Consider the following 55,104-nt stretch of genomic DNA (forward strand, 5'->3'; position numbering starts at 1 on the left):
GTGGCGTGACGGGGCGCGGGGGGACGGGGGCGCGTTGCGCTTCCGTGCTCATGCACCCCCCGTTTCTCGCTCTTGGGCCCCGCTCGATCGCCGTTGGGGACAGGCCCGTTCCTTCCCTGTACCCGCGTCACTCTACGGGCTGACGCAGGTCGGCCGAGACCCGATCCACGGCCGTGGGACGATCTGTCCCGTTCATCCCCCTACCCTGCGGTAATCGCGTCTGGCAGGCTGCGCTCATGACCGCCCGCGCATCCGACCGCACCCGCTACGACCGGGCCACCGCGCATCTCGACGCGCCCGTCGCCATCGTCGACCTGGAGGCCTTCGACGCGAACGCCGCGGATCTCGTGCGGCGCGCCGCGGGCAAACCGATCCGGGTGGCGAGCAAGTCCGTACGCTGCCGTGCCCTGCTGGAACGCGTGCTGAGTCGGGACGGGTTCGCGGGGATCATGTCGTTCACGCTGGCCGAGTCGCTGTGGCTGGCCAGGTCCGGCTTCGACGACGTGCTGCTCGCCTATCCGTCGGCCGACCGGGCCTCGTTCGCCGAACTCACCGCCGATCCCAAGCTCGCCGCCGCGGTGACCGTGATGGTCGACGACCCGGCGCAGCTGCGGCTGATCGACGACGCCAGGGACGGCGGCGGCGAAGAGGTCCGGGTCTGCCTGGAGTTGGACACCGCGCTGAAGCTGCTGGGCGGCCGGGTGCGGGTCGGCGCCCGGCGTTCCCCGCTGCACTCCCCCGCCCAAGTCGCCGAGCTGGCCCGCGCGGTGGCGCGCAGGCCGGGTTTCCGGCTGGTCGGGATCATGGCGTACGAGGGTCATGTGGCCGGGGTCGGCGACCTGCTGGCCGGGCGGCCCGTACGCTCGCGGGCGATCCGTCTGATGCAGTCGGCCGCCCGCCGTGAACTGGCCGTCCGCCGCGCCGAAGTGGTGCGCGCGGTGCGGGCCGTCGCGCCGGACCTGGAGTTCGTCAACGGCGGCGGCACGGGCAGTGTGCAGCACACCGCGGCCGAGGACGCCGTCACCGAGATCGCCGCGGGCTCGGGCCTGTATGTGCCGCGGCTGTTCGACAACTACACCTCGTTCACCGGCCGTCCGGCGGCGCTGTTCGCCCAGCCGGTGGTGCGCAGGCCCGGCGTCGGCGTGGTGACGGTGCTCGGCGGCGGCTATCCGGCGTCGGGGGCGGCGGGCGCGGACCGGCTGCCGGTGCCCTACCTGCCGGAGGGTTTGGCGTACGACCCGCAGGAGGGGCCGGGCGAAGTGCAGACGCCGCTGCTCGGGTCGGTGGCCGATGATCTGCTGATCGGCGACCGGGTGTGGTTCCGGCACGCCAAGGCCGGGGAGCTGTGCGAGCGGTTCGACGCGCTGCACCTAGTGGAGGGCGAGCGGGTCACCGCGACCGTTCCGACGTATCGCGGTGAGGGCCGCACGTTCCTCTGAACCGCCGGACAGGCCCTACGACGGGCTGATGCTGCTGCCCGCGCCGCCCGTCCCCGCGTCGTCGCTGCCGAGGTCGCGGATGCCCTTGGTGATCTCGTCCATCCCGGACAGCGGCAGTCCGTCCGGCCCGGCGTCGAAGGCGAAGCGCACGACGACCAGGGACTCGGTGCCGATGGCCGACGGGAAGACCAGGGACTGGACATATCCGCCGGGGCCCTCGCCGGTCTTGACCCGCACGCGGACGACATAGCCCGTGCGGCCCGCCACCACGACCGGACCGGCCTTGACCTTCTTGGTCGATGTAACGCCCCCGTACCGATCCGAGAGGTAGCCGTCGCCGTACAGCGCCTCGGCCGCGTCGGAGACGTCCTTCTCGGCGACCTCCCGCGCGGTGTCGCCGCTCCCGGAGTCGGCGCTGAGGCTGATGACCCTGCCGTGGTGGCAGTACAAGCCGGTGGGACAGTCGTAGGTTTCCTTGGTCCAGATGTTCGGATCGGTGCCGCCCCAGCTGTACTGCGGTATCTCCCAGCCGTCCGGGATCGGCAGCGAGATGCCGTTGAGCTGGTCGACCAGTCGGTCGGGTGTGTCCTCGGTCGCGCTCGGGGACTCGCTGGGCTCGTCGGTCGGCTCCTCACTGGGCCGGGGGTCGGCCGACTCGGACGCGGGTGCGCTGGAGGTGCCGCCGCCGTTCTTGGCCTCGGCACCGCCGTCGTCACTCTTGCCCAGGACGACGACTCCTGTGACGATCGCGGCGACCAGGACCACGCCCGCGGCGGCGAGCGCCACCATCTTGGCCCGCCCCGAAGTACCACCGGTCTCCGGCATCCCCACGGGCTGTGGGGGGCCGAAGCCGGGCTGCTGCTGGGCCGGTTGCTGGGCGGCCGCTTGCGGGTCCCGGGTGTGCTCGGTCCACGTGGTCCCGTCCCACCAGCGTTCAAGGGACGGGACCGACGGGTCCGGGTACCAGCCGGGCGGGGTCGTCATGCTCATGCGGCCACCCTAAGCGGTCGCGCGAGGTGAGTGCACCGAGTACCCCCTGTGGCCAGGGACCGCTACAGCGGAGTGACGTACGCCGCGGCGATACCGCCGTCGACCAGGAAGTCGGTGGCGTTGACGAACGAGGAGTCGTCGCTGGCGAGGAAGGCGACCGCGGCTGCGATCTCCTCGGCGTCGGCGAACCGGCCGGCCGGAATGTGCACCAGGCGGCGCGCGGCCCGCTCCGGGTCCTTGGCGAACAGCTCCTGCAGCAGCGGGGTGTTGACCGGGCCCGGGCACAGGGCGTTGACCCGGATGCCCTCGCGGGCGAACTGCACGCCCAGCTCGCGCGACATCGCCAGCACCCCGCCCTTGGACGCGGTGTACGAGATCTGGGAGGTGGCCGCGCCCATGATGGCCACGAAGGAGGCGGTGTTGATGATGGAGCCGCGGCCCTGGCGCTGCATATAGGGGATGGCGGCCTTGCAGCACAGGTACACGGAGGTGAGGTTGACGTCCTGGACGCGCTTCCAGGCCTCCAGTCCTGTGTCCAGGATGGAGTCGTCGTCGGGCGGCGAGATCCCGGCGTTGTTGAAGGCGATGTCCACGCTTCCGTAGGTGTCGTACGCCGTCTTGAAGAGGGCGTCGACCTGTTCGGCGTCGGTGACGTCGACGCGTACGAAGGTGCCGCCGACCTCTTCGGCCGCGGCCTTGCCGGCGCTCTCGTCGATGTCGCCGCACACCACGTGGGCGCCCTCGGAGGCGAGTCGCCGGGCGGTGGCCAGGCCGATGCCGCTGCCGGCGCCGGTGATGACGGCGGTGCGGCCCACCAGGCGGCGGCAGATGTTCTCGGTGCTCGTCATGGTGCTCAGGCCTCCGTGCTGATGAAGACGTTCTTGGTTTCGGTGAAGGCGGTCAGGGCGTCAGGGCCCAGTTCACGGCCGAGTCCGGACTGCCGGTAACCGCCGAACGGGGTCCAGTACCGGACGCTGCTGTGCGAGTTGACGGAGAGGTTCCCGGCCGCGACGGCGCGCGAGACCCGGATCGCCCGGCCCGAGTCGCGGGTCCACAGCGATCCGGAGAGGCCGTAGTCGGTGGCGTTGGCCAGCCGTACGGCGTCGGCCTCGTCCTCGAAGGGCAGCACCACGGCGACAGGACCGAAGACCTCGTCGACGGCCACGCGCGCGTGGGGATCGACGGCGGTCAGTACGGTGGGCGGGAACCAGAAGCCGGGTCCTTCGGGCGCGCTGCCGGTGATCGCTTCGGCGCCACCGGGGACGTAGGACCGTACGCGCTCCAGCTGGGCCCTGGAGATCAGCGGGCCCATCTGGGTCTTCTCGTCCGCCGGGTCTCCGACGGCCACCGACTCGACGGCGGGGGCGAGGAGTTCCAGGAACCGGTCGTAGACCGAACGCTGGACGAGGATGCGGGTGCGGGCGCAGCAGTCCTGTCCGGCGTTGTCCAGGAACGACATCGGGGTGGCGGCCACCGCGGCGTCGAGGTCGGCGTCGGCGAAGACGATGTTGGGGCTCTTGCCGCCGAGTTCGAGGGTCACCCGCTTCACCTGGTCGGCGCACTTGGCCATGATCCGCTTGCCGACGCGGGTGGAGCCGGTGAACACGATCTTGGCGACGCCGGGGTGTTCGACCAGGGCGTTGCCCGCGACGCTGCCCGCGCCCGGCAGCACCTGGAAGAGGTGCTCGGGAAGGCCTGCCTCCAGGGCGAGTTCGGCCAGCCGCAATGCGGTGAGCGGGGTGGTCTCGGCGGGCTTGAGGAGTACGGCGTTGCCCGCGGCGAGGGCGGGGGCGGTGCCCCAGGCGGCGATCGGCATCGGGAAGTTCCAGGGCGCGATCACGCCGACGACGCCGAGGGGTTCGAGGAAGGTGACGTTCAGGCCGCCGGGTACCGGGATCTGGCGGCCGCTGAGCCGCTCCACTCCCCCGGCCGCGTAGTCCAGCAGGTCGCGGACGTTGCCCGCCTCCCAGCGGGCGTTGCCCAGGGTGTGGCCCGCCTCCTGGACTTCGAGGCGGGCGAGTTCCTCCAGGTGGTCGTCGACGGCGGCGGCGAAGCGGCGCAGCAGGCGGGCCCGGTCGGCGGGGGCCAGCGCCGCCCATCTCACCTGCGCGGCGGCGGCGCGTACGACGGCGGAGTCGACCTCGGCGGCGGTGGTCGCCGGGACGGTCGCGATGACGTCCTCGGTCGCCGGGTTGAGTACCTGGTGCTCATACGGCTCGCGCTGCTCGTGCCCATGCTGCTCGTGCTCGTACGACGGGTGCGGCTGATGCGGATCGGACAAGTCAGGCCTCACATGCGTTCGAAGGAGCGGCGGAGCTCCCAGTCGGTCACCGCGGCGTCGAAGGCGTCCAGCTCGACCCGCGCCATGTTGCGGTAGTGGGCTACCACCTCGGCGCCGAAGGCGGCCTTGGCGATGGGGCTGTTCTCCCAGAGCTCGGCGGCCTCGCGCAGGGTGGTGGGGACGTGCTCGTAGTCGGCGGTATAGGCGTTTCCGTCGCACACCTCGGGGAGTTCGAGCTGCTGCTCGATGCCGTACAGGCCCGCCGCGACAAGGCCCGCGACGGCCAGGTGCGGGTTGACGTCGCCGCCGGGCAGCCGGTTCTCGAAGCGCATGGAGCGGCCGTGGCCGACGACGCGCAGCGAGCAGGTGCGGTTGTCGTAGCCCCAGGCGACCGCGGTCGGGGCGAAGGAGCCCGGCTGGAAGCGCTTGTAGGAGTTGATGTTGGGGGCGTAGAGGAGGGAGAAGTCGCGGAGCGCGGCGAGCTGTCCGGCGAGGAAGTGCCGCATGACGGGGGACATGCCGCCGGGTCCGTCGCCCGCCATGGCGTTGACGCCGTTCTGGTCGGCGAGCGAGAGGTGGATGTGGCAGGAGTTGCCCTCGCGCTCGTTGTACTTGGCCATGAAGGTGAGCGAGACGCCCTCCTGCGAGGCGATCTCCTTGGCTCCGGTCTTGTAGATGGCGTGCTGGTCGCAGGTGACCAGCGCCTCGTCGTACTTGAAGGCGATCTCGTGCTGGCCGGGGTTGCACTCGCCCTTGGCGGACTCGACGGTCAGGCCCGCGGCGGCCATCTCGTTGCGGATACGGCGCAGCAGCGGCTCGATCCGGCCGGTGCCGAGCACGGAGTAGTCGATGTTGTACTGGTTGGCCGGGGTCAGCCCGCGGTAGTCGGAGTCCCAGGCCTGCTCGTAGGTGTCCTTGAAGACGATGAACTCGAGCTCGGTGCCGACCTGCGCGGTGAAGCCGTGTTCGGCGAGCCGTTCCAGCTGGCGGCGGAGGATCTGGCGGGGCGCGGCGACGACCGGGGAGCCGTCGTTCCAGGCGAGGTCGGCGACCAGCATCGCGGTGCCCTCGTTCCAGGGGACGCGGCGCAGGGTGTCCAGGTCCGGGCGCATGGCGAAGTCGCCGTAGCCGCGGTCCCAGGAGGACATCTCGTAGCCGTCGACGGTGTTCATCTCGGTGTCGACGGCGAGCAGGTAGTTGCAGCCCTCGGTGCCGTGCTCGAGTACCTCGTCCAGGAAGAACGGCGCGGCGAACCGCTTGCCCTGCAGTCGCCCTTGCATATCGGGGAAGGCCAGGACGACAGTGTCGATCTCACCGCTCGCGACGAGGGCGCGTAGCTCCTCGATCCCGAGCGGGGGTGTGCGGTCAGCCACGGGATTCTCCTCCTTCGGGCTTCGGGAGTCATAAGGTATGGGTGATGACCATTGATTGGGAAGGGGGAACCGCGACATGCCGAAGATCGGTGACGAGGACCGGCTCGCGGAAGACCGGCCGACGGAGGACCGGCTGACACCGGTGCTGCGGCCCGTGCGCGCGGGCAACGGCTTCGAGGAGGCGCTGGAGCAGATCCTCCAGGTCCTGCGTCTGGGACTCGTACCTCATGGCGAACGGCTCCCCGCCGAGCGAGAACTGGCGGACCGGCTGCGGATCAGCCGGGTCACGCTGCGCGAGGTGCTGAAGGTACTGCAGGACCAGGGGCTCGTGGAGAGCCGACGCGGCCGGTACGGCGGCACGTTCGTACTCGACCGGCCGCAGCCGCCGGGCGAGGGCGAGCTGCGGCGGCGGGTCGCGGCGGTGGACGTCGAGGACATCCTGCGCTTCCGCGAGGTCCTGGAGGTCGGCGCGGCCGGACTCTGCGCGGCGGACGGGCTGACCGGAGCCCCGGCCGACCAGCTGCGCGCGGCACTCGCCGCGACCCATGACGCGCCGCTGGCCGAGTACCGCAGGCTCGACACGCTGCTCCATCTCACGCTCGCCGAGCTGTCGGGATCATCCACGCTGACAGCCCAGTACGCCGCCGTACGAGCACAGGTGAACGACCTCCTGGACGGCATCCCGCTCCTGGTGCGGAACCTGGAGCACTCGCAGCGGCAGCACACCGCGCTGGTGGAGGCGGTGCTCGACGGCGACGCGGACGGGGCGCGCGAGGTGATGCGCGAGCACTGCGCGGGGACGGCCGCGCTGCTGCGGGGGTTCCTGACCTGAGGCGCTGCTGCGGGGGTTCCTGACCTGAGGGCCTGTCTTTGAACCCCGCCTGCGCCCCGCCCCCGGGCTCTGGCCACCCTCTGGCCGCACATCCGTAACAGTCGTTTAACGCACGGGTCTTGCGCGGGCGGCGACCCGACCGCAAAGGTGTGGCCCCACACCATTGCCCCGAGACAGGAGCGGTCCATGGCCGAGGGCACCGATTCGCGCATCCCACCAGCCGCCACGACCCAGGGCGGCTCCGACGAAGACCGGTATCTGCAGCGGCGCACCCTGCGCCGTGGCAGCGCGGGCTGGCTGCTGCTCACCGGCCTCGGAGTCGCCTATGTGGTCTCCGGCGACTTCTCCGGCTGGAACATCGGCCTGTCGGAGGGAGGGTTCGGCGGGCTGGCCATCGCCATGCTCCTGATGGGCGCGATGTACGCCTGTCTGGTCTTCGCCCTCGCCGAGCTCTCCGCCATCCTGCCCACCGCTGGCGGCGGCTACGGCTTCGCCCGGCGCGCGCTCGGCACCTGGGGCGGCTTCCTCACCGGCACCGCGATCCTCATCGAGTACATCCTGGCGCCCGCCGCGATCTCCATCTTCATCGGCGACTACATCGAGTCGCTCAACCTCTTCGGACTGACGTCCGGCTGGCCGGTCTATCTCGTCTGCTTCGCCCTCTTCATCGGCATCCACCTGTGGGGCGTGGGCGAGGCGCTGCGGTTCAGCCTGGTGGTGACCGCCATCGCGGTGGCCGCGCTGCTGATCTTCGCGTTCGGGGCGTTCACCGAATTCAGTGCGGACGGTCTCAACGACATCCCGGTCGACACCGAGGCCTTCGGCGCCAACTCGTGGCTGCCCATGGGACTGCTGGGCATCTGGGCGGCGTTCCCCTTCGGCATGTGGTTCTTCCTGGGCATCGAGGGGGTGCCGCTGGCCGCTGAAGAGGCCAAGGACCCGGTGCGCTCGATGCCGAAGGCGCTGTCGATCGCGATGGGCGTCCTGGTGCTGCTCGCACTGATCACGTTCTTCGCCGCGACGGGTGCGCACGGCGCGGACTCGATCAAGGAAGCGGGCAACCCGCTGGTCGTCGCGCTCCAGGGTGACGGCGAGCCGACGGCTCTGTCCCGCTTCGTCAACTACGCGGGCCTGGCCGGTCTGGTCGCCTCCTTCTTCTCCCTGATCTACGCCGGGTCCCGGCAGCTGTTCGCGCTCTCCCGCGCGGGCTATCTGCCCCGCTTCCTGTCCCTGACGAGCAGCCGCAAGGCCCCGTACCTGGGCCTGGTCATCCCCGGCGCGATCGGCTTCGGTCTTGCCGCGGCGACCGGCGACGGCGGCCGGATGCTCAACATGGCGGTCTTCGGCGCGACCATCTCGTACGCGATGATGGCGCTCTCACACATCGTGCTGCGCCGCCGCGAGCCGGGGCTGCACCGGCCGTACCGCACACCGGGCGGCATCGCCACGTCCTCGGTGGCGTTCGTGCTTGCCCTGTCCGCGCTGGTGGCGACCTTCCTGGTGGACAAGACCGCGGCGTTCATCGCGCTCGGCGTCTATGTGGTCGCCCTCGCCTACTTCGCCTTCTACAGTCGGCATCGACTGGTCGCGGCGGCTCCGGAGGAGGAGTTCGCGGCGCTGGCGGAGGCCGAGGCCGAACTCGAACGCGACTGACTCCCCCGTTCTCCCCGTACCTGGAGGAACCCGAACCGTGTCCCACCCCCTCATCGGCGTCAGCACCTACCTGGAGGCCTCGGCCAAGTGGGGTGTCTGGGATCTCCCCGCCGCCCTGCTCCCCGCCGGTTACCCACGGCTCGTCCAGGCGGCGGGCGGGCTCGCAGCGATGCTGCCGCCCGACGATCCGGACCAGGCCGCGCGGGTGGTGGCGCGCCTGGACGGGCTCGTCATCGCGGGCGGGCCCGATGTCGAGCCCGTACGGTACGGGGCCGAGCCCGACCCGCGTACGGGGCCGCCCGCGCGTGCCCGCGACGCGTGGGAACTGGCCCTGATCGAGGCGGCGTTGGCGTCGGGGACGCCGCTGCTCGGGATCTGCCGGGGGATGCAGCTGCTGAACGTGGCGCTGGGCGGGACGCTGGTGCAGCACCTCGCCGGGCACACCGAGGGCGTCGGCGCCTTCGGCCAGCACGCGGTGAAGCCGGTGCCGGGGACGCGGTACGCCTCGCTTGTGCCCACGGAGGCGGTGGTCCCGACGTACCACCATCAGGCGGTGGACCGGCTCGGCCGGGGGTTGCTCGCGTCGGCGTACGCGTCCGACGGGACGGTCGAGGCGGTCGAACTTCCGGACGCCTGGGCCTTGGGCGTGCAGTGGCATCCGGAGATGGGCGAGGACGCCCGTGTGATGCGGGCGCTGGTCCAGGCATCAAAACCTCCCCAGCCCCGCCCCTTCCCGTAACGGCCGGGCTGATTTCAGCCCGGCCGGCGTTTGAGGCCATCTTTCCGCCGTCCGCAGGACTTTCGGGAAGGGGCGGGTGGGGGACAATCCCTGGCCCGCGCCACCGACCGCCGGTCAGCCGACCACCCGCCGCGTCAGCGACAGCAAGTCACGCGCGGGTCCAGTGGGCCGATGCCCCGTCGTCCACACGGCCCGCAGATCGCGCCGCAACCGCACCCCCTCCACCGGCACCTTCACCAACCGCCCCGCCGAAACCTCATCCCCCACCGCCAACTCACCCCCGCCGAAACCTCATCCCCCACCGCCAACTCACTCAACACAGACGGCCCCGCCCCACTCACCACCGCCGCCTTCACCGCCGTCGTGGACGACAGTTCAAGCAGCGGCCGCGCCAACCCCCCGTCCGCCGCCAGCGCCGCATCCAGCACCTGCCGCGTCCCCGACCCCCGCTCCCGCAGAATCAGCGGCGTCGCCGCGAGCTCGGCCGGGCCGAGCGGGGCCCGCCGCCGAGCCCACGCGTGTCCGGGCGCCACCACGACCACCAGACTGTCCTGCGCGATGACGGCCCCGCTCAACCCGCTCGGCACGGCGAGCCCCTCGACGAACCCGAGGTCCGCCTCACCCGCGAGCAGCTGCTCGGCGACGGCCAGCGAGTTCCCGGCCAGCAACGACACCGCCGTGTCCGGCCGTTCGCGGCGCAGCGCGATCAGCCACCCCGGCAGCAGATACTCAGCGATCGTCATGCTCGCGGCGACCCGCAACCGCGAGTCGCGCCGGTCACGCAGCGCCTGCGCCCCCACGTCGAACGCCTCGGCCGCCTCCACGATCCGCCGCGCCCAGTCGGTGACCAGCACCCCGGTGTCGGTGAGCCGCGACCCGCGCGGCGACCGGTCGACCAGCGCGACCCCGAGCTGGCGCTCCATCGCCCGCACCCGGCTGCTCGCCGCGGGCTGGCTGATGCCCAGCTCACGCGCCGCCCGCCCCAGGCTCCCCAGCCGTGCGACGGCGAGCAGCAGCTGCAACGCCCCCAGCTCGGGCACCCGGTGGGGCAACCCCGCAGCCGCGTCACCCAGACCCGCAACGCCCGCACCGCCCGAAGCGCCCGCCTCACTCGTACCCATAACCCCAGCTTATGCCCTCATACACAGAAAGCCCCTGGTGAGGGGCGAATGCGCCCCGGAAGCTTGAGTTATGGCCACGTACGCACAACCGCGCCCCCTGACAGCACCCGCACCCGCACCCGCTATCAAGGCCACCCCAGTCCGCTCCGTGCGACACCTCGGCCCCAACTGGTACGCCGCTGTCATGGGCACCGCGATCGTCGCCACGGCGGGCACCGCCCTGCCGACCCCGATCCCGCGCGCGGCGGCCGTGGCCGTCTGGGGCCTGTCCGCGCTCGCGCTGGCCGTGCTGCTCACCGCCCGTGCCGGCCACTGGCTGCACCACCGCGACCAGGCCCGCGCCCATCTCCTGGACCCGGCCGTCGCCCCGTTCTACGGCTGTCTGGCGATGGCGCTGCTCGCGGTCGGCGGCGGCACGCTCGTCGTCGGCAAGGACGTGATCGGCGACCGCGCGGCCCTCACGGTGGACGCCGTGCTGTTCTCCACCGGCACCCTGATCGGGCTGCTGGCCGCCGCCGCGATCCCGTATCTGATGGTGACCCGGCACAAGATCGACCCGGGTACCGCCTCGCCCGTGTGGCTGCTGCCCGTCGTCGCCCCCATGGTGACCGCGGCCCAGGGCCCGCTGCTGATCCCTCATCTGCCCGATGGCCAGTGGCGCGAGGCCATGCTGCTCGGCAGCTACGCGATGTTCGGCCTGAGCCTGCTGGCCACGCTGGTGATGCTGCCGCTGGTCTTCGGCCGCCTGGTGCAGTACGGGCCGCTGCCACTCGCCCTCACCCCGACCCTCTTCCTGGTCCTGGGCCCCCTGGGCCAGTCGACGACCGCGGTCAACGCGCTCGCCGATGTCGCGCCGGGCGCGGTCGGCCCGTCGTACGCCTCCGCCTTCGGGGCGTTCGCGGTGGTCTACGGGGTGCCGGTGATGGGGTTCGCGCTGCTGTGGCTGGTGTTCGCCGGTGCGCTGGTGGTGCGCGCGTGGCGCCGGGGGATGCGGTTCGCGATGACCTGGTGGGGCTTCACGTTCCCGGTGGGCACCTGTGTCACGGGGGCCGCGGGCCTGGCCCGGCACACCGGCCTGGACGCGTACGGCTGGCTGGCGATGGCGCTGTTCGGCTTCCTGGTGGCGGCCTGGGCGGTGGCCGGATTCCACACGCTGCGCGGGCTGCTCAGCGGTTCGCTGCTCGCAGCGCCGCGCTGAGCCGGGCGGGCGCCTCCACCAGCGAGGGGCCGTACCAGGTGAGCAGTCGGCCGTCGACGAGGGCGGCGGGCAGACCGGGGAAGGCCTCGGGCCCGTCGTCGGGGGTGAAGCGGTACGGCTCGTCGGGCAGGACGACCAGATCGGGCGCGGCCGCGCGCAGCTCCTCCACGGGGATGCGCGGATACCGCTCCAGGTGGTCCGCGTAGACGTTGTCGACACCCAGACGGGCCAGCAGGTCCCCAGCGAAGGTGTCCCTGCCGAGCACCATCCAGGGCCGCCGCCAGATCGGCACGACGGCCCGCACCTCCGCTCCGGCGCCGGGGCGCGGCGGCACCTCCCGCCACGCCCGTTCGGCCTCGGCCAGCCAGGCGGGACGGGGAAGCCGGCAGCCTCGTACGAGCACCCGCTCCAGCTCACGGAACGCCTCGGGCAGCGTGCGGACTTCGGTGACCATCACGTCGAGGCCGGCGGCGCGCAGGGCGGCCAGGTCCGGCTCGCGGTTCTCCTCCTCGTTGGCGATCACCAGGTCGGGGGCGAGCGCGATGATCCGGGGCACATCGGGGTTCTTGGTCCCCCGAACACGCACAACGCCCCGCTCGTCGAGATCCGCCGGGTGACTGCACCAGTCCGTGGCGCCGACCAGCAGTCCTGGCGCGCTCAAGGCCACCGCCTCGGTCAGCGAGGGCACCAGCGAAACAACCCGCATCCGGCCGCTACTCCGGTTCGGCCTTGATGTGCTCGGCCACCGCCACCAGCAGGACGCGGGTGTCGGGCACGGCCGACCGCCAGCGGTGGCGTACCCCACCGGACAGGAAGAGGGTGTCGCCGCGGGCAAGACGGTAGGCACGGCCCTCCGCCTCCACCTCGACGGCGCCCTCGGCCACGTACATCAATTCGTCGTTACGGTGCTGGAATTCGCGCCCCGCGTCATGCTCGCCGACGAACTCCACGGCATGCAGCTGGTGCTGCCCCCGCACCAGGTGGCGGGTGCTCGGCTCTTCCACCGGTTCGACACCGGCGCGCACCACCTCGACCGTGCGCTCCGCGTCGGCCGCGCAGAGCAGTTCGACGGCCGTCGTACCGAGCGCGTCCGCGACCCGCTCCAACGAGGTGCGGCTGGGCCGGGCGCGTTCGTTCTCGACCTGGCTCAGGAACGGCACCGAGAGCCCGCTGCGCTGAGCGACCGTGGCGAGCGTCAGGCGCAGCGACCTGCGCCTGCGGCGGATGGCCACGCCGACCCGGACGGATTCCTTGTCGTCCATGCTCCGGCCCCCCTCTGTGCGTGCGTTTGCGGTCCTCGGTCCGATCAGCGATATCCCTGTGCTCTGCACCTTACGCAAGGCGCGGCGCCGATGCCCCGGCAACCGCCCTCCTGCACGAGGTGCCCCGTGCGCAGGCGAAGGTAACGCCCGGTTGTCAGTGTGGTGCGGCAAGATGCCGTGTGTGACGCAGCAAACTCGACGACTCATGCTCCTGGACACCGCATCGCTCTACTACCGGGCGTACTTCGGGGTCCCCGACTCCGTACGGGCCCCGGACGGCACCCCGGTCAACGCGGTGCGCGGACTACTCGACTTCATCGCCCGCCTGGTGCAGGACCATCGCCCGGACGACCTGGTGGCGTGTATGGACGCGGACTGGCGCCCGCACTGGCGGGTCGAACTGATCCCGTCGTACAAGGCCCATCGGGTCGCCGAGGAGTCCGTCGACGGCCCGGACACCGAGGAGACACCGGACACGCTGTCCCCGCAGGTGCCCATCATCGAGGAGGTGCTCGACGCGCTCGGGATCGCCCGCATCGGCGCCGACGGCTACGAGGCGGACGACGTGATCGGCACCCTGGCCTCCCGCGCCACGGGCCCGGTGGACATCGTCACCGGCGACCGCGACCTCTACCAACTGGTGGACGACGCGCGCGGCATCCGCGTGCTCTACCCCCTCAAGGGGGTCGGCACCCTGCAGCTCACGGATGAGGCGGTGCTCCACGAGAAGTACGCCGTGGACGGCCGGGGCTATGTGGATCTGGCCCTGCTGCGCGGCGACCCGAGCGACGGACTGCCGGGCGTCCCCGGGATCGGCGACAAGACAGCCGCGAAACTCCTCGCGCAGTACGGAGACCTGGCCGGGATCATGGCAGCGGTCGACGACCCTTCCTCGAAGCTCACCCCGGCGCAGCGCAAGCGCCTGGGCGAGTCGCGGGCGTATGTCGCGGTGGCACCGAAGGTCGTCCGGGTCGCCACCGACGTTCCGGTGCCGGATGTCGACTTCGCGCTCCCCCGCGAACCCCTGCACCCGGCCACGCTGGACGAGCTGGCCGCGCAGTGGGGACTCGGCGGAGCCCTGACCCGCCTACTCACGACTCTCCAGGCTTGAGGTGCCTCCCCCGAACCAAGGTGTTAACTTAGGTTTACCTAAGTTAACCGTTGGTCAGGGGAGGCCTCCGTGACAGCACGTCCGGCAGCACGCACCGCGCCGAAGACCCATCGCGGGGAAGTGGTACGCACCGAGCGCCTCACCCCCGGCATGCGGCGCGTGGTACTCGGCGGCGACGGCCTGGCCGACTTCTCCACAAGCACCTACACCGACCACTACGTCAAACTGCTGTTCCCGACCGAGGGCGTGCGCTACCCCGAGCCCTTCGATATCCAGCAGATCCGCGCCGACTTCCCGCGCGAGCAGTGGCCCGCGCAGCGCACCTACACGGTACGCGGCTGGGACCCCGAACGCCGCGAGCTGGCCCTGGACTTCGTGGTGCACGGCGACGAGGGCCTCGCCGGGCCCTGGGCAATGCGGGCACAGCCCGGCGAGGTGCTGTACTTCCTGGGCCCCGGTGGCGGCTACGCCCCTCAGCCCGACGCGGACTGGCATCTGCTGGCCGGCGACGAGAGCGCCCTGCCCGCCATCGCCGCCTCCCTGGAGCGACTGCCGGCGGGCGCCACGGTCCACGTCTTCGTGGAGGTCGCGGGCCCCGACGAGGAGCAGCCGGTCAGCGCCCAGATCACCTGGCTGCACCGCGGCGACCGCCCGGTGGGCGCCGCCCTGACGGAGGCCGTACGGAACCTGGACTTCCCCCCGGGTGACGTACAGGCCTTCGTCCACGGCGAGGCCGGGGCCGTGAAGGAACTCCGCAAGCACCTGCGCGTCGAACGCGCCATACCGCGCGACCGGCTGTCGATCTCCGGCTACTGGCGACTCGGCCACAACGAGGACGGCTGGCAGGCCTCCAAGCCCGACTGGAACGCCCAGGTGGAGGCGGAACAGGAACCCGCGCCCACAGGCGCGATCGCGACGTGAGGGGCGTGGTGGGGCGCGCGGCCCGACCCACCCGCAGGCGCCAGGCGGCGGAAGCGCGCCGGTGGGTGGGCGGGGACAGCCCCACCGGGCCGCAGACGCGATGGAGTCGGGAAGAGACGTACGTGGGTGGGCGGGGACAGCCCCACCGGGGCGCAGGCGCGATGGAGTCGGGAAGAGACGTACGTGGGTGGGCGGGGACAGCCCCACCGGGGCGCAGGCGCGATGGAGTCGGGAAGAGACGTACGTGGGTGGGNCACAACAAAACCAAGCGCACCCCGGCCCCGTACCCTGGCTCCCGTGCCCCGACGCAAGCCCCGCATCCCTCCCTCACCGCTGCCCCAGCGGCGCGGAATCGACCCCGTTCGCCTGCGGCTGCCGCGCGACGGCGGCTGGGCGACCGTCCGGGACCACCTGGTGGACCGGCTGCCGGTGGACCCGGAAACGGTTGACGCCATGCTGCACGGCGGAGAGGTCGTGGCCGAGAACGGGCCCCTGACGCTGGACACCCCCTACACGGGAGGCATCCACGTCTGGTTCCACCGCGACCTGCCCACCGAGGTACCGGTGCCGTTCGTGATCGACGTGGTGTACCAGGACGAGCATCTGCTCGTCGCCGACAAGCCGCACTTCCTGTCCACCACACCACGCGGCCGCCACGTCACCGAGACCGCGCTCGCCCGGCTGCGCAGGGACCTCGACCTGCCCGAGCTCAGCCCCGCACACCGCCTCGACCGGCTCACCGCGGGTCTGGTGATGTTCACCGTACGACCCGAGGACCGTGGCGCGTACCAGTCGCTCTTCCGCGACCGGCAGGTGCACAAGGAGTACGAGGCCGTCGCCGCCCACACCCCCGCGCTCACCCTGCCGGTCTCGGTCCGCAGCCGGATCGAGAAGGTGCGAGGCCGGATCGACGCCTACGAGATCCCCGGCGAGCCGAACAGCGAGAGCCGCATCGAGCTGCTCGAACACCGCGCGGCTCTCGGCCGGTACCGACTGCTCCCGCACACCGGCCGCACCCACCAGCTGCGGGTCCACATGAACGCGCTCGGCATCCCGATCCTCGGCGACCCCGTCTACCCCGCAGTCACCGAACCCGCCCCGGACGACTTCGGCCGGCCCCTGCAACTACTGGCCAGAACCCTGGAGTTCACTGACCCGCTCACCGGCCGAGCGCACCGGTTCAGCAGCAGCCGCACCCTGCGGGCCTGGACCGACTACAACGAATGGGCAACCCCACCAGCCGCCTGAGCCCCCCAGTCCCCACCGAATCAGCCCACCGAACCTCAACCCACCGACGAGTACGCCACCACACCCCGGCGCAACGCATCCACCGCCTTACGCGCGTTCTTCGCGACCGTGCTCCCCTCGCCAGGAGCAGCCGCGGCGATCTGCCCAAGCACATCGATCACCTGCTTGCACCAGCGCACAAAGTCGCCCGCCGGCATCTCGGCCTCACGCAGCACTTCGTCAAGCCCCTTGCCCGAGGCCCACATATACGCGGCCCAGGCGAACCCGAGGTCGGGCTCGCGCTGCCCGACCCCCTCGGCCTGGTTGATCTTGAACTCCTCTTCGAGGGCGTCGAGCCGCCCCCAGATCCGCACCATCTCGCCGAGCGACGCCTTCGCCCTGCCCGCCGGAAGCTTCGGCGCCAGTGCGTCGTCCGAGACCCTCGCCTCGTACACCAACGCCGAGACGCAGGCGGCCAGTTCGGAGGGGCTCAGCCCCTCCCACACCCCGTCGCGCAGGCATTCGCTGGCCAGCAGGTCCAGTTCGCCATAGAGCCGGGCGAGCCGCCTGCCGTGCTCGGTGACCTCGTTGCCCCGCAGGTAGTCGAGCTCGGTGAGCAACGCGACGATGCGGTCGAAGGTGCGGGCGATGGTGTTCGTCCGCCCCTCGATGCGCCGCTCCAACTGCTTGGTGTCGCGCGACAGCCGGTGGTACCGCTCGGCCCAGCGCGCATGGTCCTCGCGCTCGTCGCAGCCGTGGCAGGGGTGCGCCCGGAGCTCGGCGCGCAGCCGCGCGATCTGACGGTCGTCGGCGGCGTTGGAGCGCCCGCGCTTGTGCTTCTCGGCACGGATATGCCCCGCCTTCGTCCGCAGCGCCGACGCCAGGTCGCGCCGCGACTGCGGGGAGCGCGGGTTGAAGGACTTGGGGATACGCATCCGCTCCAGCGCCTCGACCGGAACGGGGAAGTCCATCGACGCGAGCCGCTTCACCTGCCGCTCGGCGGTCAGCACCATCGGGCGCGGACCGTCGGCGTGCTCGAAGCCGCGGTGGCCGTTGGACCGCCCGGCAGGCAGCCCCGGGTCAAGGACCAGCGCAAGACCCGCGTACTTCCCGGTCGGCACATGGATCACATCGCCCGGCTTGAGCTTCTCCAGCGCGGCGGCGGCAGCCGCCCTGCGCTGCACGGCGCCCGCCTTGGCCAGCTCCGTCTCGCGGTCCTTGAGCTCGCGGCGCAGCCGCGCGTACTCCTCGAAGTCGCCCAGGTGGCAGGTCATCGAGGCCTGATAGCCCTCCAGGCCCTCTTCGTTGCGCTGCACCTGCCGGGAGATCCCGACGACCGACTTGTCGGCCTGGAACTGCGCGAAAGAGGTCTCCAGGAGCTCACGCGAGCGGTGCCGGCCGAACTGGTGCACAAGGTTCACGGCCATGTTGTACGAGGGCCGGAAGCTGGAGCGCAGCGGATAGGTCCGGGTCCCGGCGAGCCCGGCCAGCGCCTCGGGGTTCATCCCGCGCTGCCAGAGCACGACGGCATGGCCCTCGATGTCGATGCCGCGCCGCCCCGCACGCCCGGTCAGCTGGGTGTACTCGCCCGGCGTGATGTCGGCGTGCTGCTCGCCGTTCCACTTGACGAGCTTCTCCAGGACCACACTGCGCGCGGGCATGTTGATGCCCAGGGCGAGGGTCTCGGTGGCGAACACCGCCTTGACCAGGCCCCGTACGAACAACTCCTCGACGACCTCCTTGAAGGTCGGCAGCATGCCCGCGTGGTGGGCGGCGATGCCGCGCTCCAGGCCCTCCAGCCACTCGTAGTAGCCGAGGACGTGCAGGTCCTCGTGGGGGATGGAGGCCGTGCGCTCCTCGACGATCTCGCGCACGCGGTGGCGCGCCTCCTCGTCGTTCAACCGCAGGCCCGCGTACAGGCACTGCTGTACGGCGGCCTCGCAGCCGGCCCGGCTGAAGATGAAGGTGATCGCGGGCAGCAGCCCCTCGGAGTCGAGCCGCTCGATCACCTCGGGCCGGCCCGGCGTCCAGATCCTGGAGCGCTGGCGCCGCTCGCGCTCGCGGTCGGCCTCGCGCATGTTCTTGCCGCGTCTGCGGTCCCGGCCAAAGGTCTGGCGGCTGGCCTCCATGCGGGCCATCCGCTCCAGGTCGGGGTTGACCGCGCGCTTGGCGGACCCCGAGTCCTCCTCGAAGAGGTCGTACATCCGGCGTCCGGCCAGCACATGCTGGAAGAGCGGGACGGGACGGTGCTCGGAGACGATCACCTCGGTCTGCCCGCGTACGGTGTCCAGCCAGTCGCCGAACTCCTCGGCGTTGGAGACGGTCGCCGAGAGGGACACCAGGGTCACCGACTCCTGGAGGTGAATGATCACTTCCTCCCAGACGGCGCCCCGGAAGCGGTCGGAGAGGTAGTGCACCTCGTCCATGACCACGTACCCGAGGCCGAGCAGCGTCTGCGAGCCCGCGTAGAGCATGTTCCGCAGCACCTCGGTGGTCATCACGACCACCGGCGCCTCGGAGTTGACGCTGTTGTCCCCGGTGAGCAGGCCGACCTTGTCGGCACCGTACCGCCGCACCAGGTCCGCGTACTTCTGGTTGGAGAGCGCCTTGATGGGGGTGGTGTAGAAGCACTTCTTGCCCTGCTGGAGGGCAAGGTGCACGGCGAACTCGCCGACGATCGTCTTGCCGGAGCCGGTCGGGGCGGCGACCAGCACGCCCTTGCCCGCTTCCAGTGCCTGGCAGGCCTCTATCTGGAAGGGGTCGAGACCGAATTCGTACATCTCGCGAAAGGATGCGAGCGCGGTGGCCTGCTCGGCAGCTCGCTTACGTGCTGCCGCGTACCGCTCGGCCGGTGAGAGGTCCTCTGTCATCTTGTTCTTGAGCCTACCCGCCGACACTGACACGGGGCGCGATCTTTGTTCACAGGGCAAGCACCGACGGCCGGGGCGCGAGCACCCGCACCGCTCCCGGCACGCACCGGGCGGTCAGCGGCAGCGGCCCGAGCGGTTCGCCGTCCGCGTACCCCGTGACGCCCGCCGCCTCCAGCGTGATCGCGGAGACCCGGTGCACGGTGACCTTGGGGTGGTCGATGTGCGTCCCCCGGTACACCCGGGGGAAGACCTTGACGAGCGTGGTGCGGCTGCAGTCCCCGACGACGGTGACGTCGAAGAGCCCGTCGTCCAGCTCGGCACCCGGGCAGATGCGCATGCCGCCGCCGTACGAGGCACCGTTGCCGACGGCGATCAGGGTGGCCTCGACCTCCTGTACGGGCCCGCCGTCGAGGCGGATGCGGTACGGCGTGGGCCTGAAGGTGGCGAGCTCGGCGACCATCGCCAGGTCGTACCGGAAGCGGCCGGCGGGCCAGCGCATCCGGTTGCCGCGGTCGTTCACCCGGGAGTCGAAGCCGGAGGCGAGCACGGTCCCGAACCACGTCTCGCCGACCCGCCCCAGGTCCACGTCCCGGATGCGGGCACCCTTGAGGGCCTCGGCGGCGACCCGCCCGGCCGCCTGCGGGTCGCGTACGGGCAGGCCGAGGGCGCGGGCGAAGTCGTTGCCGGTGCCGACGGCGATCAGGCCGAGCGGGGTACGGGTGCCCGCGACGGCCTGCAGTCCGAGGTGCGCCATGCCGTCACCGCCGACCGTGATCAGCGCTCCGGTTCCGGCCGCGACCGCCGCGCGGGCCCGGCGCAGCGCGTCGTCGGGGCCGGTGCCGAGGATGGTGCGTACGGAGAATCCGGCGGCGCGCAACGCGGAAGCGGCCGGCTGCGCCGCGTGGGCGCCCCGGCCGCGTCCCGCGGTGGGATTGACGAAGAGGGTGATCTCGCTGGTCACGGCCGGACCATACAAGGCCGGATCAGGTGACGTCGTCGAAACCGTTCATCCTGCGGTCGTCGGAGTTCGCCTGGCCCGGCACGGTGCGGCTGCCGGACACCGGCTCCGCCCCGCCGACCGGCTCCGGCGTGAGGTCCAGGTCGGATGCCGCGTCGTCGCTCAGCTCGGGGCCCGCGCGGCGGCCCTTGCGGCGGTCGTTGAGCAGCGAGAAGCCCACCGCGCCGAAGTAGAGCGCGGTCATGGGGATGGCGAGCGCGAGCATCGAGATCGGGTCGGTGGGGGTGACCATCGCCGAGAACACCGCGATGCCCAGCACCATGCCGCGCCACCAGCCGAACATCCGCTTTCCGCTGATGACCCCGCCGAGGTTGAGCAGGGACAGCACCAGGGGCAGCTGGAACGCCAGGCCGAAGGCGATCACCAGCTTCACCGACATGCTGATCATGTCGTCGACGCTGATGTAGTTGCGGGCACCGTCGACGCTGAAGCTGAGCAGCACCGGCACGGCCATCGGCAGGATCACATACGCGAGATAGGCGCCGAGCAGGAAGAGCGGCGTGCCGACGCCCACGGTCCACAGCGCGTACTTCTTCTCGCTGCGGTGCAGGCCGGGGGCGACGAAGGCCCACATCTGGTACAGCCACACCGGCGCCGCCGCCACCAGGGCGGACACGACGGCCACCTTGACATAGGTGGCGAACGGGGAGGTGATGCCCGTCTGGGACAGAATGGCGCATTTCCCACCCTGTGCGGCCGCCTCGGCCTCGTCCACGCACCGGGGCACCGGTTCACTCAGGAACTCGGCGATCTCCTTGGCGAAGAACAGCGCCACGATCGCCAGCGGCACGATGGCCAGCAGCGCTTTGAACAGCCGGTTACGCAGCTCGCGCAGGTGTTCCACCAGGGGCATCCGCCCCTCTGGGTCCCTGGGCTCCTTGCGGGCGGACTTGAGCAACCCACGTCCTCGTCTTAGGGGGTGACCGGCCTACGCGGCCGCCACCCAGGTGCCTGTGGTGATTCGGTGGGGCTCAGCCCTGGCTGCGCTTCGGCTCGTCCACGGGGCGTGCGCTGGTGACGTCACCGGGGGCCGCCTGGATCGTCTTGGGCTGGGCGGCCTCGTCCGAGGAGGACTCCGCCTTGGCGTTGTCCGTGCCGCCGGTGGTGGAAGAGTCGGTCTTCATCGCCGCGGCCTCGCTCTTGAGGATGCGCGCGGACTTGCCCAGCGAACGCGCCATGTCCGGCAGCCGCTTGGCACCGAAGAGCAGGAGAACGATCCCCAGGATGATGACGAGCTGCCAGATACCGATCTGACCCATGAGTGCCTACCTTCTCACCGAGACCTGTGGACAATGGATGCGACCATAAGGACCACTCCCGAGGCTCGCACTGGTCAGCAATCGTAACGCGCGGCAGTAAACGCCTGGCAATGCCTGTGCATACTCCCGCTGTCGACCCCGTCGCCCCTGTCGCGCCGACCGGGGCGGAGCTGCAGGTTACAGGGCGAACCCGCACCCCGAAAGCGCTTTCCAGCTACCCGTCAGCGCAGCGTCTCGCCAGTGCGGGCCAGATCGGACGCGGCCCGCTCCAGATTCTCGGCCGCGCTGTTGATCTGCCGCGCGGTGTCGTCGACTTGCCGCCCCAGCCGACCGACCTCGAGAAAGACCCGGACGGCCAGCACGCCGAGCACGGCGATGCCGCAGAATCCCAGGGCGATCGCGATCATGGGCCAGAGCATGCGGGCCAGCCTAGACGGTGGAGTGCAGACGCAGCGTCCGCACCCCGCCACCGGTGAGGAGTTCAATGATCCGCTCGCCGGCCGGCTTACGTACCGGAGCTTCACATTCGGGACAGGTGAACGAGTAGAACGTGGTGCGGGGGCTGGCGCCGATCGCCAGCCGCAGCGCACCGGCGGAGAGTTCGAAGCGGGCGCGGCAGTCCGGACAGGCGGCCTTGAAGAGGATGGGAACCGCCGACCTGGAGATCTCGGCCACATGAGACATGGCAGTCATGTTCAAGCCCCCTGTTCCCGTCCGTGTTCCCGTCCGTCGTAGGCCGCGAGTGCCTCACGCGCCACCTGCCGCGCACTGTCCGCGAGCCCCTGCGGCGACACGATCCGCCCGTCCCGGCCCAGCCGCAGCGCCAGTCGGCGCAGCGAACTCGGATCGGGTGTGCGCAGCGTGATCCGCAGCCCGCCGTCCGTCAGCTCCTCCGCACTGTCGTGCGGGTAGTACTCGGCCACCCAGCGCCCGCCGGGCCCCACCTCGACCACCACCTCGGGATCATCGGCGGACGGCTGTACCAGGCCCTCGGACAGGTCGCGCAGCTCCAGCTCCGGCGGCGCCGCGGGAGCGTCGAGGATACGGATCTCCGCGACCCGGTCCAGCCGGAAGGTGCGCCGGGCCTCCGACAGGCGGCACCAGGCCTCCATATAGGTGTGGCCGACGGCGAAGAGCCGGATCGGGTCGACCTCGCGCTCGGTCAGCTCGTCCCGGGTGGGCGAGTAGTAGCGCATCCACAGTCTGCGCCGCTCGGAGATCGCCCGGTCGACCTCGGCGAAGACGCCGCCCTCGGACTCGAACGTCACCGAGAGCCGGTCGCTGGCCCCGGCCGTGTCACCGGCCGCCGCCTCCAGCTTCGCGGTGGCCCGCAACAGTGCCTGCCGGTCGCTCTCCCGCAGCCCGGGCAGCGTGGCGACCGCACGGGCCGCGACCAGCAGCGCGGTCGCCTCGTCGGCGGCCAGCCGCAGCGGCTCGGCGACGTCGTCGGGGTTGTGCCACCAGATCCGTTCCCCGTCGGTGTCGATGTCCAGCAGGTCTCCGCCGCGGAAGCTGGTCCCGCACAGCGGCAGCACATCGAGGTCGGAGATCAGCTCGTCCTCGGTCACGCCGAAGGCACGGGCGACATCCCCGATGCGGGCGCCGGGGCGCTCCCGCAGATAGGTCACCAGCGACAGCATCCGCCGCGTCTGGTCGATCGCGTTCGCGGCCATCTTCCCTGTCCCCCTCAGCCCTTGGCCACGGCGCGCAGCCGGTCCACGACATCGGCCCGCAGCTCGGCCGGCTCGAGTACGACCACATCAGCGCCGAACTCCACCAGCCAGGCGTCCAGACCGTGCCCGTACGGAATCTCCAACTCGTCCCAGCCGCCGTCCAGTTCCCGTACGGCGGTGGCCCGGGCGCGCAGCGGGTAGCCGGCGCCCGCGCGCAGCTCGATCCGGGCCGTACGGTCGGCGCTCTCGCCCGCCCAGCTCGCGACGGTCTCCCGTACCCGGACCACATCGGGCACCTCGACGGTGAACTTCCCGGCACGGGAGCGGACCTTGCCGGTGATCCGGGAGAGCCTGAAGACCCGCTCCGCCCCCCGGTCACGGTCCCAGCCCGCCAGATACCAGTGGCCGCGCCAGCACTCCAGCGCCCACGGCTCGACATGGCGCACCTCGGGCCGCGCGGCGGTGGCCTTGCGGTAGTCGAAGACCACCGGGCGGCGGTGGCGGCAGGCCAGCATCAGCGGCTCGAACGACGCCTCGTGCACGGGGATACGGGGCTCCAGCGCACTGTGCGCCTCATGCGGATCGGCCTCCTCCGGCATCCCCGCGGCGCGCAGCTTCTGCAGCGCGCCACTGGCCGCACCGGCCAGCCTGGCCTGCTGCCAGACCTTGGCGGCCAGGCCGAGTGCCGCGGCCTCCTCGGCATCCAGCGTGACGGGCGGCAGCCGGTTGCTGTCCCGTCGGGCCAGATAGCCGACCTCACCGTCGAGGTTCTCGACCGTCTCGATGACCAGGCCGAGCTCGCGCAGGTCGTCCTTGTCCCGCTCGAACATCCGGTTGAAGGCGTCGTCCTGGCCCGCCTCCAGATAGGCCTCGATGGAGGCGCGCAGCTCACGCTTACTGAGCGGTCGCCGGGTTCCGAGCAGACACAGCGCCAGATTCATCAGCCGCTCTGCCTTGGCAATGGCCATCGACGCCCTCTCCACCCTCCCACAAGTGCTGCTCTACGACCGTTGACCGTACCGCCCCCGAGTCGCGTGGCAAAAGCCGAGGGCCCATGCCAGTCGGCATGGGCCCCGCAACTGTTCACACCCGACCGGACAGCCGTCCGATCGGACCGCGATCAGACCGCTCTCAGACTGCGACCAGATCGCAGACGAAGATCAGCGTCTCGCCGGGCGCGATCCGGCCACCGCCGGCGCCACGGTCGCCGTACGCCAGGTGCGGCGGGATGGTCAGCTGCCGACGGCCGCCGACCTTCATGCCCTGCACACCCTGGTCCCAGCCGCTGATGACCTGGCCGGCGCCCAGCTGGAAGGCCAGCGGGTTGCCGCGGTTCCAGCTCGCGTCGAACTCCTCACCGGTGGAGAAGGACACGCCCACGTAGTGGACCTGGACGCTGTCGCCCGCCTTGGCCACCGGGCCGTCGCCCTCCCAGATGTCCTTGATCTCAAGGTCCTTCGGGGGCTCCCCGCCCGGGAAGTCGATCTCGGGCTTCTCGATGCTCACGTCAATCGCTCCTGCTTCTCCTGATGGGCAACCGGGACAGTCTTACAGATCCCGCGCTACATCTTGGTCAGGATGTCGACCGAGAAGACCAGCGTCGAGTTGGCCGGAATGTTCTGCTGTTCCTTGTCCCCGAACGCCTGGTCCGGCGGCAGCACCAGCAGCACCCGGCTGCCCACCTTCTTGCCGGTCAGCCCGTCCTTGAGGCCCTTGACCGACACCTGCTCCAACGGCATCGTCGCCGTCTTGTCCTGCTCGTAGGTGCTGTCGAACTGCTTGCGGTCCTTCCACACCGAGGCGACGTACTTCACCACGATGGTGTCGGTGGCCTTGACCTCGTCCCCGGAGCCCTCGATCACGTAGTTCGAGACCAGCTTCTTGGGGGCGTCCTTCTTGGGGATGTCGACCGAGGGGGCCTTGCCGTCGGTGTTCGTCCCGACCTTGGGCAGGTCGATGTTGTCCTGCGCCACCTCGCTGCCCTTGGCCGACTTCGGGATCGAGGTGCCCTTCACGATGTCCACCACGAACACCAGCGTGGCGTTCGGCTTGATGTCCCCCTGGCCCTGCGCGCCGTAACCGAGCTCCGGCGGAATGCCCAGCTCGACCCGGCTGCCGACCTTCTGGCCCTCCAGGCCCTGGTCCCAGCCCTTGATGACACCGCCGGCGCCCAGCGTCAGCTGGAACGGCTCGCCGCGGTCGAAGCTGTTGTCGAAGGGCTTGTTCGAATCCCAGGCCTGGCCGAGGTAGTTGACCTCCACGGCGTCCCCCTTCTTCAGGGGTTCACCCTTGCCCTCACTCAGGACGTTGACCTTGAGCTCCTTGGGCGGGTCGCCCTTGCCCTTGGACAAGGTCGGCTTCTCACCGAACTTCTCGCCCTTGGTGACAGCCGGAAGGCCGTCCTTCATCGCGGCGCTGGTGGGAGCGTCGGTGGAGGAAGCGGCGGTGGAGGTTGAGTCAGAGCCCTTGCCGTCATCACTCCCGCACGCGGCTGTCAGCAGCAGCGCGGGGACGACGAGCAGGCCGGCGAGTCGGCGCACGTATTCCTCAGATCTCAGACGGCTCAATGGTCGCCCGCCACTCTAAGGCGTGGGCGGGGCGTCGTACGAGAAACGTACGACGCCCCGTGTTGCGTTCCCGCCGTCGACCTGTCGTGCGCGTCACATACCGGCGATCAGCTTCTCCACCCGGTCGTCCACCGACCTGAACGGGTCCTTGCACAGCACGGTGCGCTGCGCCTGGTCGTTGAGCTTCAGATGCACCCAGTCGACCGTGAAGTCACGGCGCTGCTCCTGGGCGCGGCGGATGAAGTCGCCGCGCAACCGGGCCCGGGTGGTCTGCGGCGGCACCGACTTGCCCTCGAAGATCTTCAAGTCGTTGCAGATCCGGGCCGCTTGCCCCTTCTTCTCCAACAGGTAGTACAGCCCACGACGCCGGTGGATGTCGTGGTATGCGAGGTCTATCTGCGCGACCCGCGGATGCGACATGGTCATGTTGTGCTTGGCCCGGTACCGCTCGATGAGCTTGTACTTCATGACCCAGTCGATCTCGGTGCCGATACGGTCGAGGTCCTCGGCCTCGATCGCGTCCAGCGCACGGCCCCACAGTTCGAGCACCTGCTCCACGGTGCCCGTACGGATACCCCGGCGGTCGACGAAGTCCACCGCCTTCTCGTAGTACTCGCGCTGCACCTCCAGCGCCGACGCCTCGCGGCCGCTGGCCAGGCGCACCTTGCGGCGGCCCGTGATGTCGTGACTGACCTCACGGATGGCCCGGATCGGGTTCTCCAGCGTCAGATCGCGCATCACCGTGCCCGCCTCGATCATGCGCAGTACCAGATCGGTCGCCCCGACCTTGAGCAGCATCGTCGTCTCGGACATGTTCGAGTCGCCGACGATGACATGCAGCCTGCGGTACCGCTCGGCGTCCGCGTGCGGCTCGTCGCGGGTGTTGATGATCGGCCGGGAGCGGGTGGTCGCCGACGAGACCCCCTCCCAGATGTGCTCGGCGCGCTGACTGACGCAGTACACCGCGCCCCGCGGGGTCTGCAGCACCTTGCCCGCGCCGCACAGCAGCTGACGGGTCACCAGAAACGGGATGAGAATGTCCGCGAGCCGGGAGAACTCCCCGTGCCGGGCCACCAGATAGTTCTCGTGGCAACCGTAGGAGTTCCCCGCCGAGTCGGTGTTGTTCTTGAAGAGATAGACGTCGCCCGCGATTCCCTCCTCGTGCAGGCGGCGTTCGGCGTCGACGAGCAGGCCCTCCAGGATGCGCTCGCCCGCCTTGTCGTGGGTGACCAGCTCGGTCACGTTGTCGCACTCGGGAGTTGCGTATTCCGGATGCGAACCCACGTCCAGGTAGAGGCGGGCGCCGTTCCGCAGGAAGACGTTGCTACTGCGGCCCCATGACACAACACGGCGGAAGAGGTAGCGCGCCACCTCGTCAGGAGACAGACGGCGCTGCCCCCTGAACGTGCACGTGACGCCGTACTCGTTCTCCAGCCCGAAAATGCGGCGGTCCATGACTGAACATTACGCCTGATGCCCCGCACTGAAACCGGGTTCGGCAGCACCGTTTCGATCACTTTCGGACGAGCTGGTGACGCTCACCGTACGAACTGGAGCCGCCAGCACCCGAATGGTCGCCACCAGGACCAGCAACGCGGCCACTCCCCCACCGCCGGCGACCACGAATCCCGCCACGGTCCCGCCGCCCTCGATCGCCGGGCCCGCCACGCCCGTACCGAGCGCCGCCCCCACGCCGAACGTGGTCACCAGCCAGGAGAACGCCTCGGTGACCGTCCCGGTCGGCGCGTGCCGGTCCACCACGATGAACGCACACGCCAGCGACGGCGCCAGGAACAACCCCGCCACGGCCGCCAGTGCACACATGGCCGCCACGCCCGGCGTCAGCGCCAGTGGCAGGTAGCCGAGGGCCAGCAGCCCCACCAGCACCCGCAGCCTGCGTTCCGGCACCCCGGCCCAGTGCCGCACCCCGTACAGCGCACCACCGATCAGCGCGCCGAGGCCGAGTGAGGCCATCAGCCAGCCGTAGACCGCCTCCCGCCCATGGTCGTCCGCGTACGCCACACCCGCCACGGTGATCGAACCGAGCGCGAGCCCCACGAAGAAGAACGAACCCAGCAGTGCGAGCAGCCCGGGCGAGCGCAGCGCCCCCAGCCAGTGCGCGTCACGCGGCGCCGAGCGCCACGCGCGCGACGGCCCCGACACCACAACCGACACCGCGCCCGCGACCCCGATCACATTGATGACCAGCAGCGCGGCGGCCGGCGACCACAGCGACACCAGCAGCGTGACCAGCAACGGCCCCACGGTGAACAGGATCTCCTGCGCCACCGCGTCCAGCGCGTACGCCGCGTGCACCCGGTCCTCGCGCCCCAGCACACCCGGCCACAGCGCCCGCAGCCCGCCCTCCAGCGGAGGCGTGAACAGCCCCGCCATGCCCACCGCCGCATAGGCGAGCGACAGCGAGCCGATCCCGGCGAAGGCGAACACGGCCATCCCCACCGCGGACAGGACGGCCGCCGGGAACATCACCCGCGGCTGCCCGCGCAGATCGACCGCGCGGCCGAGCAGCGGCTGCCCGAGGGCCATGGCGAGCCCGTAGACCGCCGCCAGCGCCCCGGCCAGGGTGTAGCTGCCGCCCTCGGAACGGGTGAACAGCACGATCGCGATATGCCCGGTGGCGCTGGGCAGCCGCCCCACCAGGGTTCCGGCGAGCAGCCTGGCCGCATGCCGCGTCCGCAGCAGGTCCAGATATCCCGCGGCCATCTCCGGCCCCTCTCGCCCACACCAAGGTTTTACGTATAACGTCTGCCGTCATACGTACCATGAGCCCAGCCAGCGGGTCCACCCCGCGGCCCCCACCACAGCAGCACGAAAGGAGCCCCCGTGGCACGGCCCACGAGCAAAGACGTGGCCCGCGCCGCCGGAGTGTCACAAGCCGCCGTCTCCCTCGTACTCGGCGACAAATGGCGCGGCCGCGTCTCCGAGCGGACCGCCGAACGCGTCCGGACCACCGCACGCGAACTCGGCTACCGACCCAACCTCGCCGCCCGCAACCTGCGCCTGGGCACCACCCGAACCGCCCTCCTCGTCGTCCCCGCCCTCACCAACGACTTCTTCGCCCGCGTCTACACCGGCGCCGCCCGCATCGCCACCACCCACGACTTCGGCGTCGTCCTCTACCCCTCACCCGAAGGCATCGGCCCCGCCAAAGACCCCTTCGCCTCCGCCCGCACCGCACTCGACGGCGTCATCGCCTCCTCCATGGCCGCCGGAGCCCTCACCGCCATCCGCGGCGCCGACCTCCCGCTGGTCATGCTCGACAGCGACCCCACCGACCCCACCGCCGCCGCCCACGTCACCGTCGACCTCGCCGACGGCATGCGCCAGGTCACCCAGCACCTGCTCGCACTCGGCCACCGCGACTTCCTGCACCTCGCCGCCGACGTCGACTCCTGGACCTTCCACGTACGCGCCAGGGCCCTGGCCGAAACCCTCGCCACCACCCCCGACGCCACCGTGCGCACCGCCCCCGCCCCCCTGGCCGTACACGAGGCACGCGCAGCCGCCGAACACGCCCTCACCGCGCCAGGGCCCCGGCCCACCGCACTCATCTGCGACGACGACATCATCGCCGCCGGCGCCTGCAAGGCCGCCCGCCGCCTCGGCCTCCGTGTCCCTGAGGACCTCTCCATCAGCGGCTTCGACGACCTCACCCTCGCCACCGCCGTGGACCCCGAACTCACCACCGTGCGACTCCCCGCCGAACGCGTCGGCGAACGCGGCATGGAAGCGCTCCTCGCCGTACTCGACGGCCGGACCCCCGAGCACGACCCGCTCCCCGTCGAACTCGTCGTACGGGACTCCACCGCCCCACCCCCGCACTGAGGGCCTGTTTCTGAACCCGCCCCCACAACGCACCGCGCCCCCGCGTCGTACGAGACGACACGGGGGCGCGCACACCTACCCGGACAACGGGACGGAGACGAGACGGGCTACTCCTCGCCCTCCGCGCCCTCCTCATCCGACGGAGCCTCCGTCGGCGCGGCGGCCGCGGCCTCCACCTCCAGCAGACGACTCAACTGCCGCCCCACAATCCGCTTGAACTTCCGCTGCTGCGGACGCGTACGGTCCAGCACCGCCACCTCAAGACGCTCCGCGGGAATCTCCCGCTCACCGCCGTTCGGTTCACGCGACAGCGCCTGCACCGCCAGTTGCAGCGCCTCCGCCAGACTCATCCCGTCGCGATGACGCTGATCGAGGTAACTGCTGATCTGCTCCGCGTTACCCCCGACCGCCACCGCGCCATGCTCATCGACGATCGAACCATCATGCGGCAGCCGATAAATCTGATCACCCGCCGCCTCGGCACCCACCTCGGCGACGACCAACTCCACCTCATACGGCTTCTCGGCCTGACTCGAGAAGATCGTTCCCAACGTCTGCGCGTAGACGTTCGCCAGACCACGTGCCGTCACATCATCACGGTCATACGTGTACCCACGCAGATCCGCGTAACGGACACCACCGATACGCAGATTCTCGTACTCGTTGTACTTACCGGCGGCCGCGAAACCGATCCGGTCATAGATCTCGCTGAACTTGTGCAGCGCACGGGACGGGTTCTCGCCGACGAACACGATGCCGTCGGCGAACTGCAGCACAACAAGGCTGCGACCACGGGCGATTCCCTTACGGGCGTACTCCGCCCGGTCGGCCATGGCCTGCTGGGGTGAGACATAGAACGGCGTCGACACCGGCTATCCGTCCCTTTCTGTCAGTGACAAGTGAACTCCGGACTCCGCTTCCGCCCGGCTCATCAGAACCACACGGCCCGTCAGAGCAACGCGGCACGCGGACCATCAGGCTGCTCCAGGCGCCGCTCCGTGATCTGGCGAGCCAACTCGGAGGACTCCTCCTCCGACAGCCTCCGGAAACCCTCATCGGTGATCACCGTGACGATCGGGAAAATACGACGCGCCATGTCCGGACCACCCGTCGCCGAGTCGTCATCCGCCGCGTCATACAACGCCTGCACGACCAGCGTCGTGGCCTGCTGCTCCGTCAGATCCTCGCGGTACAGCTTCTTCATCGACCCACGAGCGAAGATCGAACCCGAACCGGTGGCGGCGAACCCCTGCTCCTCGGAACGACCACCCGTCACGTCATACGAGAAGATCCGGCCCCGCTCACGGTCCAGGTCGAACCCCGCGAACAGCGGCACCACGGCCAGACCCTGCATCGCCATCCCGAGATTCGACCGAATCATCGTCGACAGGCGATTCGCCTTGCCCTCCAACGACAGCTGCGCACCCTCGACCTTCTCGAAGTGCTCCAGCTCCAACTGGAAGAGCTTCACCATCTCCACCGCGAGCCCGGCCGTACCCGCGATCCCCACCGCCGAGTACTCATCGGCGGGGAAGACCTTCTCGATGTCGCGCTGCGCGATCATGTTGCCCATGGTCGCCCGCCGGTCACCGGCGAGCACCACACCACCGGGGAACGTCGCCGCCACGATCGTCGTCCCGTGCGGCGCCTCGATCACCCCCTGACCGGTCGGCAGGGTGCGCTTGCCCGGCAGCATGTCCGGCTGCTGCTCGGCGAGGAAGTCCACGAAGGACGACGACCCAGGCGTCAGGAAGGCAGCTGGTAGACGCCCGGTGCTACGAGGATTGGCTTCCACGAGTTTCCCTCCACATATGCGGCCGCCCGCCGAATGGCGTCCGGTCGGTCTCTCAGGTGCCCCAGCGCCGCGTTGCAGCTGAAGCACAGCACGCCACGGACCCTACCCGTCTCGTGACAGTGATCAACATGTACAGCAGGGGCCGCCAGGCAGATACAGCAGACCCCCTGCTGCTCGGCGATCATCTCGTCCAACTCTGCAGGCGACAGGCCGTACTTGCGCTGAAAGTAGCTGGCCCGGTTCCGCTCCGCCCGGCATTCACGGCAGTAACTGGCCCAGCCGTCCGAAGAGGACTTGTTCCGCTCCCACTGATCGTGCGGCTTCACTACGCCGCACTGCGGACAGCGCTTGTGCCCTCGCGGCACCGGCACCTTGACACGGACAGACTTCCCTTTGGCCTCCTGGCGCTGCCGGTAGTACTCGGCTGAGCACTCCCGGCAGTACACCTGAAGGCCGTCACGCATGGACTTGTTGCTGGCGAAGGAATCTAGCGGCAGAGTGCGCCCGCAGCGCGGGCATCCCTTCCCTTCAGGGAATTCGGACATTCCCGCCTATTCCCCACCTTTTTGCACAAATGACCTCACGAAGTCCTCTGCGTTCTCCTCCAAGACGTCGTCGATTTCGTCAAGCACGGAGTCCACGTCGTCCGACAGCTTCTCCTGGCGCTCCTGGAGGTCGTCCGAGGCCTGCGCGTCCTGCGCGGTCTCCTCGACCTCCTCGGTGGAACGCGTGGCCTTCTGCTGCCCACCGCCGGTGTCCTTGGTCGCCATTTCCCTCACCCCGCTCCGGTAAGTACGACTCGATTGCATCGGTCAAGATCAGACCCTACAAGCCCGGTCCGACATCGGCCCCGCACTTGCTTACTACAACGTGCGGGGACCACCTCGATGATTCCCGCCCGGGGCCGCTTTAGCCTCCGGAGAGCACGCGGACCAGGTCTTCTGCCGTGCGACAGCGGTCCAGCAGCTCTTTTACGTGGTTACGCGTTCCGCGTAGTGGTTCCAGGGTTGGCACGCGCTGCAGGGAGTCGCGGCCGGGGAGGTCGAAGATGACCGAGTCCCAGGAGGCCGCGGCGACGTCGTCCGCGTACTGCTCCAGGCAGCGGCCGCGGAAGTAGGCGCGGGTGTCCTCTGGGGGCTTGGTCTCGGCCCGTTCGACGCCTGGTTCGTCCAGGAGGCGCTTCATCTTGCCGCGGGCCACCAGACGGTTGTAGAGGCCCTTGTCGGGGCGTACGTCGGCGTACTGGAGGTCGACGAGGTGCAGCCTGGCGGCGTCCCAGTCGAGGCTGTCCCGGCGCCGGTAGCCCTCCATGAGCTCGCGCTTGGCGACCCAGTCGAGTTCGCCGGACAGGCTCATGGGGTCGGTCTCCAGGCGGCCCAGGACGTCTTCCCAGCGGATCAGGACGTCCTTGGTCTGCTCGTCGGCGTCGGAGCCGAAGCGCTCTTCGACGTATTTGCGGGCGAGCTCGAAGTACTCCATCTGCAGTTGTACCGCGGTGAGTGTCCGGCCGCTGCGCAGCGTGATCAGGTGCTGGAGCGAGGGGTCGTGGGAGACGTGGTGGAGGGTGCGGACGGGCTGGTCGACGGCGAGGTCCACGTTGATGAAGCCGTCCTCGATCATGGAGAGGACGAGGGCGGTGGTGCCGAGCTTCAGGTAGGTGGAGATCTCGGAGAGGTTGGCGTCGCCGATGATGACGTGCAGGCGGCGGTATTTCTCGGCGTCGGCGTGGGGCTCGTCGCGGGTGTTGATGATGGGGCGCTTGAGGGTGGTTTCCAGGCCGACCTCGACCTCGAAGTAGTCGGCGCGCTGGCTGAGCTGGAAGCCGTGTTCGTGGCCGTCCTGGCCGATTCCGACCCGTCCGGCGCCCGTGATGACCTGGCGGGAGACGAAGAACGGGGTGAGGTGGCGGACGATGTCCGAGAAGGGGGTCTCCCGCTTCATCAGGTAGTTCTCGTGGGTGCCGTAGGAGGCGCCCTTGTTGTCGGTGTTGTTCTTGTAGAGGTGGATGGGCTGGGCGCCGGGGAGCTGGGCCGCGCGCTCGGCGGCTTCGGCCATGATGCGTTCGCCGGCCTTGTCCCACAGGACGGCGTCGCGGGGGTTGGTGACCTCGGGGGCGCTGTACTCGGGGTGTGCGTGGTCGACGTAGAGGCGTGCGCCGTTGGTGAGGATGACGTTGGCGAGGCCGATGTCCTCGTCGGTGAGCTGGCTGGCGTCGGCGGCCTCGCGTGCGAGGTCGAAGCCTCGGGCGTCTCGCAGCGGGTTCTCTTCCTCGAAGTCCCAGCGGGCCCGGCGCGCCCGGTGCATCGCCGCCGCGTAGGCGTTGACGATCTGGGATGAGGTGAGCATGGCATTGGCGTTCGGGTGGCCGGGGACGGAGATGCCGTACTCCGTCTCGATGCCCATTACTCGCCGTACGGTCATGCGGCCCTCCTTGCCCGGCGGCGCTCCCCTTCGGGTGCGGCGCTCAAGTACCGCTGGTTCTCCGGTGCGTGTGCGGTGCCCGTCCCCGCACTGCGCGACTCGGCGGTACCGAAGAGCCTAGAGCGCCTTTGCGCTGGTGGGGAGATCGATTCAGTCATTGGTCGTGCGCGTTTTGGCCTGGAATGCAGTCGGCTGCGGGTACCCGAGTGGGGCACCCGCAGCCGCCCTGGCTTTTACAGGTACTGGCCTGTGTTGGCCACGGTGTCGATGGAGCGTCCGGTGTCCGCGCCCTGCTTTCCGGTGACGAGGGTGCGGATGTACACGATCCGCTCGCCCTTCTTGCCGGAGATGCGGGCCCAGTCGTCGGGGTTGGTGGTGTTGGGCAGGTCCTCGTTCTCCTTGAACTCGTCGACGCACGCCTGGAGGAGGTGCGCGACGCGGAGGCCCTTTTGGTTGTGTTCGAGGAAGGCCTTGATGGCCATCTTTTTGGCGCGTCCGACGATGTTCTCGATCATGGCGCCGGAGTTGAAGTCCTTGAAGTAGAGGACTTCCTTGTCGCCGTTGGCGTAGGTGACCTCGAGGAAGCGGTTCTCCTCGGATTCGGCGTACATGTGCTCGACGACGGACTGGATCATGGCGGTCGCGGTGGCGCCGCGGTCGCCGCTGTGCTCGGTCAGGTCGTCGCCGTGCAGGGGGAGGGTGGACTTGAGGTACTTGCTGAAGATGTCCTTGGCCGCTTCGGCGTCGGGGCGCTCGATCTTGATCTTCACGTCGAGTCGTCCGGGCCGCAGGATGGCCGGGTCGATCATGTCCTCGCGGTTGGAGGCGCCGATGACGATGACGTTCTCCAGGCCTTCCACTCCGTCGATCTCGGCGAGGAGCTGCGGGACGATGGTGTTCTCCACGTCCGAGCTGACGCCGCTGCCGCGGGTGCGGAAGAGGGACTCCATCTCGTCGAAGAAGACGATGACGGGGGTGCCCTCGCTGGCCTTCTCGCGGGCACGCTGGAAGACGAGGCGGATGTGCCGCTCGGTCTCGCCGACGTACTTGTTGAGGAGTTCGGGGCCCTTGATGTTGAGGAAGTAGCTCTTCCCCGCGGGCTGTCCGGTGACTTCGGCGACCTTCTTGGCAAGGGAGTTGGCGACGGCTTTGGCGATGAGCGTCTTGCCGCAGCCGGGAGGCCCGTAGAGCAGCACGCCCTTGGGGGGCCTGAGCTCGTGCTCCTTGAAGAGGTCGGGGTAGAGGTAGGGGAGCTCGACGGCGTCCCGGATCATTTCGATCTGGCCGCCGAGGCCGCCGATCTTCTCGTACGAGATGTCGGGGACCTCTTCGAGGACGAGCTCTTCGACCTCGCTCTTGGGGATGACTTCGTAGACGTATCCGGAACGGGGTTCGAGCAGTAGGGCGTCGCCGGCCCGGATGGTGACGTCCAGCAGGGGCTCGGCGAGTCGTACGACTCGTTCTTCGTCGGTGTGTCCGACGACCAGGGCGCGTTCGCCGTCCTCGAGGATCTCCTTGAGGGTGACGATGTCTCCGGCGCTCTCGAACTCCATGGCCTCGACCACGTTGAGCGCTTCGTTGAGCATGACTTCCTGGCCGCGCCGGAGCTCTTCGAGTTCGACGCTGGGGCTGACGTTCACGCGGAGTTTGCGGCCTCCGGTGAAGATGTCGCAGGTGCCGTCCTCGTTGGCCTGGAGGAAGACGCCGAAGCCTGCGGGCGGCTGGGCCAGTCGGTCGACTTCTTCCTTGAGGGCCACGATCTGGTCTCGGGCCTCACGGAGTGTGTTCGCGAGTCGTTCGTTCTGCGCGGACACACCGGCCAGGTTGGTCTGCAGCTCGACGATGCGCTCTTCGAGAATCCTCGTATGGCGCGGAGAGTCGGCGAGCTTGCGTCGCAGGACGGCGATCTCCTGCTCGAGATAGGCAATCTGACCGGCAGGGTCATCGGACCCTCGACCCGGGCGGATGCCGCGGTTCATGTCGTCGTCGTGGGCTGCCACGGTCCTCACCTCCTCCAAGGGGAGCTGGACGCTTCCTGACCCTACCTGGGCAGGTACGGATTGAAACCCCTAGATCGACAAAGACGGTCGGGGTGTGTCCGATCTTCACCCTTGCGTACTCCCTCACGCCAGGTGAATACCCACCGAACAACATCGGAAAGCGAGCGGTTGTATCGTCGAAACGTTCAACACCCGTCAGGGCTGGCCCGACTTGCACTGTGGGCGGGCTGTCCGACGCAGGAAACGGCAGGAGAGATGACCGTGCAGCACGAGGCGCCCACCGTCGACGACGGCGAGGCACTGGAGGTCTGGATCGACCAGGACCTCTGTACCGGCGACGGCATCTGTGCGCAGTACGCGCCAGAGGTCTTCGAGCTCGACATCGACGGCCTGGCCTATGTCAAGAGTGCCGATGACGAGCTGCTGCAGGCGGTGGGGGCCACAACGCGCGTTCCGCTGCCGCTGCTCAGGGATGTCGCGGACTCGGCGAAGGAGTGCCCGGGCGACTGTATTCATGTGCGCCGGGTCGCGGACCAGGTCGAGGTGTACGGGCCTGACGCCGCGTAGCGGTGTGGCGCCCCGCGTCCCGCGCGGGGTGTCACACGCTGTGTGCGGATGCCTGCTGTGAGCGAACGAACGCCCCCTCTTTCCACTGCCACTTGGCTTTCTGCTGCTCATCCGGGCAGCAGCGGGGCACGTCGGGCGAGGAGTAGCCGAGCAGGGTCGCGGTGATGGTGGCGTCGCGTACGGCGAAGTCGCTGACGCTGAGCCGGTCCGCGGGGTCGACGAGGGTGGCGACGACGCGGGGGGCGCCGGTCTGGGGCTCGGTGATGACGTAGATGCCGCTGGGCGGGGTGCCGGAGCCGGCGGCGCAGCGGACCACGGCGACGGTTTCGGGGCGGCCGTCGCCGTCGAGGTCGGCCGCGGCTTCCTGCTGGACCTCGGGTTCGGTGGCGCCGCAGTCCATGGGGTAGTCGATGGCGGCCGGGTCGGGGGCGCTGGCGGCCGCGGCGGGCGGGGGGCNCCCGGTGGCTGCCGGGTCCGCTTACTGCCGGGGAAGCGGCTCGGCGAGGTTTCCGCGGTACGAACGAGAGCGGGCCGCCCCTCCGGGGGGCGCCCCGCTCTCGTCGTGCTGTGTGGATCAGTGCTTGGCGATCTCCCAGAAGCGGAAGACCGTGGAGGCGTCGAGGCACCACTCGACTCCGGTGACGTTCTCACCGACGGCCGCGTACTGCTTGCCCTGCCAGATCGGGACGATGGGCAGTTCCTTGGCCACCAGGTCCTGCAGCTCGCCGTACTGCTCCTCGGTGGCGGAGCGCTCGGTGAGGGCGGCGGTGCCGGGGATGATGCGGTCGGTGATCGACTTGTTGGTGTAGTTGTTCACCAGGACGTTGTCGTCACCGAAGAACGGCTGGGTGAAGTTGTCCGGGTCCGGGTAGTCCGGAATCCAGCCCTTCACATAGACGCCGTACTTCCCTTCCTCTATGGCCTTGTTGTACGAGTCGAGCGGCACGGACTTGACGTCGGCGTCGAACAGGCCGCTCTTGTTGAGCTGCCCGGCGATCGTCTTGAACTGCTGCACGGCAGGTCCGTACCGGGTCGGCGTCGCGTAGAGGGTGAGCTTCACCTTCCCGTGGATGCCCTCGGCGCTGAGCGCCTCGGCGGCCTTGTCCCGCTGGGGGCTCCCGCCGTAGGTGTCGAAGAAGGAGGTGGTGTGGCCCGTGATACCGGCCGGGACGATCGAGTACAGCGGTGCCGCCGTGCCGCGGTAGACCTCCTTGAGGAGGGCCTCGCGGTCGATGAGGTAGGCGATGGCCTTGCGGACGCCGAGCTTGCCGGCGACCGGGTCCTTCATGTTGAAGACCAGGTGCTGGACCTCGGCGCTGGATCCCTCGACGATGTCGATGTTCGCCGTGTCGCCGGTGCCCTGCTCGATCTCCGCGATGTCCTCGGCGGCGAGTCCGCGGTAGGCGACATGCACATCGCCGTCCAGCAGGGCCTTCTTCAGCCGCTGCTGGTCGTCGTCGTAGAACTTCAGGGTCACACCGGAGTTCTTGGCCTCGGCGGTGCCCTGGTACTCGCCGTTGACCTTGAAGACCGCTTCCTTCTTGCCGAAGGAGTCCAGCGTGTACGGTCCGGAGCCGACGGCCTTGCCGTCGGTGCGCAGCTTGTCGAAGTCGTAGGAGCGGTGGTCCACGATCGAGCCCGCACCGGAGGCGATCTTGCTGGGGAAGGTGGCGTCGGGCACCTTCAGCTTGAAGACGACGGTCTTGGCGTCGGGCGTCTCGATGCGGTCGATCGAGGTGAGCATGACGGCCGGGCCGTCGTCGTCGCTGATGTTCCGGGTGCGGTCGAAGGAGTACTTGACGTCCTTCGAGGTGAGGGCGTTGCCGTTGCTGAACTTCAGCCCGTCACGCAGGGTGCACTCGAAGACCTTGGTCTCGGCGTCCTTGAAACCGCACTGCTTGGCTGCCTCGGGCTCGGGTTCGGTGCCGCCCTTGGGGAAGCTCAGCAACGACTGGAAGACGTTGTTGAACAGCAGCCACGAGCCTGGGTCGTAGCCCGCGGCCGGGTCGACGGACTGCACGTCGTCGGACATACCGACGACCACGGCGTCGCCTGAGCCCGCGGAATCGCCCTGCTCACTGCCGCAGCCGGTGAGCAGTCCGGCGGCGAGCCCCGTTGCGAGGAGTGAGGCCGGCCACTGGATGTGCTTCTTCACGATGTTCCTTGTTCCTTGCGTTCTGGTTGGACGCGTTCTGGTTGGACGAGAGGACGAGAAAGGCTGGGTCACTTACTCACGCCGCGGCCGAGTTCCCACAGCTGGAGGTTGGAGGAGGAGTTGAGGGCCCACTCCACGCCCGTGATGCCGTCCCGGGCGGCGATGTACTGCTTGCCCTGCCACAGCGGCAGCACCGGAACGTCCCTGGCCACGATGTCCTGGATCTTCTCGATGCTGTCGGCCGCGGTGAGCCGGTCCGCCTCGCGGCGCGACTGGGGGATGTGCTGCTTGCGGATCGCGCTGTTCACGTAGGGCGAGTTGAGGAAGTTGCCCTCGTCCAGGAACGGCGCGATGAAGCTGTCGGCGTCGGGGAAGTCGGGGAACCAGCCCATGCCGAAGACCGGGTACTCGCCTTCCAGTTGGGCCGGGCGGTAGGTGTCCCAGTCGGTGCCCTTGATGGTGACGTCGAACAGGCCGCTGTCGTTCAGCTGCCCCCGCAGCTCCTCGAACTCGACCTTGGTGCCCGGGCCGTAGTGGTCGGTCGTGTAGTGCAGGGTCACCTTGGCCGGGAGGTGGACGCCGGCCTTGTCGAGGATGGCGCGGGCGGCGGCGTCGCTGGGCTTGCCGTACTTGTTGAGGAACGAGTTGGTGTGCCCGACGACCGTGGTGGGGACGAGCGAGTAGAGCGGCTCCGCGGTGCTGCCGTAGGCCTTGGCGATGAGTGCCTCTCGGTCGACGACCTGGGCCATCGCCTGTCGTACGGCCTTGTCGCGCACGGCGGGATCGGTGGTGTCGAAGGCGAGGTAGCGGATCTCGAGGCCGGCCATCTCGACGAGGTCGATGTCGCCGCCGGACTCCTTGGACAGCTGCTCGATCTGCTTCGGCGCCATGGTGCGGGTCATCATGTGGATGCCGCCGTCCTTGAGCGCCTGGCCCATGGCGTCGGTGTCGGCGAAGGAGCGCAGCTCGATCTTGTCGCTCTTCGGCTTCAGAGCCCCCTTGTAGTGGGGGTTCTTGGTGAAGACGGCCTTGACCAGCTCGTCGCCCTTGACCTCGGCCTTGAGGGAGTACGGTCCTGAGCCGTCGACGGCGAAGCCCGCACGGAGCTTCTTCGCCTCGTAGGCCTTGGGGTTGACGATGCCCGCGGCCGGAGTGGCCAGTTTGTGCGGGAAGGTGGCGTCCGGCTCCTCGAGGTGGAAGATCACCTTGCGGTCGCCCTGGACCTCGATGGTGTCGATGCCGGCCAGCAGGTTGAGCGGGCCGCTCTCGTCCTTGATGGCCCGTACCCGGTCGATGGAGTACTTCACGTCCTCGGCGCTGACGTCACTGCCGTCGGAGAACTTCAGCCCGTCGCGCAGCATGCACTCGTAGCGCTCGCTGTTGGTGTCGGTGAATCCGCACCGCTCGGCCGCCTCGGGCTCCGGCTCACCGCCGCCGCGCGGCAGGTGCATCAGGGTCTGGAGGGTCTGCCGCAGGACGTTCCAGGCGCCCGCGTCGTAGGCGAAGGCCGGGTCGAAGGGGGCGGGGGCCTGCTTCGAGGCGGAGAACACGTCGGTGGTGCCGACGACGATCGCTCCGTCGCCCGCGTCACCGCCGCCCGATCCGCCGCAGGCGGCGAGCACCGGGGCCAGCAGGCCGATGACGGCCGGCAGCGCCCATGTCCTTCGGTTCATTCTCGAAGTTCTCCAGCGGTAGACCCGGTGATCTCGGCGACTGGGGTGGCGTTGCCGGACACGGGAGTTACGTCGATGTTCTCGACCACGAGATTAGTGCGCGGTGTCAGGGCAGTTGGAGCGCCCTGAAGTTGAGAGGTAATCACGCAGCGGCACCAAGGGACGACACACCGATATCCGGACAGCGGAAGGTTTCGTGCACCTGACTACCAATCGGGACACAAGGGCCCCCCAGGTCACGCATATCGGGCGGTCTCTGCACATGGACGAGGGCGTGTCGACGGCCGGTTGCGTGAGAAACGTCACGCATTCAACTGGGCTACCGAACACCTGAATTCAGCCACCCGACGAGGTCACGGAAAATGCACGGGCCAACGCGCTGCGTTTACCGGGCATTCGGCGGAACACGCTCGGTATGCGGATCAGTGCATTCCTGTCATCAGGTTCCGCAGAAAGGGAAGGTCCACTTCCTCCAGCGAGTCGACGACCGTACGGCCCGCGGCCGGCGGGATGGGCGCGACCGACGGCACCGCCACCACCCGGCAGCCGGCGGCCTCGGCGGCGGCGACGCCGGTCGCGGTGTCCTCGACGACGGCGCACCGGCCCGGCTGGGCGCCGAGGCCTTCGGCCGCGAGCAGATACGGCTCGGGGTGGGGCTTCGTACGCGCCACTTCGTCGCCCGCTACGGTCAGGGCGAAGTGCTGTCGGCCGAGCGAGTCCAACACGCGGTCAATAATGCGGCGGTGGGAGGCGGAGACCAGGGCGGCCGGTACGTCGTGGGCCACCAGCTGGGCGAGCAGCCGCGACGCACCGGGCATCAGCGGCAGGGAGCAGCCGATGCGCTCCTCGAAGGTGTCGTTGAGGAGCACCGTCAGTTCGGCGAGGGTGATGTCGGCTCCGGTGGCCTCGATCAGGAAGCCCGCGCTGCGGGTCATCGGACCGCCGACGACGACATGCCGCCAGGATTCGTCGAGGGTGTGGCCCAGCTGGGCGAAGGCCGCGACCTCGGCGTCCCACCAGAAGCCCTCGGTGTCCACCAGGGTGCCGTCCATGTCGAGCAGCACGGCCTGCAGGGCGGAGCCTTCGGCCGTTCGGGTACCGGCTGCGGGGACCGTACTCGTCATCCGCGTACACCTCCATGAGGGACGAGAAGGCCGGCCACCTTTCCTGACGGGAGGTTCCCGGAGGAAAGGCGACCGGCCTGCACTGGACCGACCAGTGTACGACTCGTCGCGTGATCGCGCCTGGCGACCGAGGCCCGCCTTCGGCCTCAGCGCCTGCCTTCGACTCTCAGAGTCTGCCTTCCGGCCCTCAGAGCCCGTCTTCGGCCCTCAGCGGGCGTTGAAGTACTTGGCCTCAGGGTGGTGGATGACGATGGCGTCGGTGGACTGCTCGGGGTGGAGCTGGAACTCCTCGGACAGCTGGACGCCGATCCGCTCGGGCTCAAGGAGTTCGGCGATCTTCGCGCGGTCCTCCAGGTCCGGGCAGGCGCCGTAGCCGAGGGAGAAGCGTGCGCCGCGGTAGCGCAGCGCGAACATGTCCTCCATCTCGGCCGGGTCCTCGCCCGCGAAGCCGAGTTCGCCGCGGACGCGGGCGTGCCAGTACTCGGCCAGGGCCTCGGCCAACTGGACGGACAGGCCGTGCAGTTCGAGGTAGTCGCGGTAGGCGTTGGCCTCGAAGAGCTCGGCGGTGGCTTCGCCGATCTTCGAGCCGACGGTGACGACCTGGAGGCCGACCACGTCCCTCTCGCCGGACTCTTCCGGGCGGAAGAAGTCCGCCAGGCACAGGCGGCGGCCGCGGCGCTGGCGCGGGAAGGTGAAGCGGGTCCGCTCGCCGCCCTTCTCATCCAGCAGGATCAGGTCGTCGCCCTTGGACACGCACGGGAAGTAGCCGTGCACCACGGCGGCTTCCAGCATGTTCTCGGTGTGCAGCTTGTCCAGCCAGCCGCGCAGCCGCGGGCGCCCCTCGGTCTCGACGAGCTCCTCGTACGTCGGGCCGTCGCCGGTACGGGCCTGCTTCAGGCCCCACTGGCCCTTGAACAGGGCGCCCTCGTCCAGCCAGGACGCGTACTCCTTGAGCTGGATGCCCTTGACGACGCGGGTGCCCCAGAAGGGGGGCGTGGGGACCGGGTTGTCGACGGCCACATCGGAGCGGGCCGGGCCTTGTTCGGGGCGCTCCTCGGTCACCGTGGCGGTGGCCTTGACGCGGCGCTGCTTGAGCTCGGGCAGGGTGGCACCGGGGACGCCGCGCTTGACCGCGATCAGGGCGTCCATCAGGCGCAGCCCCTCGAACGCGTCCCGGGCGTAGCGGACTTCGCCCTCGTAGATCTCGTGCAGGTCCTGCTCGACGTAGGCGCGGGTGAGGGCGGCGCCACCGAGGATGACCGGGTAGTCGGCGGCCATCTGGCGCTGGTTGAGCTCCTGGAGGTTCTCCTTCATGATCACGGTGGACTTGACCAGGAGGCCGGACATGCCGATCACGTCGGCCTTGTGTTCCTCGGCGGCGTCCAGGATCGCCGCGACCGGCTGCTTGATGCCCAGGTTGACCACGTTGTAGCCGTTGTTGGACAGGATGATGTCGACGAGGTTCTTGCCGATGTCGTGCACATCGCCGCGGACCGTGGCCAGCACGATGGTGCCCTTGCCCTCGGCGTCGCTCTTCTCCATGTGCGGTTCCAGGTGGGCGACCGCGGTCTTCATCACCTCGGCGGACTGCAGCACGAACGGCAGCTGCATCTGCCCGGAGCCGAACAGCTCGCCGACGACCTTCATGCCCTCCAGCAGGGTGCCGTTGACGATGTCCAACGCGGGACGCGCGGTCAACGCCTCGTCGAGGTCGGCCTCCAGACCGTTCTTCTCGCCGTCGATGATGCGCCGCTGAAGGCGCTCGTCCAGCGGCAGGGCGAGGAGTTCCTCGGCCTTGCCCGCCTTCATCGACTTCATGTTGACGCCCTCGAACAGCGCCATCAGCTTCTGCAGCGGGTCATAGCCCTCGCTGCGCCGGTCGTAGATCAGGTCCAGGGCGGTCGTGACCTGCTCGTCGTCGAACCGGGCGATCGGCAGGATCTTGCTGGCGTGCACGATCGCCGAGTCCAGACCGGCCTTCGCGCACTCGTCCAGGAAGACGGAGTTCAGCAGCACGCGGGCGGCCGGGTTCAGGCCGAAGGAGATGTTGGACAGGCCGAGCGTGGTCTGCACATCGGGGTGGCGGCGCTTGAGCTCGCGGATCGCCTCGATGGTGGCGATGCCGTCCTTGCGGGACTCTTCCTGGCCGGTGCAGATGGTGAAGGTCAGGCAGTCGATGAGGATGTCCGCCTCATGGATGCCCCAGTTCCCGGTCAGGTCGTCGATGAGCCGCTCGGCGATGGCGACCTTGGTCTCGACCGTGCGGGCCTGGCCCTCCTCGTCGATGGTCAGCGCGATCAGCGCCGCGCCGTGCTCCCGTGCCAGCGCGGTGACCTTCGCGAACCGGGACTCCGGGCCGTCACCGTCCTCGTAGTTGACGGAGTTGATGACGGCGCGGCCGCCGAGCTTCTCCAGCCCGGCCTGGATGACGTCGACCTCGGTGGAGTCCAGGACGATGGGCAGGGTGGAGGCGGTGGCGAAGCGTCCGGCCAGCTCGGCCATGTCCGCGACGCCGTCCCGGCCGACGTAGTCGACACAGAGGTCGAGCATGTGGGCGCCTTCGCGGATCTGGTCGCGGGCCATCTCCACACAGTCGTCCCAGCGGGCCTCCAACATGGCCTCGCGGAACTTCTTGGACCCGTTGGCGTTGGTGCGCTCCCCGATCGCCATGTAGGAGGTGTCCTGGCGGAACGGCACCGTCTGGTAGAGGGAGGCGGCGCCCGGCTCCGGACGCGGCTCGCGCGCGGTCGGGCTCAGGCCCCGTACCCGCTCCACGACCTGCCGCAGGTGCTCCGGCGTGGTGCCGCAGCAGCCGCCGACCAGGGACAGCCCGTACTCGCCGACGAAGGTCTCCTGGGCGTCGGCCAGCTCCTCGGCCGACAGGGGGTAGTGGGCGCCGTCCTTGCCCAGGACCGGGAGTCCGGCGTTGGGCATGCAGGAGATCGGAACACGGGAGTGGCGGGCCAGGTAGCGCAGGTGCTCGCTCATCTCGGCCGGGCCGGTCGCGCAGTTCAGCCCGATCATGTCGATACCCAGCGGCTCCAGCGCGGTCAGTGCCGCGCCGATCTCGGAGCCGAGCAGCATCGTCCCGGTCGTCTCCACCGTCACCGAACAGATCACCGGCAGGTTCACACCGGTCGCGTCCAGGGCACGGCGGGCGCCCAGGATCGCGGCCTTGGTCTGCAGCAGGTCCTGGGTGGTCTCGACCAGGAGGGCGTCCGCACCACCGGCGATCATGCCCTCGGCGTTGATCTGGTAGGCGTCCCGCAGTGCCTGGTAGGGGGCGTGCCCCAGGGTCGGCAGCTTGGTGCCGGGGCCCATCGAGCCGAGCACCCAGCGCTGCTGGCCGCTCGACGCGGTGAACTCGTCCGCGACCTCCCGCGCGATCCGTGCCCCCGCCTCGGAGAGCTCGAAGTTGCGCTCCGTGATGTCGTACTCGCTCAGGGCCGCGAAGTTCGCCCCGAAGGTGTTCGTCTCGACACAGTCGACACCGACGGCGAAGTACTCCTGGTGGACCGAGCGGACGATGTCGGGGCGGGTGACGTTCAGGATCTCGTTGCAGCCCTCGAGCTGCTGGAAGTCGTCGAGGGTGGGGTCCTGCGCCTGGAGCATGGTGCCCATCGCGCCATCCGCCACCACCACCCGCGAGGCGAGCGCCTCGCGTAGGGCGTCGGCGCGGGTCTGGCTCGGGGTTGCGGGGGTCGGCAGCGTGGCCATGGATGTACTCCCTGGGATGCGACGGCTGTCGGCTTTGCACCCGCCGGCAGACGAGCGCACGCGGCCAGGGTATCCATGACCCTGGTCTCGATGGGAAGGGTGTCCACCGGGCGGGACGACGTGCCGCCCGTGACCTGACGGGGAGCGGGTGGGGCCGCGGCGCGCCCATGCCGTAGAGATGTCTCTGCGAGATGTCGCTACGAGACGGATCCGCGCGATGTGTACCCACCATTAGGACAAGGTCGGCATGGGCCGATAGTGTTCAGCATTGTCGAACGACGATGTGAGACGGCAGAAGCACAAGGTAGAGGGGGCGCCGACCCGATGGCGAAGAACATCCAGTCGCTCGAACGGGCGGCGGCCATCCTGCGGCTACTCGCCGGCGGCGAGCGGCGCCTGGGCCTCTCCGACATCGCCTCATCGCTTGACCTTGCCAAGGGTACGGCGCATGGGATTCTGCGCACCCTCCAGCACGAGGGCTTCGTCGAGCAGGACGCCGCGTCCGGGCGCTACCAGCTGGGGGCCGAGCTGCTGCGGCTCGGAAACAGCTACCTGGATGTGCACGAGCTGCGCGCCCGCGCGCTGGTCTGGACGGACGACCTGGCACGCTCCAGCGGGGAGAGCGTCTACCTCGGGGTGCTGCACCAGTCGGGTGTGCTGATCGTGCACCACGTCTTCAGGCCCGACGACAGCCGCCAGGTGCTGGAGGTCGGGGCGATGCAGCCGCTGCACTCCACGGCGCTGGGCAAGGTGCTCTCGGCGTACGACCCGGTGGCGCACAGCGAGGTCGTGGAGGTCGAGCGCCGGGACTTCACGCCGCGCACCGTCAGCGACCTGAGCTCGTTCGAGGAGGTCCTCGACCTGACCCGCGCCCGCGGCTGGGCCGCGGACGTCGAGGAGACCTGGGACGGCGTCGCCTCGGTCGCGGCGCCCATCCACGACCGACGGCGGATGCCCGTCGGCGCGGTCGGCATCACCGGGGCCGTGGAGCGGGTCTGTGCGGCCGGGGAGCTGCGGTCGGAGCTGGTGGCCGCGGTGCGCGACTGCGCCCGCTCCGTCTCGCGGGATCTGGGCGCGGGCCGTTTCTGAGCGGGAGCTCTGAGGGCCGCCGCTGTCCGGCGCCCCGAGCAGTACCCCCCAGGGCCGCCCCTGCCCGGCGCCCCGAGCAGCACCTCTCAGGGCCGCCCCTGCCCGGCGCCCGAGCAGTACCCCTCAAGGCTGCGCGCTACCTCTGAGCGGCATCCCCGCGCCTTTCCGGGCCCCGCCGACCAGAGCGCCCGGTAACGATCGGGGTTCCTCGCCACAGAAGTCCCACCGAAGCCTTGACGTCACGTTAACCGTGGCGCAAAACTGCCGTTCATCGGTCGACATTGTCGAACACCTACCGGCAATACGGGGTAGGGTATGGCAGACGTGGATCGAGCATTCCGCCCTCACCGAGGGCTCGGACCACCGGAAGGACCCGGGGTACGACCTACTCGGTGTTCCATCTGGACGAAGGACAAAGGAGTCGCCGGTGTCCAGCTCCGACATCTTCATTGGCGAGACCATCGGTACCGCCGTGCTCATCCTCCTCGGCGGCGGTGTCTGTGCCGCCGTAACCCTCAAGCGCTCGAAGGCGCAGAACGCCGGCTGGGTCGCCATCACCTTCGGGTGGGGCTTCGCGGTCATGACCGCCGTATACATATCGGCGAGTCTCTCCGGCGCCCACCTCAACCCCGCGGTCACGCTGGCCCTGGCCATCGAGAACGGCGGCTGGGACGACGTTCCGGTCTACATGGTCGGCCAGCTGCTCGGCGCCATGATCGGCGCGGTGCTCGTGTGGATCGCCTACTACGGGCAGTTCCTCGCGCACCTGACCGACAAGGAGGTCGTGGGCGGCCCCGGCGCCCAGGACACCGCGGTGGCCCGGTCCACCACGGAGCCCGGCCCGGTGCTCGGGGTCTTCTCCACCGGCCCCGAGGTCCGTAACCCGGTCTACAACCTGGCCACGGAAATCATCGGCACCGTGGTGTTGGTCCTGGCGATCCTGACCCAGGGCCTCAACGATGACGGTAACGGCCTCGGCCCGATCGGTGCGCTGATCACGGCCTTCGTCGTCGTCAGCATCGGTCTGTCGCTCGGTGGCCCGACCGGGTACGCGATCAACCCTGCCCGTGACCTCGGTCCGCGCATCGTGCACAGCCTGCTGCCGCTGCCGAACAAGGGCGGCTCCGACTGGTCCTACTCCTGGGTACCGGTCGTCGGCCCTCTGATCGGTGGCGCTGTCGCTGCCGGTATCTACAGCATCGCCTTCGCGTAAGCCCCCCGCACACAGACCACCAGGAGCAAGAACGTGACCGACGCACACACCGCTGGCCCCTTCATCGCCGCGATCGACCAGGGCACCACCTCCAGCCGCTGCATCGTCTTCGACCGTGACGGCCGGATCGTCTCCGTCGACCAGCGCGAGCACGAGCAGATCTTCCCCAAGCCCGGCTGGGTCGAGCACGACGCCACCGAGATCTGGACCAACGTCCAGAGCGTGGTCGCCGGAGCTATCTCCAAGGCCGGCATCACCTCCGCCGACGTCAAGGCGATCGGTATCACCAACCAGCGTGAGACCACGCTGATGTGGGACAAGAACACCGGCGAGCCCGTCTACAACGCCATCGTCTGGCAGGACACCCGCACCGACGCGCTGTGCAAGGAGCTCGGCCGCAACGTCGGTCAGGACCGCTTCCGCCGCGAGACGGGCCTCCCGCTCGCCTCGTACTTCTCGGGCCCGAAGGTCCGCTGGCTGCTCGACAACGTCGAGGGGCTGCGGGCGCGCGCCGAGCGTGGCGACATCCTCTTCGGCACGATGGACTCCTGGGTCATCTGGAACCTCACCGGTGGCGTGGACGGCGGTGTGCACGTCACGGACGTCACCAACGCCTCGCGCACCCTGCTGATGAACCTCAACGAGATGGAGTGGGACGAGCGCATCCTCGCCTCCATCGACATCCCGGCCGCGGTCCTCCCGGAGATCAAGTCCTCCGCCGAGGTGTACGGCCACGCCAAGGGCGGCATCCTCGACGGCATCCCGGTCGCCTCCGCGCTCGGTGACCAGCAGGCGGCCCTGTTCGGCCAGACCTGCTTCGCCCAGGGCGAGGCCAAGTCGACGTACGGCACCGGCACCTTCATGCTGATGAACACCGGTCACACGCCCGTCAACTCCTACAACGGCCTGCTGACCACCGTCGGCTACCAGATCGGCGACCAGAAGCCGGTCTACGCCCTTGAGGGCTCGATCGCCGTCACCGGCTCCCTGGTGCAGTGGATGCGCGACCAGATGGGCCTGATCAACTCCGCCGCCGAGATCGAGACGCTCGCCTCCACGGTCGAGGACAACGGCGGCGCGTACTTCGTACCGGCCTTCTCCGGCCTGTTCGCCCCGTACTGGCGCTCCGACGCCCGCGGTGTGATCGCCGGTCTCACCCGGTACGTCACCAAGGCGCACATCGCGCGCGCCGTTCTCGAGGCCACCGCCTGGCAGACCCGTGAGATCACCGACGCCATGACCAAGGACTCCGGTGTCGAGCTCACGGCCCTCAAGGTCGACGGCGGTATGACCTCCAACAACCTGCTGATGCAGACCATCTCGGACTTCACGGACGCGCCGGTGGTGCGCCCGATGGTCGCCGAGACGACCTGCCTCGGCGCCGCCTACGCCGCCGGTCTCGCCGTCGGCTTCTGGCCGGACACCGACGCCCTGCGCGCCAACTGGCGCCGGGCCGCCGAGTGGACCCCCCACATGGAAGCGGACCAGCGGGACCGCGAGTACAAGAGCTGGCTCAAGGCCGTCGAGCGGACCATGGGCTGGATCGAGGACGAGGAGTAAGAACTCATGACCACCACCCTGCAGAGCGGCTCGGCCCTCCCGCCTCTCGGGCTGCATCCGGCCGGCGGCTCCAACCCGAGCCGCGCCGAAACCCGGGAGCAGCTGAACAAGGCTACGTACGACCTCCTGGTGATCGGTGGCGGAATCCTGGGCATCTCCACTGCCTGGCATGCCGCACAGTCCGGTCTGCGGGTGGCCCTGGTGGACGCCGGCGACTTCGCCGGCGCCACCTCCTCCGCCTCCTCCAAGCTGCTCCACGGCGGTCTGCGCTACCTGCAGACCGGCGCGGTGAAGCTGGTCGCGGAGAACCACTTCGAGCGGCGGGCGGTGTCCCGCCAGGTGGCACCGCACCTCGCCAACCCGCTCACCTTCTACCTGCCGGTCTACAAGGGCGGCCCGCACGGCGCGGCCAAGCTCGGCGCGGGCGTCTTCGCCTACTCCGCGCTCGGCGCGTTCGGTGACGGCGTCGGCCACCTGCTCAGCCCCTCCAAGGCCGCGCAGGACGTGCCGGAGCTGCGTACGGACGGACTGAAGGCCGTGGCCGTGTACGGCGACGACCAGATGAACGACTCCCGGATGGCCCTGATGACGGTCCGCGCGGCCGTCGAGTCGGGCGCGACGGTGCTCAACCACGCCGAGGTCACCGGCCTGCGCTTCACCCAGGGCCGGGTCACCGGCGCCGACCTCAAGGACCGCACCGACGGCACCGAGTTCGGCGTCACCGCCCGCCTGGTGCTCAACGCCACCGGCCCGTGGGTGGACCACCTGCGCAAGATGGAGGACCCGAACTCGGCTCCGTCCATCCGCCTCTCCAAGGGTGCGCACCTGGTGCTCAAGCGCACCTCGCCGTGGAAGGCCGCGCTGGCGACGCCGATCGACAAGTACCGCATCACCTTCGCCCTCCCCTGGGAGGACATGCTGCTGCTCGGTACGACCGACGAGGAGTTCGAGGGCGACCCGGCCGATGTCAGGGTCACCGAGAAGGACACCGCGCAGATCCTGGACGAGGCGGCCTTCTCGATCCGCGACCAGCAGCTGTCGCGCGACCTGATCACCTACTCGTTCGCGGGTCTTCGGGTGCTGCCCGGCGGTCCGGGCGACACCTCGAAGGCCAAGCGCGAGACGGTCGTCACCGAGGGCCGTGGCGGGATGCTGTCGGTCGCGGGCGGCAAGTGGACGACGTTCCGGCACATCGGCCGTACGGTCATGACCAAGCTCGCCGAGCTGCCGGGGCACCCGCTGGGCGAGGACATGGAGCCGATCGCGCACCTGCCGAAGAAGCTCCCGCTGCCGGGCATCGCCAACCCGCGCGCGGTCGCGCACCGGCTCCTGGTGGACGGTCCGGCCCCCGGGCCGCGGATGGCCGCGGACACCGCGCGCCACCTCGCCACGCACTACGGCTCGCTGTCCTTCGACATCGCGCGCCTGGCCAACGAGGACGCGGCGCTCGCCGAGCGCATCCACCCGGACGCCCCGGAGATCTGGGCGCAGGTCGCCTACGCCCGGGACCACGAGTGGGCCGAGACGCCGGACGACGTACTGCGCCGCCGTACGACGCTGACGATCCGCGGTCTGGACACCGAGGACGTACGCGCCAGGGTGCAGGGGATGCTCGACGGCAAGGAGTGAGCGTGGGGTGAGGGGCGGGGCGGCCGGGTGGGTACGGCCGCCCCGCCGGGGCGGCCGGGTGGGTACGGCCGCCCCGCCCCTCACCCATAGGCACGCGGCGGCTACGCGGGCGACCGTGCAAATTCACTCGCCTGTGCACGGGGCTGCGGAGGTCCCCTGCCGACGCCGTAAGGTTGGCACGTACGCAAGGGCTCGTCGGAAGGAGGCACTGGGTGATCGAGCTCGAGGGGGTTCCCGAGCTGATCGACCCGGTCATGGTGGCCGCGTTCGAGGGCTGGAACGACGCCGGTGATGCCGCCTCCACCGCGGTCGCGCATCTGGACCGGGAGTGGAAGGGCGAGGTGTTCGCGGCGCTCGACGCCGAGGACTACTACGACTTCCAGGTCAACCGCCCCACGGTCTGGCTGGACGGCGGGGTGCGCCGGCTCACCTGGCCGACTACCCGGCTCTCGGTGGTCCGTATCGGCGGGGACAAGCCGCGTGACCTGGTGCTGGTGCGCGGGATCGAGCCGTCGATGCGCTGGCGCTCGTTCTGCAACGAGCTGCTCGGCTTCGCCCATGAGCTGGGCGTGGAGCTGGTGGTGGTGCTCGGCGCGCTGCTCGGCGACACGCCGCACACCCGCCCGGTGCCGGTCAGCGGAGTCACCTCGGACGCGGACCTGGCCCGCACGATGAACCTGGAGGAGACCCGGTACGAGGGTCCGACGGGCATCGTCGGTGTGCTGCAGGAGGCCTGTACGCACGCCGGCGTACCGGCGGTGTCGCTCTGGGCGGCGGTGCCGCACTACGTGTCGCAGCCGCCGAACCCGAAGGCGACTCTCGCGCTGCTGAACCGTCTTGAGGATCTGCTCGATCTGCGCATCCCGCTCGGCGAGTTGGCCGAGGACGCGCGGGCCTGGCAGATCGGTGTGGACCAACTGGCCGCCGAGGACAGCGAGGTCGCGGAGTACGTGCAGACGCTGGAGGAGGCGCGGGACACCGCGGAGTTGCCCGAGGCGTCCGGCGAGGCGATCGCCCTGGAGTTCGAGCGGTATCTGCGCCGCCGGGACGGCGGGCCCGCGCAGGGTCCCGGGCATGCGACGGACGGCGGCGAGGGGAGCTCCTATCTGCGGGAGAACCCGAGTGGCCGCACCCGCCCGCCGAAGCCGCCACTGCCGGAGCCACCGGCTGCGGAACAGTCGCCTGCGGAACCGTCGTCCGCTGAACCGTCGCCGGAACCGCCGTTGCCGGAACCGCCGTTGCCGGATGCGACGGATCCCGAGGGGGACGACGGTCCCTCCGACGCGGAGAGCTGACGCCAGTGGGGCGGTGCCGATACGGCACCGCCCCACGGCATGTCAGACCTGGTCGACCGCCACCATGTCGTACTCCGTGTCCGGTGTGGGTTCCACATCGAGCGGGCGTTGGGCAGCAGCCGTCGCCGTTGAGGATCTTCGCCGCGCCCAGGTCGACCGCGGCCGCCACTCCGCTGCGCGGGTCGACCCGCATCAGGGTGCCGCCGTCCGCGAAGGCGTTGACCACGAGCAGGGCGGAGCCGTCGGGGGCCCGCTCGATGCCGCCGACCGTCGAAGTCCAGCGCGAGCCCGTAGAGCTGGGGCTTGAAGGAGTCGGTGAACCAGGCGGTGCCCGGCGTGAGGATCACGTCGTTGACGAAGGGGCCCTCCGTACCGACCGTGGCAAGTGTGCGCAATGCGCCGGTGCGCGGATCGGCCAAACGGAGTTCTCTGCTGGGGCCGCCGCACAGAAACAACCGGCCGCGCCGGTCGGTCTGCAGCCCGATCACGGGGTGCGCGGGCCCCTGCCCGTCGACGACGGCACAGCCTTCACCGCTCCGCAGGCTCACCCGGTAGACGGACCCGTCGGCGATCGATCCGAAGTACGCGAATGGGGCGGAGCCGATCGTGATGCCCTCCGGCCGGAAGCCGTTCGGCAGCGGAAAGCCGGTGGGTCAGCGTCTGCCGGGACCTGCGGCCGCCTGTGCGGTGGCGCCGAGCGGGCCCAGCAGGGCGGCGCCACCGAGGGCGGCGCCGGCCCCCAGCAAGCCCCGGCGCGTCAGGGGACGTTCCTTGAACACCATTGCTCATCCTTTCGACAGAAAGGGTCAGGAGACGCTGTCACCTCATCACAAGACGTGCGCCACCGCAGTCTTTGGCGGGAATACCCCGTGACATCGGTTTCCGGACGGATTGCACGGGCTTCCCAAGTCAGCTTGATTTCAAACGTAGTTGGCCGTAGGCATCTGGACGGGAGCCGCCAGCGGTAGCAAGGTGTGCTCCGAAGGCGCGGAGCACGGACCACCCAGGAGCCAGCAGAGCAATCCGGAGACGTCTGAGGGGAGCGCTGAGCGATGACCGAGCAGGCACAGCCGGCACAGGGTCCGGGGTCCGAGGGACCTGGACCTGACGGAGTCGGCTTCACCTACCGAGGAGCCGAGCGGGAGCTGATCGTCGTCGCCCGGCCCGAGGCCCGACTGCGCGCCGAGGCCCAGGCCGTACGCTCGGCCGCCGGGGCGGACGTGAGCTCCCTCAATATGTTCCTGAGCGACGAACACCTCGCGCTCGAACCGCTGTTCGGCAGCGAGGAGCGGCTGGAGTCGACCGCGCTGCCCCCGGGAGCGCAGGAGCCGGCACCGGACCTGGCGCTCTTCTACCGGGTGCGCGGCGGCGAGGAGCGCGCACAGGAGCTGCGGTCCCGGATCGCCGCGCTGCCGGGGATCGAGACGGCGTACGTGAAGCCGGCCGCCGTTCCGGCCGGGTTCAGCCCGGAGGGGCACAGCGCCGACGACTCGCAGCGACAGAAGGAAGGGGCGGCCCGCACCCCTGACTTCACCGGCCGCCAGGGCTATCTGCGCCCCGCGCCGGAAGGCGTGGACGCCCACTGGGCCTGGCAGCGGCCCGGCGGCAGCGGCGAGGGCGTGACCGTGATCGACGTCGAGGGCGCCTGGCAGCTCGGGCACGAGGACCTTTCGGCCAAGCTCGCCGGCGTCGTCGTGGGCACCCCGCTGCGGGACGTGGCCTGGCGCAACCACGGCACCGCGGTGCTCGGCGTACTCGGCGGCGACCGGGACGACCGCGGGATCACCGGTATCGTGCCGGAGGCCGTGACCGCGGCCGCCTCCTTCGTCGGCATCGGCTCGGCGGCGGCGATCCACGCCGCGGCGGAGCGCCTCACGCCCGGTGACATCGTGCTGGTCGAACTGCACCGCCCCGGACCGCGGTTCGACTTCCAGGAGCGCGACGACCAGCAGGGCTACATTCCGCTGGAGTGGTGGCCCGACGACTACGCGGCGATCCGGTACGCCACGGCCAGGGGCGTCCTGGTCGTCGAGGCGGCGGGCAACGGCGCCGACTCCCTGGACGATGCGGTGTACGAGCGCAGGCCGGACGAGTTCCCGGCGAGCTGGCGCAACCCGTTCAACGCGTCCCACCAGCCGTCCGGCGCGATCCTGGTCGGCGCGGGCGCGCCGCCGCCGGGCACCCACGGCCGGGACCACGGCCCGGACCGCTCCCGGCTCGCGTTCTCCAACTACGGCGCCCGCGTGGACGCCCAGGGCTGGGGCCGGGAGGTCACCACGACCGGCGGCTACTGGGACCGCCCCGGCGATCTGCAGAGCGGCGCCGAGGAGATCGCCTGGTACACGGACACCTTCTCCGGTACGTCGTCGGCGTCCCCGGTGGTGGTCGGCGCGCTGGCCTCGCTCCAGGGCATGCTGAAGGCCAGCGGCGCCGCGCCCATGACGCCGGAGCGCGCCCGCGAGGTGCTGCGGTCCACCGGCGCCGCGCAGCAGGACGGACCGGGCCGGCCCGCGTCGCAGCGGATCGGCAGGCGTCCCGGCATCAAGGCCGCACTGACCCGTCTCATTCCCTCGGCCATCGGCTCGGGCCAGGCCGAGCGCTTCTGGGACGAGTTGGTCCCCTATCCCCGTGAACTTCCGCCGCGGCTCCGGCTGTTCGTGGCCGGTGCCTGGCGGGATCTGAGCGACCCGTCCCCCGAAGTCCGCCAGGCGGTGCACTCCGCCTTCGCGGGGGGACGGCCCGACGTACGTGTCTGGTTCTCGGACGACGAGGTCGTTGGCCTGGTCGTCACCGGCTGATATCCGACAACAAGCAGTGAGGGAAGGTGGCACCCGCATGAGCACCACCCCGCAGATGAGTCAGCAGATGCCCCAGCAGCAAGGCCAGCAGTACGGAATCCCGCAACAAGGCCAGCAGCAAGGCCAGCAGTACGGGCAGGAGCAGGGCCCGAGCACCGCCCCGCCGCAGCCGCAGCAGTTCGGCCAGCAGCAGGGCCAGCCGCAGTACGGGCAACAGCAGATGCCGCAGTTCGGCCAGCAGATGCCCCAGCAGTACGGCCAGCAGCAGGGCCAGCCCCAGTACGGGCAACAGCAGATACCGGGTCTACTTGAGCAGCAGCTCCAGCAGCTCGGCCAGCAGCCGCCCTACCAGCAGCTGCTCCAGCAGATGGGCGGCCAGGTCGGCGCCGAGGCGATCCAGAGCGGTATCGCCACCCGGTACTGGGACGTCGTCGACCCGCTGCCCGGACAGCCCGTGACCCTGTTCCTGCTCGTCAACAACGTCTGGCGTCGGCTGAACAACCCGAGCCAGATCGTGCATGACGCGGTCCAGCGTGCCTTCGCCTTCGGGCACCAGGTGATCGGCTTCTTCGACAGCGGGAGCCCGGGCACCATCCAGGCGATCGTGGTCAACAAGTAGGTCCACACCGTAGGTCCCACACGGACCCCTGGCACGACAGAGGCGCCGGACGAGCCCAGCTCGTCCGGC

At 69.9% G+C, this 55,104-nt stretch carries 46 protein-coding genes and 2 pseudogenes; 17 read left to right on the plus strand and 31 right to left on the minus strand.

What is annotated here, in order from left to right; genetic code table 11:
• Positions 1-236: 236 nt before the first annotated feature.
• Positions 237-1,439, plus strand: a complete 1,203-nt coding sequence (locus U9R90_RS22480) for an amino acid deaminase/aldolase (protein ID WP_411058455.1) — start codon at positions 237-239, stop codon at positions 1,437-1,439.
• Between the two features lie 15 nt (positions 1,440-1,454).
• On the opposite strand, the gene U9R90_RS22485 is transcribed toward U9R90_RS22480, so the two are convergent.
• The 4 genes from U9R90_RS22485 to U9R90_RS22500 all read right to left on the minus strand — a co-directional run bounded on the left by U9R90_RS22485 (position 1,455) and on the right by U9R90_RS22500 (position 6,083).
• Entirely contained in the window at positions 1,455-2,429 is a 975-nt protein-coding gene (locus U9R90_RS22485) for a DUF2510 domain-containing protein (RefSeq protein ID WP_411058456.1), read from the minus strand.
• A 62-nt stretch (positions 2,430-2,491) separates the two neighbouring features.
• Positions 2,492-3,277 carry a 3-oxoacyl-ACP reductase gene (locus U9R90_RS22490; protein ID WP_411058457.1) on the minus strand — a complete coding sequence of 262 codons (786 nt, stop codon included), beginning with the start codon at positions 3,275-3,277 and terminating at the stop codon, positions 2,492-2,494.
• Positions 3,278-3,282: 5 nt separating this feature from the next.
• Positions 3,283-4,710 (minus strand): aldehyde dehydrogenase family protein, encoded by a 1,428-nt coding sequence (locus U9R90_RS22495; protein WP_411058458.1) that lies wholly within the window; start codon positions 4,708-4,710, stop codon positions 3,283-3,285.
• 8 nt (positions 4,711-4,718) lie between these two features.
• Positions 4,719-6,083: a glutamine synthetase family protein gene (locus U9R90_RS22500; protein ID WP_411058459.1), complete on the minus strand. Its 1,365-nt coding sequence runs from the start codon at positions 6,081-6,083 to the stop codon at positions 4,719-4,721.
• A gap of 76 nt (positions 6,084-6,159) precedes the next feature.
• Between U9R90_RS22500 and U9R90_RS22505 the strand changes: the two genes are divergently transcribed.
• From U9R90_RS22505 to U9R90_RS22515, 3 genes are all read left to right on the plus strand, one after another.
• Positions 6,160-6,915, plus strand: coding sequence for a FadR/GntR family transcriptional regulator (locus U9R90_RS22505; RefSeq protein WP_411058460.1), 756 nt, complete (start codon positions 6,160-6,162; stop codon positions 6,913-6,915).
• Between the two features lie 186 nt (positions 6,916-7,101).
• Complete coding sequence (eat, locus tag U9R90_RS22510) at positions 7,102-8,568, plus strand: ethanolamine permease (protein ID WP_411058461.1); 1,467 nt, start codon at positions 7,102-7,104, stop codon at positions 8,566-8,568.
• A 37-nt stretch (positions 8,569-8,605) separates the two neighbouring features.
• Positions 8,606-9,307 (plus strand): gamma-glutamyl-gamma-aminobutyrate hydrolase family protein, encoded by a 702-nt coding sequence (locus tag U9R90_RS22515; protein WP_411058462.1) that lies wholly within the window; start codon positions 8,606-8,608, stop codon positions 9,305-9,307.
• Positions 9,308-9,421: 114 nt separating this feature from the next.
• On the opposite strand, the pseudogene U9R90_RS22520 reads toward U9R90_RS22515, so the two are convergent.
• Positions 9,422-10,428: pseudogene (locus tag U9R90_RS22520) on the minus strand (LysR family transcriptional regulator).
• 70 nt (positions 10,429-10,498) lie between these two features.
• On the opposite strand from U9R90_RS22520, the gene U9R90_RS22525 reads away from it, so the two are divergent.
• Positions 10,499-11,626: a TDT family transporter gene (locus U9R90_RS22525; RefSeq protein WP_411058463.1), complete on the plus strand. Its 1,128-nt coding sequence runs from the start codon at positions 10,499-10,501 to the stop codon at positions 11,624-11,626.
• Here the strand turns inward: U9R90_RS22525 and U9R90_RS22530 are convergent.
• Positions 11,595-12,332, minus strand: a complete 738-nt coding sequence (locus U9R90_RS22530) for a helical backbone metal receptor (RefSeq protein WP_411058464.1) — start codon at positions 12,330-12,332, stop codon at positions 11,595-11,597. The genes U9R90_RS22525 and U9R90_RS22530 overlap by 32 nt on opposite strands.
• A gap of 7 nt (positions 12,333-12,339) precedes the next feature.
• On the minus strand, positions 12,340-12,888 hold the full coding sequence (locus U9R90_RS22535) for a helix-turn-helix domain-containing protein (RefSeq protein ID WP_411058465.1): 549 nt from the start codon (positions 12,886-12,888) through the stop codon (positions 12,340-12,342).
• A gap of 172 nt (positions 12,889-13,060) precedes the next feature.
• On the opposite strand from U9R90_RS22535, the gene U9R90_RS22540 reads away from it, so the two are divergent.
• From U9R90_RS22540 to U9R90_RS22550, 3 genes are all read left to right on the plus strand, one after another.
• Positions 13,061-13,999, plus strand: coding sequence for a 5'-3' exonuclease H3TH domain-containing protein (locus tag U9R90_RS22540; protein ID WP_411058466.1), 939 nt, complete (start codon positions 13,061-13,063; stop codon positions 13,997-13,999).
• Positions 14,000-14,068: 69 nt separating this feature from the next.
• Positions 14,069-14,920, plus strand: a complete 852-nt coding sequence (locus U9R90_RS22545) for a siderophore-interacting protein (RefSeq protein WP_411058467.1) — start codon at positions 14,069-14,071, stop codon at positions 14,918-14,920.
• Positions 14,921-15,208: 288 nt separating this feature from the next.
• Positions 15,209-16,168: an RluA family pseudouridine synthase gene (locus tag U9R90_RS22550; protein WP_411059773.1), complete on the plus strand. Its 960-nt coding sequence runs from the start codon at positions 15,209-15,211 to the stop codon at positions 16,166-16,168.
• Positions 16,169-16,203: 35 nt separating this feature from the next.
• Here U9R90_RS22550 and U9R90_RS22555 read toward each other — a convergent pair whose 3' ends face one another.
• The 12 genes from U9R90_RS22555 to U9R90_RS22610 all read right to left on the minus strand — a co-directional run bounded on the left by U9R90_RS22555 (position 16,204) and on the right by U9R90_RS22610 (position 28,258).
• A complete protein-coding gene (locus U9R90_RS22555) occupies positions 16,204-19,017 on the minus strand; it encodes a DEAD/DEAH box helicase (RefSeq protein ID WP_411058468.1) in 2,814 nt (937 codons plus the stop codon).
• Positions 19,018-19,066: 49 nt separating this feature from the next.
• A complete protein-coding gene (locus U9R90_RS22560) occupies positions 19,067-19,978 on the minus strand; it encodes a diacylglycerol kinase (protein ID WP_411058469.1) in 912 nt (303 codons plus the stop codon).
• Between the two features lie 22 nt (positions 19,979-20,000).
• Positions 20,001-20,933, minus strand: coding sequence for a twin-arginine translocase subunit TatC (gene tatC / locus U9R90_RS22565; protein WP_411058470.1), 933 nt, complete (start codon positions 20,931-20,933; stop codon positions 20,001-20,003).
• A gap of 73 nt (positions 20,934-21,006) precedes the next feature.
• Positions 21,007-21,294 (minus strand): Sec-independent protein translocase subunit TatA, encoded by a 288-nt coding sequence (gene tatA / locus U9R90_RS22570; protein WP_411058472.1) that lies wholly within the window; start codon positions 21,292-21,294, stop codon positions 21,007-21,009.
• Positions 21,295-21,515: 221 nt separating this feature from the next.
• The gene (locus U9R90_RS22575; protein ID WP_411058473.1) at positions 21,516-21,713 is read right to left on the minus strand and encodes a hypothetical protein; all 198 of its coding nucleotides are present in this window, start codon (positions 21,711-21,713) and stop codon (positions 21,516-21,518) included.
• A gap of 10 nt (positions 21,714-21,723) precedes the next feature.
• Positions 21,724-21,987 (minus strand): hypothetical protein, encoded by a 264-nt coding sequence (locus tag U9R90_RS22580; RefSeq protein ID WP_411058474.1) that lies wholly within the window; start codon positions 21,985-21,987, stop codon positions 21,724-21,726.
• Positions 21,988-21,989: 2 nt separating this feature from the next.
• Positions 21,990-22,967: a helix-turn-helix transcriptional regulator gene (locus U9R90_RS22585; protein WP_411058475.1), complete on the minus strand. Its 978-nt coding sequence runs from the start codon at positions 22,965-22,967 to the stop codon at positions 21,990-21,992.
• Positions 22,968-22,981: 14 nt separating this feature from the next.
• Positions 22,982-23,935 (minus strand): helix-turn-helix transcriptional regulator, encoded by a 954-nt coding sequence (locus tag U9R90_RS22590; protein WP_411058476.1) that lies wholly within the window; start codon positions 23,933-23,935, stop codon positions 22,982-22,984.
• Positions 23,936-24,098: 163 nt separating this feature from the next.
• On the minus strand, positions 24,099-24,473 hold the full coding sequence (locus tag U9R90_RS22595) for an FKBP-type peptidyl-prolyl cis-trans isomerase (RefSeq protein ID WP_411058477.1): 375 nt from the start codon (positions 24,471-24,473) through the stop codon (positions 24,099-24,101).
• A gap of 56 nt (positions 24,474-24,529) precedes the next feature.
• Positions 24,530-25,507, minus strand: coding sequence for an FKBP-type peptidyl-prolyl cis-trans isomerase (locus tag U9R90_RS22600; RefSeq protein ID WP_411058478.1), 978 nt, complete (start codon positions 25,505-25,507; stop codon positions 24,530-24,532).
• Positions 25,508-25,627: 120 nt separating this feature from the next.
• Positions 25,628-26,989 carry a Pup--protein ligase gene (gene pafA / locus U9R90_RS22605; protein WP_411058479.1) on the minus strand — a complete coding sequence of 454 codons (1,362 nt, stop codon included), beginning with the start codon at positions 26,987-26,989 and terminating at the stop codon, positions 25,628-25,630.
• Positions 26,990-26,998: 9 nt separating this feature from the next.
• Complete coding sequence (locus U9R90_RS22610) at positions 26,999-28,258, minus strand: MFS transporter (RefSeq protein WP_411058480.1); 1,260 nt, start codon at positions 28,256-28,258, stop codon at positions 26,999-27,001.
• A 120-nt stretch (positions 28,259-28,378) separates the two neighbouring features.
• On the opposite strand from U9R90_RS22610, the gene U9R90_RS22615 reads away from it, so the two are divergent.
• Positions 28,379-29,380 (plus strand): LacI family DNA-binding transcriptional regulator, encoded by a 1,002-nt coding sequence (locus U9R90_RS22615; RefSeq protein WP_411058481.1) that lies wholly within the window; start codon positions 28,379-28,381, stop codon positions 29,378-29,380.
• Between the two features lie 107 nt (positions 29,381-29,487).
• Here U9R90_RS22615 and prcA read toward each other — a convergent pair whose 3' ends face one another.
• The 6 genes from prcA to arc all read right to left on the minus strand — a co-directional run bounded on the left by prcA (position 29,488) and on the right by arc (position 35,596).
• Complete coding sequence (prcA, locus tag U9R90_RS22620) at positions 29,488-30,249, minus strand: proteasome subunit alpha (protein WP_411058482.1); 762 nt, start codon at positions 30,247-30,249, stop codon at positions 29,488-29,490.
• Positions 30,250-30,329: 80 nt separating this feature from the next.
• Positions 30,330-31,175, minus strand: coding sequence for a proteasome subunit beta (gene prcB / locus U9R90_RS22625; protein WP_411058483.1), 846 nt, complete (start codon positions 31,173-31,175; stop codon positions 30,330-30,332).
• Positions 31,127-31,720, minus strand: a complete 594-nt coding sequence (locus U9R90_RS22630) for an endonuclease VII domain-containing protein (RefSeq protein WP_411058484.1) — start codon at positions 31,718-31,720, stop codon at positions 31,127-31,129. The genes prcB and U9R90_RS22630 overlap by 49 nt, the downstream gene beginning before the upstream one ends.
• A gap of 6 nt (positions 31,721-31,726) precedes the next feature.
• A complete protein-coding gene (locus U9R90_RS22635; RefSeq protein WP_411058485.1) occupies positions 31,727-31,945 on the minus strand; it encodes a ubiquitin-like protein Pup in 219 nt (72 codons plus the stop codon).
• 139 nt (positions 31,946-32,084) lie between these two features.
• Positions 32,085-33,596: a depupylase/deamidase Dop gene (gene dop, locus U9R90_RS22640; RefSeq protein WP_411058486.1), complete on the minus strand. Its 1,512-nt coding sequence runs from the start codon at positions 33,594-33,596 to the stop codon at positions 32,085-32,087.
• Positions 33,597-33,829: 233 nt separating this feature from the next.
• Positions 33,830-35,596, minus strand: a complete 1,767-nt coding sequence (arc, locus tag U9R90_RS22645) for a proteasome ATPase (protein WP_411058487.1) — start codon at positions 35,594-35,596, stop codon at positions 33,830-33,832.
• Positions 35,597-35,851: 255 nt separating this feature from the next.
• Between arc and U9R90_RS22650 the strand changes: the two genes are divergently transcribed.
• Entirely contained in the window at positions 35,852-36,163 is a 312-nt protein-coding gene (locus tag U9R90_RS22650; RefSeq protein WP_411058488.1) for a ferredoxin, read from the plus strand.
• Positions 36,164-36,194: 31 nt separating this feature from the next.
• Here U9R90_RS22650 and U9R90_RS22655 read toward each other — a convergent pair.
• From U9R90_RS22655 to metH, 5 genes and pseudogenes are all read right to left on the minus strand, one after another.
• A pseudogene (locus U9R90_RS22655) lies at positions 36,195-36,605 on the minus strand (hypothetical protein); the annotation flags it as partial.
• A gap of 132 nt (positions 36,606-36,737) precedes the next feature.
• The gene (locus U9R90_RS22660; protein WP_411058489.1) at positions 36,738-38,318 is read right to left on the minus strand and encodes an ABC transporter substrate-binding protein; all 1,581 of its coding nucleotides are present in this window, start codon (positions 38,316-38,318) and stop codon (positions 36,738-36,740) included.
• Positions 38,319-38,386: 68 nt separating this feature from the next.
• Positions 38,387-39,991, minus strand: coding sequence for an ABC transporter substrate-binding protein (locus tag U9R90_RS22665; RefSeq protein ID WP_411058490.1), 1,605 nt, complete (start codon positions 39,989-39,991; stop codon positions 38,387-38,389).
• Positions 39,992-40,413: 422 nt separating this feature from the next.
• Positions 40,414-41,115 carry an HAD family hydrolase gene (locus U9R90_RS22670; RefSeq protein ID WP_411058491.1) on the minus strand — a complete coding sequence of 234 codons (702 nt, stop codon included), beginning with the start codon at positions 41,113-41,115 and terminating at the stop codon, positions 40,414-40,416.
• Between the two features lie 207 nt (positions 41,116-41,322).
• Positions 41,323-44,832, minus strand: a complete 3,510-nt coding sequence (gene metH, locus U9R90_RS22675) for a methionine synthase (protein ID WP_411058492.1) — start codon at positions 44,830-44,832, stop codon at positions 41,323-41,325.
• A 324-nt stretch (positions 44,833-45,156) separates the two neighbouring features.
• Here metH and U9R90_RS22680 point away from each other — a divergent pair, with 324 nt between their 5' ends.
• The 5 genes from U9R90_RS22680 (at position 45,157) to U9R90_RS22700 (ending at position 51,618) form a co-directional block, all read left to right on the plus strand.
• A complete protein-coding gene (locus tag U9R90_RS22680; protein ID WP_411058493.1) occupies positions 45,157-45,921 on the plus strand; it encodes an IclR family transcriptional regulator in 765 nt (254 codons plus the stop codon).
• A 427-nt stretch (positions 45,922-46,348) separates the two neighbouring features.
• On the plus strand, positions 46,349-47,134 hold the full coding sequence (locus tag U9R90_RS22685) for an MIP/aquaporin family protein (RefSeq protein WP_411058494.1): 786 nt from the start codon (positions 46,349-46,351) through the stop codon (positions 47,132-47,134).
• Between the two features lie 33 nt (positions 47,135-47,167).
• Entirely contained in the window at positions 47,168-48,694 is a 1,527-nt protein-coding gene (glpK, locus tag U9R90_RS22690; RefSeq protein WP_411058495.1) for a glycerol kinase GlpK, read from the plus strand.
• Between the two features lie 6 nt (positions 48,695-48,700).
• Positions 48,701-50,323 carry an FAD-dependent oxidoreductase gene (locus tag U9R90_RS22695; RefSeq protein ID WP_411058496.1) on the plus strand — a complete coding sequence of 541 codons (1,623 nt, stop codon included), beginning with the start codon at positions 48,701-48,703 and terminating at the stop codon, positions 50,321-50,323.
• Positions 50,324-50,535: 212 nt separating this feature from the next.
• Positions 50,536-51,618, plus strand: coding sequence for a PAC2 family protein (locus U9R90_RS22700; RefSeq protein ID WP_411058497.1), 1,083 nt, complete (start codon positions 50,536-50,538; stop codon positions 51,616-51,618).
• A 653-nt stretch (positions 51,619-52,271) separates the two neighbouring features.
• Here the strand turns inward: U9R90_RS22700 and U9R90_RS22705 are convergent.
• The gene (locus U9R90_RS22705; protein ID WP_411058498.1) at positions 52,272-52,400 is read right to left on the minus strand and encodes a hypothetical protein; all 129 of its coding nucleotides are present in this window, start codon (positions 52,398-52,400) and stop codon (positions 52,272-52,274) included.
• Between the two features lie 270 nt (positions 52,401-52,670).
• Here U9R90_RS22705 and U9R90_RS22710 point away from each other — a divergent pair, with 270 nt between their 5' ends.
• Positions 52,671-54,416, plus strand: a complete 1,746-nt coding sequence (locus U9R90_RS22710) for a S8 family peptidase (RefSeq protein WP_411058499.1) — start codon at positions 52,671-52,673, stop codon at positions 54,414-54,416.
• A 37-nt stretch (positions 54,417-54,453) separates the two neighbouring features.
• Positions 54,454-55,035: a hypothetical protein gene (locus tag U9R90_RS22715; protein ID WP_411058500.1), complete on the plus strand. Its 582-nt coding sequence runs from the start codon at positions 54,454-54,456 to the stop codon at positions 55,033-55,035.
• The last annotated feature ends 69 nt before the right edge of the window (positions 55,036-55,104 follow it).

The organism is Streptomyces sp. E11-3 (assembly GCF_046540415.1).
Classification (GTDB): domain Bacteria; phylum Actinomycetota; class Actinomycetes; order Streptomycetales; family Streptomycetaceae; genus Streptomyces.

Excerpts from the sequence above, each read along its gene's own strand:
- U9R90_RS22480 (WP_411058455.1), top strand. The coding sequence starts at position 237 with ATGACCGCCCGCGCATCCGACCGCACCCGCTACGACCGGGCCACCGCG.
- U9R90_RS22485 (WP_411058456.1), bottom strand. The coding sequence starts at position 2,429 with ATGAGCATGACGACCCCGCCCGGCTGGTACCCGGACCCGTCGGTCCCG.
- U9R90_RS22490 (WP_411058457.1), bottom strand. The coding sequence starts at position 3,277 with ATGACGAGCACCGAGAACATCTGCCGCCGCCTGGTGGGCCGCACCGCC.
- U9R90_RS22505 (WP_411058460.1), top strand. The coding sequence starts at position 6,160 with ATGCCGAAGATCGGTGACGAGGACCGGCTCGCGGAAGACCGGCCGACG.
- eat (WP_411058461.1), top strand. The coding sequence starts at position 7,102 with ATGGCCGAGGGCACCGATTCGCGCATCCCACCAGCCGCCACGACCCAG.
- U9R90_RS22525 (WP_411058463.1), top strand. The coding sequence starts at position 10,499 with ATGGCCACGTACGCACAACCGCGCCCCCTGACAGCACCCGCACCCGCA.
- U9R90_RS22530 (WP_411058464.1), bottom strand. The coding sequence starts at position 12,332 with ATGCGGGTTGTTTCGCTGGTGCCCTCGCTGACCGAGGCGGTGGCCTTG.
- U9R90_RS22535 (WP_411058465.1), bottom strand. The coding sequence starts at position 12,888 with ATGGACGACAAGGAATCCGTCCGGGTCGGCGTGGCCATCCGCCGCAGG.
- U9R90_RS22540 (WP_411058466.1), top strand. The coding sequence starts at position 13,061 with ATGCCGTGTGTGACGCAGCAAACTCGACGACTCATGCTCCTGGACACC.
- U9R90_RS22555 (WP_411058468.1), bottom strand. The coding sequence starts at position 19,017 with ATGACAGAGGACCTCTCACCGGCCGAGCGGTACGCGGCAGCACGTAAG.
- tatA (WP_411058472.1), bottom strand. The coding sequence starts at position 21,294 with ATGGGTCAGATCGGTATCTGGCAGCTCGTCATCATCCTGGGGATCGTT.
- U9R90_RS22575 (WP_411058473.1), bottom strand. The coding sequence starts at position 21,713 with ATGCTCTGGCCCATGATCGCGATCGCCCTGGGATTCTGCGGCATCGCC.
- U9R90_RS22580 (WP_411058474.1), bottom strand. The coding sequence starts at position 21,987 with ATGACTGCCATGTCTCATGTGGCCGAGATCTCCAGGTCGGCGGTTCCC.
- U9R90_RS22585 (WP_411058475.1), bottom strand. The coding sequence starts at position 22,967 with ATGGCCGCGAACGCGATCGACCAGACGCGGCGGATGCTGTCGCTGGTG.
- U9R90_RS22590 (WP_411058476.1), bottom strand. The coding sequence starts at position 23,935 with ATGGCCATTGCCAAGGCAGAGCGGCTGATGAATCTGGCGCTGTGTCTG.
- pafA (WP_411058479.1), bottom strand. The coding sequence starts at position 26,989 with ATGGACCGCCGCATTTTCGGGCTGGAGAACGAGTACGGCGTCACGTGC.
- U9R90_RS22610 (WP_411058480.1), bottom strand. The coding sequence starts at position 28,258 with ATGGCCGCGGGATATCTGGACCTGCTGCGGACGCGGCATGCGGCCAGG.
- U9R90_RS22630 (WP_411058484.1), bottom strand. The coding sequence starts at position 31,720 with ATGTCCGAATTCCCTGAAGGGAAGGGATGCCCGCGCTGCGGGCGCACT.
- U9R90_RS22635 (WP_411058485.1), bottom strand. The coding sequence starts at position 31,945 with ATGGCGACCAAGGACACCGGCGGTGGGCAGCAGAAGGCCACGCGTTCC.
- dop (WP_411058486.1), bottom strand. The coding sequence starts at position 33,596 with ATGACCGTACGGCGAGTAATGGGCATCGAGACGGAGTACGGCATCTCC.
- U9R90_RS22650 (WP_411058488.1), top strand. The coding sequence starts at position 35,852 with ATGACCGTGCAGCACGAGGCGCCCACCGTCGACGACGGCGAGGCACTG.
- U9R90_RS22665 (WP_411058490.1), bottom strand. The coding sequence starts at position 39,991 with ATGAACCGAAGGACATGGGCGCTGCCGGCCGTCATCGGCCTGCTGGCC.
- U9R90_RS22670 (WP_411058491.1), bottom strand. The coding sequence starts at position 41,115 with ATGACGAGTACGGTCCCCGCAGCCGGTACCCGAACGGCCGAAGGCTCC.
- metH (WP_411058492.1), bottom strand. The coding sequence starts at position 44,832 with ATGGCCACGCTGCCGACCCCCGCAACCCCGAGCCAGACCCGCGCCGAC.
- U9R90_RS22680 (WP_411058493.1), top strand. The coding sequence starts at position 45,157 with ATGGCGAAGAACATCCAGTCGCTCGAACGGGCGGCGGCCATCCTGCGG.
- U9R90_RS22695 (WP_411058496.1), top strand. The coding sequence starts at position 48,701 with ATGACCACCACCCTGCAGAGCGGCTCGGCCCTCCCGCCTCTCGGGCTG.
- U9R90_RS22705 (WP_411058498.1), bottom strand. The coding sequence starts at position 52,400 with ATGGTGTTCAAGGAACGTCCCCTGACGCGCCGGGGCTTGCTGGGGGCC.
- U9R90_RS22710 (WP_411058499.1), top strand. The coding sequence starts at position 52,671 with ATGACCGAGCAGGCACAGCCGGCACAGGGTCCGGGGTCCGAGGGACCT.
- U9R90_RS22715 (WP_411058500.1), top strand. The coding sequence starts at position 54,454 with ATGAGCACCACCCCGCAGATGAGTCAGCAGATGCCCCAGCAGCAAGGC.